Origin of the sequence: Priestia megaterium (assembly GCF_023824195.1) — a bacterium.
GTDB lineage: Bacteria > Bacillota > Bacilli > Bacillales > Bacillaceae_H > Priestia > Priestia megaterium_D.
The window spans coordinates 1-57,671 of record NZ_CP085449.1; the positions used below are offsets into that span (position 1 = coordinate 1).

57 protein-coding genes, 1 pseudogene and 1 riboswitch are annotated in these 57,671 nt (G+C 33.9%); of the genes and pseudogenes, 38 read left to right on the forward strand and 20 right to left on the reverse strand.

Annotated elements, in window-relative coordinates; translation table 11 throughout:
• From LIS78_RS30715 to LIS78_RS30740, 6 genes are all read left to right on the forward strand, one after another.
• Positions 1–759 carry a LytR/AlgR family response regulator transcription factor gene (locus tag LIS78_RS30715; RefSeq protein ID WP_252285795.1) on the forward strand — a complete coding sequence of 253 codons (759 nt, stop codon included), beginning with the start codon at positions 1–3 and terminating at the stop codon, positions 757–759.
• A gap of 2,825 nt (positions 760–3,584) precedes the next feature.
• Complete coding sequence (locus tag LIS78_RS30720; protein ID WP_252285796.1) at positions 3,585–4,871, forward strand: replication protein; 1,287 nt, start codon at positions 3,585–3,587, stop codon at positions 4,869–4,871.
• A gap of 107 nt (positions 4,872–4,978) precedes the next feature.
• Positions 4,979–5,746 (forward strand): ParB N-terminal domain-containing protein, encoded by a 768-nt coding sequence (locus LIS78_RS30725; RefSeq protein ID WP_252285797.1) that lies wholly within the window; start codon positions 4,979–4,981, stop codon positions 5,744–5,746.
• Positions 5,747–5,768: 22 nt separating this feature from the next.
• Entirely contained in the window at positions 5,769–6,638 is an 870-nt protein-coding gene (locus tag LIS78_RS30730) for a hypothetical protein (RefSeq protein WP_252285798.1), read from the forward strand.
• 772 nt (positions 6,639–7,410) lie between these two features.
• Positions 7,411–7,971 (forward strand): DUF3967 domain-containing protein, encoded by a 561-nt coding sequence (locus LIS78_RS30735; protein WP_252285799.1) that lies wholly within the window; start codon positions 7,411–7,413, stop codon positions 7,969–7,971.
• 322 nt (positions 7,972–8,293) lie between these two features.
• Positions 8,294–8,521 carry a helix-turn-helix domain-containing protein gene (locus tag LIS78_RS30740; RefSeq protein WP_165573079.1) on the forward strand — a complete coding sequence of 76 codons (228 nt, stop codon included), beginning with the start codon at positions 8,294–8,296 and terminating at the stop codon, positions 8,519–8,521.
• A gap of 253 nt (positions 8,522–8,774) precedes the next feature.
• On the opposite strand, the gene LIS78_RS30745 is transcribed toward LIS78_RS30740, so the two are convergent.
• Entirely contained in the window at positions 8,775–9,197 is a 423-nt protein-coding gene (locus LIS78_RS30745) for a helix-turn-helix domain-containing protein (protein WP_252285800.1), read from the reverse strand.
• A gap of 270 nt (positions 9,198–9,467) precedes the next feature.
• On the opposite strand from LIS78_RS30745, the gene LIS78_RS30750 reads away from it, so the two are divergent.
• The 3 genes from LIS78_RS30750 (at position 9,468) to LIS78_RS30760 (ending at position 11,354) form a co-directional block, all read left to right on the forward strand.
• Positions 9,468–10,034 (forward strand): RBBP9/YdeN family alpha/beta hydrolase, encoded by a 567-nt coding sequence (locus tag LIS78_RS30750; RefSeq protein ID WP_252285801.1) that lies wholly within the window; start codon positions 9,468–9,470, stop codon positions 10,032–10,034.
• A gap of 24 nt (positions 10,035–10,058) precedes the next feature.
• Positions 10,059–10,610 carry an NADPH-dependent FMN reductase gene (locus LIS78_RS30755; protein WP_252285802.1) on the forward strand — a complete coding sequence of 184 codons (552 nt, stop codon included), beginning with the start codon at positions 10,059–10,061 and terminating at the stop codon, positions 10,608–10,610.
• A gap of 252 nt (positions 10,611–10,862) precedes the next feature.
• Complete coding sequence (locus tag LIS78_RS30760; RefSeq protein ID WP_252285803.1) at positions 10,863–11,354, forward strand: DinB family protein; 492 nt, start codon at positions 10,863–10,865, stop codon at positions 11,352–11,354.
• Positions 11,355–11,395: 41 nt separating this feature from the next.
• Here LIS78_RS30760 and LIS78_RS30765 read toward each other — a convergent pair whose 3' ends face one another.
• Positions 11,396–12,022, reverse strand: a complete 627-nt coding sequence (locus tag LIS78_RS30765; RefSeq protein ID WP_252285804.1) for a nitroreductase family protein — start codon at positions 12,020–12,022, stop codon at positions 11,396–11,398.
• A 123-nt stretch (positions 12,023–12,145) separates the two neighbouring features.
• On the opposite strand from LIS78_RS30765, the gene LIS78_RS30770 reads away from it, so the two are divergent.
• Positions 12,146–12,496 (forward strand): winged helix-turn-helix transcriptional regulator, encoded by a 351-nt coding sequence (locus LIS78_RS30770; RefSeq protein ID WP_207372720.1) that lies wholly within the window; start codon positions 12,146–12,148, stop codon positions 12,494–12,496.
• A 378-nt stretch (positions 12,497–12,874) separates the two neighbouring features.
• Here the strand turns inward: LIS78_RS30770 and LIS78_RS30775 are convergent, their stop codons facing one another.
• Both LIS78_RS30775 and LIS78_RS30780 read right to left on the reverse strand, forming a co-directional pair.
• The gene (locus LIS78_RS30775) at positions 12,875–13,291 is read right to left on the reverse strand and encodes a VOC family protein (RefSeq protein ID WP_053488624.1); all 417 of its coding nucleotides are present in this window, start codon (positions 13,289–13,291) and stop codon (positions 12,875–12,877) included.
• A 238-nt stretch (positions 13,292–13,529) separates the two neighbouring features.
• Positions 13,530–13,913, reverse strand: coding sequence for a MerR family transcriptional regulator (locus LIS78_RS30780; protein WP_252285805.1), 384 nt, complete (start codon positions 13,911–13,913; stop codon positions 13,530–13,532).
• Positions 13,914–14,021: 108 nt separating this feature from the next.
• Between LIS78_RS30780 and LIS78_RS30785 the strand changes: the two genes are divergently transcribed.
• The gene (locus tag LIS78_RS30785; RefSeq protein WP_252285821.1) at positions 14,022–14,411 is read left to right on the forward strand and encodes a carboxymuconolactone decarboxylase family protein; all 390 of its coding nucleotides are present in this window, start codon (positions 14,022–14,024) and stop codon (positions 14,409–14,411) included.
• A 101-nt stretch (positions 14,412–14,512) separates the two neighbouring features.
• Here LIS78_RS30785 and LIS78_RS30790 read toward each other — a convergent pair whose 3' ends face one another.
• On the reverse strand, positions 14,513–16,342 hold the full coding sequence (locus LIS78_RS30790; RefSeq protein ID WP_252285806.1) for an APC family permease: 1,830 nt from the start codon (positions 16,340–16,342) through the stop codon (positions 14,513–14,515).
• Positions 16,343–16,483: 141 nt separating this feature from the next.
• Positions 16,484–16,629, reverse strand: a riboswitch (cyclic di-AMP (ydaO/yuaA leader).
• Positions 16,630–16,906: 277 nt separating this feature from the next.
• Positions 16,907–17,287, reverse strand: a complete 381-nt coding sequence (locus LIS78_RS30795) for a hypothetical protein (protein WP_252285807.1) — start codon at positions 17,285–17,287, stop codon at positions 16,907–16,909.
• 324 nt (positions 17,288–17,611) lie between these two features.
• Between LIS78_RS30795 and LIS78_RS31680 the strand changes: the two genes are divergently transcribed.
• Positions 17,612–17,992: a UPF0715 family protein gene (locus tag LIS78_RS31680; protein ID WP_350495087.1), complete on the forward strand. Its 381-nt coding sequence runs from the start codon at positions 17,612–17,614 to the stop codon at positions 17,990–17,992.
• A 518-nt stretch (positions 17,993–18,510) separates the two neighbouring features.
• On the opposite strand, the gene LIS78_RS31575 is transcribed toward LIS78_RS31680, so the two are convergent.
• The 4 genes from LIS78_RS31575 to LIS78_RS30815 form a co-directional block, all read right to left on the reverse strand.
• Entirely contained in the window at positions 18,511–18,699 is a 189-nt protein-coding gene (locus tag LIS78_RS31575) for an aspartyl-phosphate phosphatase Spo0E family protein (protein ID WP_286676987.1), read from the reverse strand.
• A 299-nt stretch (positions 18,700–18,998) separates the two neighbouring features.
• Positions 18,999–19,694, reverse strand: coding sequence for a hypothetical protein (locus tag LIS78_RS30805; RefSeq protein ID WP_252285808.1), 696 nt, complete (start codon positions 19,692–19,694; stop codon positions 18,999–19,001).
• Positions 19,691–20,824, reverse strand: coding sequence for an FtsK/SpoIIIE domain-containing protein (locus tag LIS78_RS30810; protein ID WP_252285809.1), 1,134 nt, complete (start codon positions 20,822–20,824; stop codon positions 19,691–19,693). The genes LIS78_RS30805 and LIS78_RS30810 overlap by 4 nt, the downstream gene beginning before the upstream one ends.
• Before the next feature lie 12 nt (positions 20,825–20,836).
• A complete protein-coding gene (locus LIS78_RS30815; protein WP_252285810.1) occupies positions 20,837–21,136 on the reverse strand; it encodes a hypothetical protein in 300 nt (99 codons plus the stop codon).
• Positions 21,137–21,656: 520 nt separating this feature from the next.
• Between LIS78_RS30815 and LIS78_RS30820 the strand changes: the two genes are divergently transcribed.
• From LIS78_RS30820 to LIS78_RS30840, 6 genes are all read left to right on the forward strand, one after another.
• On the forward strand, positions 21,657–21,830 hold the full coding sequence (locus tag LIS78_RS30820) for a hypothetical protein (RefSeq protein ID WP_209152223.1): 174 nt from the start codon (positions 21,657–21,659) through the stop codon (positions 21,828–21,830).
• 253 nt (positions 21,831–22,083) lie between these two features.
• The gene (locus LIS78_RS30825) at positions 22,084–22,305 is read left to right on the forward strand and encodes a hypothetical protein (RefSeq protein ID WP_252285811.1); all 222 of its coding nucleotides are present in this window, start codon (positions 22,084–22,086) and stop codon (positions 22,303–22,305) included.
• 146 nt (positions 22,306–22,451) lie between these two features.
• On the forward strand, positions 22,452–22,583 hold the full coding sequence (locus LIS78_RS31580) for a hypothetical protein (RefSeq protein WP_286676988.1): 132 nt from the start codon (positions 22,452–22,454) through the stop codon (positions 22,581–22,583).
• A complete protein-coding gene (locus tag LIS78_RS30830; RefSeq protein WP_286676989.1) occupies positions 22,579–22,854 on the forward strand; it encodes an endonuclease domain-containing protein in 276 nt (91 codons plus the stop codon). Before LIS78_RS31580 ends, LIS78_RS30830 begins: the two co-directional genes overlap by 5 nt.
• A 621-nt stretch (positions 22,855–23,475) precedes the next feature.
• A complete protein-coding gene (locus LIS78_RS30835) occupies positions 23,476–24,876 on the forward strand; it encodes an alkaline phosphatase family protein (protein ID WP_053488306.1) in 1,401 nt (466 codons plus the stop codon).
• A gap of 91 nt (positions 24,877–24,967) precedes the next feature.
• Complete coding sequence (locus LIS78_RS30840; protein ID WP_252285813.1) at positions 24,968–25,720, forward strand: hypothetical protein; 753 nt, start codon at positions 24,968–24,970, stop codon at positions 25,718–25,720.
• A 574-nt stretch (positions 25,721–26,294) separates the two neighbouring features.
• Here LIS78_RS30840 and LIS78_RS30845 read toward each other — a convergent pair.
• The 4 genes from LIS78_RS30845 to LIS78_RS30860 form a co-directional block, all read right to left on the reverse strand.
• On the reverse strand, positions 26,295–26,477 hold the full coding sequence (locus LIS78_RS30845) for a hypothetical protein (RefSeq protein ID WP_252285814.1): 183 nt from the start codon (positions 26,475–26,477) through the stop codon (positions 26,295–26,297).
• Positions 26,478–26,517: 40 nt separating this feature from the next.
• Positions 26,518–26,865: a hypothetical protein gene (locus LIS78_RS30850; protein ID WP_252285538.1), complete on the reverse strand. Its 348-nt coding sequence runs from the start codon at positions 26,863–26,865 to the stop codon at positions 26,518–26,520.
• A gap of 48 nt (positions 26,866–26,913) precedes the next feature.
• Positions 26,914–27,186: a hypothetical protein gene (locus LIS78_RS30855; RefSeq protein WP_252285539.1), complete on the reverse strand. Its 273-nt coding sequence runs from the start codon at positions 27,184–27,186 to the stop codon at positions 26,914–26,916.
• Between the two features lie 963 nt (positions 27,187–28,149).
• A complete protein-coding gene (locus LIS78_RS30860; protein ID WP_252285815.1) occupies positions 28,150–28,920 on the reverse strand; it encodes a TerC family protein in 771 nt (256 codons plus the stop codon).
• 343 nt (positions 28,921–29,263) lie between these two features.
• Between LIS78_RS30860 and LIS78_RS30865 the strand changes: the two genes are divergently transcribed.
• Both LIS78_RS30865 and LIS78_RS30870 read left to right on the forward strand, forming a co-directional pair.
• Positions 29,264–29,908 carry a phosphatase PAP2 family protein gene (locus LIS78_RS30865; protein WP_252285816.1) on the forward strand — a complete coding sequence of 215 codons (645 nt, stop codon included), beginning with the start codon at positions 29,264–29,266 and terminating at the stop codon, positions 29,906–29,908.
• Between the two features lie 180 nt (positions 29,909–30,088).
• Positions 30,089–30,730, forward strand: a complete 642-nt coding sequence (locus LIS78_RS30870; protein ID WP_252285817.1) for a hypothetical protein — start codon at positions 30,089–30,091, stop codon at positions 30,728–30,730.
• 596 nt (positions 30,731–31,326) lie between these two features.
• Here LIS78_RS30870 and LIS78_RS30875 read toward each other — a convergent pair.
• Entirely contained in the window at positions 31,327–32,517 is a 1,191-nt protein-coding gene (locus LIS78_RS30875; protein WP_252285818.1) for an FtsW/RodA/SpoVE family cell cycle protein, read from the reverse strand.
• A 42-nt stretch (positions 32,518–32,559) separates the two neighbouring features.
• Complete coding sequence (locus LIS78_RS30880) at positions 32,560–32,817, reverse strand: hypothetical protein (protein WP_252285819.1); 258 nt, start codon at positions 32,815–32,817, stop codon at positions 32,560–32,562.
• Between the two features lie 597 nt (positions 32,818–33,414).
• On the opposite strand from LIS78_RS30880, the gene corA reads away from it, so the two are divergent.
• Complete coding sequence (corA, locus tag LIS78_RS30885; protein ID WP_252285820.1) at positions 33,415–34,374, forward strand: magnesium/cobalt transporter CorA; 960 nt, start codon at positions 33,415–33,417, stop codon at positions 34,372–34,374.
• Positions 34,375–35,548: 1,174 nt separating this feature from the next.
• On the opposite strand, the gene LIS78_RS30890 is transcribed toward corA, so the two are convergent.
• Positions 35,549–36,055, reverse strand: a complete 507-nt coding sequence (locus LIS78_RS30890; RefSeq protein WP_053488611.1) for a DUF3189 family protein — start codon at positions 36,053–36,055, stop codon at positions 35,549–35,551.
• A gap of 4,107 nt (positions 36,056–40,162) precedes the next feature.
• On the opposite strand from LIS78_RS30890, the gene LIS78_RS30895 reads away from it, so the two are divergent.
• The 3 genes from LIS78_RS30895 (at position 40,163) to LIS78_RS30905 (ending at position 42,311) form a co-directional block, all read left to right on the forward strand.
• A complete protein-coding gene (locus tag LIS78_RS30895) occupies positions 40,163–40,792 on the forward strand; it encodes a DUF2238 domain-containing protein (protein ID WP_434092409.1) in 630 nt (209 codons plus the stop codon).
• Positions 40,793–40,991: 199 nt separating this feature from the next.
• Positions 40,992–41,543, forward strand: a complete 552-nt coding sequence (locus LIS78_RS30900; RefSeq protein ID WP_252285767.1) for a YhcN/YlaJ family sporulation lipoprotein — start codon at positions 40,992–40,994, stop codon at positions 41,541–41,543.
• 222 nt (positions 41,544–41,765) lie between these two features.
• Positions 41,766–42,311: an undecaprenyl-diphosphatase gene (locus LIS78_RS30905; RefSeq protein ID WP_252285768.1), complete on the forward strand. Its 546-nt coding sequence runs from the start codon at positions 41,766–41,768 to the stop codon at positions 42,309–42,311.
• Positions 42,312–42,543: 232 nt separating this feature from the next.
• On the opposite strand, the gene LIS78_RS30910 is transcribed toward LIS78_RS30905, so the two are convergent.
• Complete coding sequence (locus tag LIS78_RS30910; RefSeq protein ID WP_252285769.1) at positions 42,544–43,344, reverse strand: alpha/beta fold hydrolase; 801 nt, start codon at positions 43,342–43,344, stop codon at positions 42,544–42,546.
• Between the two features lie 476 nt (positions 43,345–43,820).
• On the opposite strand from LIS78_RS30910, the gene LIS78_RS30915 reads away from it, so the two are divergent.
• The 8 genes and pseudogenes from LIS78_RS30915 (at position 43,821) to LIS78_RS30950 (ending at position 51,286) form a co-directional block, all read left to right on the forward strand.
• Positions 43,821–44,384, forward strand: a complete 564-nt coding sequence (locus LIS78_RS30915; RefSeq protein ID WP_252285770.1) for a YitT family protein — start codon at positions 43,821–43,823, stop codon at positions 44,382–44,384.
• A 284-nt stretch (positions 44,385–44,668) separates the two neighbouring features.
• Positions 44,669–44,962 (forward strand): hypothetical protein, encoded by a 294-nt coding sequence (locus tag LIS78_RS30920; protein WP_252285771.1) that lies wholly within the window; start codon positions 44,669–44,671, stop codon positions 44,960–44,962.
• A gap of 849 nt (positions 44,963–45,811) precedes the next feature.
• A complete protein-coding gene (locus tag LIS78_RS30925; RefSeq protein WP_252285772.1) occupies positions 45,812–46,624 on the forward strand; it encodes a reverse transcriptase N-terminal domain-containing protein in 813 nt (270 codons plus the stop codon).
• Between the two features lie 52 nt (positions 46,625–46,676).
• Positions 46,677–47,455: pseudogene (locus tag LIS78_RS30930) on the forward strand (group II intron maturase-specific domain-containing protein).
• Between the two features lie 205 nt (positions 47,456–47,660).
• A complete protein-coding gene (locus tag LIS78_RS30935) occupies positions 47,661–48,002 on the forward strand; it encodes a PadR family transcriptional regulator (protein WP_061860216.1) in 342 nt (113 codons plus the stop codon).
• Complete coding sequence (locus LIS78_RS30940) at positions 47,999–48,736, forward strand: permease prefix domain 1-containing protein (RefSeq protein WP_252285773.1); 738 nt, start codon at positions 47,999–48,001, stop codon at positions 48,734–48,736. Before LIS78_RS30935 ends, LIS78_RS30940 begins: the two co-directional genes overlap by 4 nt.
• Positions 48,737–49,677: 941 nt before the next feature.
• Positions 49,678–50,280: a methyltransferase domain-containing protein gene (locus tag LIS78_RS30945; RefSeq protein ID WP_209152235.1), complete on the forward strand. Its 603-nt coding sequence runs from the start codon at positions 49,678–49,680 to the stop codon at positions 50,278–50,280.
• 646 nt (positions 50,281–50,926) lie between these two features.
• On the forward strand, positions 50,927–51,286 hold the full coding sequence (locus LIS78_RS30950; protein WP_053488375.1) for a winged helix-turn-helix transcriptional regulator: 360 nt from the start codon (positions 50,927–50,929) through the stop codon (positions 51,284–51,286).
• Positions 51,287–51,358: 72 nt separating this feature from the next.
• Here the strand turns inward: LIS78_RS30950 and LIS78_RS30955 are convergent, their stop codons facing one another.
• Positions 51,359–51,886: an NAD(P)H-dependent oxidoreductase gene (locus LIS78_RS30955; protein WP_209152236.1), complete on the reverse strand. Its 528-nt coding sequence runs from the start codon at positions 51,884–51,886 to the stop codon at positions 51,359–51,361.
• Between the two features lie 785 nt (positions 51,887–52,671).
• On the opposite strand from LIS78_RS30955, the gene LIS78_RS30960 reads away from it, so the two are divergent.
• Both LIS78_RS30960 and LIS78_RS30965 read left to right on the forward strand, forming a co-directional pair.
• Positions 52,672–53,121, forward strand: coding sequence for an EVE domain-containing protein (locus LIS78_RS30960; protein WP_252285774.1), 450 nt, complete (start codon positions 52,672–52,674; stop codon positions 53,119–53,121).
• Positions 53,099–53,536, forward strand: coding sequence for a MarR family winged helix-turn-helix transcriptional regulator (locus LIS78_RS30965; protein WP_252285775.1), 438 nt, complete (start codon positions 53,099–53,101; stop codon positions 53,534–53,536). The genes LIS78_RS30960 and LIS78_RS30965 overlap by 23 nt, the downstream gene beginning before the upstream one ends.
• A gap of 276 nt (positions 53,537–53,812) precedes the next feature.
• On the opposite strand, the gene LIS78_RS30970 is transcribed toward LIS78_RS30965, so the two are convergent.
• Positions 53,813–54,214: a hypothetical protein gene (locus LIS78_RS30970; protein ID WP_053487887.1), complete on the reverse strand. Its 402-nt coding sequence runs from the start codon at positions 54,212–54,214 to the stop codon at positions 53,813–53,815.
• A 318-nt stretch (positions 54,215–54,532) separates the two neighbouring features.
• On the opposite strand from LIS78_RS30970, the gene LIS78_RS30975 reads away from it, so the two are divergent.
• From LIS78_RS30975 to LIS78_RS30990, 4 genes are all read left to right on the forward strand, one after another.
• Positions 54,533–55,087 carry a hypothetical protein gene (locus LIS78_RS30975; RefSeq protein ID WP_053487886.1) on the forward strand — a complete coding sequence of 185 codons (555 nt, stop codon included), beginning with the start codon at positions 54,533–54,535 and terminating at the stop codon, positions 55,085–55,087.
• Positions 55,088–55,400: 313 nt separating this feature from the next.
• A complete protein-coding gene (locus LIS78_RS30980; protein ID WP_013060031.1) occupies positions 55,401–55,739 on the forward strand; it encodes a PadR family transcriptional regulator in 339 nt (112 codons plus the stop codon).
• Positions 55,736–56,578, forward strand: a complete 843-nt coding sequence (locus tag LIS78_RS30985; RefSeq protein WP_252285776.1) for a permease prefix domain 1-containing protein — start codon at positions 55,736–55,738, stop codon at positions 56,576–56,578. The genes LIS78_RS30980 and LIS78_RS30985 overlap by 4 nt, the downstream gene beginning before the upstream one ends.
• A gap of 106 nt (positions 56,579–56,684) precedes the next feature.
• Positions 56,685–57,083, forward strand: coding sequence for a hypothetical protein (locus LIS78_RS30990; protein WP_252285777.1), 399 nt, complete (start codon positions 56,685–56,687; stop codon positions 57,081–57,083).
• Positions 57,084–57,671: the final 588 nt, after the last annotated feature.

Consider the following 57,671-nt stretch of genomic DNA (forward strand, 5'->3'; position numbering starts at 1 on the left):
ATGTATCGGGCTATGGTAGCTGAAGATGATAAAGATTTACGTTTAAGTATTTGTGAATTCATAGAAAGTAACGGTTATAGGGTTATTGCTCAGATAGGGGACGGCAAAGAGGCTTTCCGCCAAATACAGAGAAATAAACCAGAAGTATTATTTATAGATATAGACCTTCCTAATATGAGTGGAATTGAAGTGGCCAAAAAAGCACATGCTCAATTTCCCCACTTGGCTATTGTGTTCATTACTGGTTACCGTGAATACGCTTATGAGGCGTTTGAAATTGATGCGGTAGACTATTTAATTAAACCATTTAATTACGAGAGATTTTATGATTGCTTTCGAAAAATTGATCTTTATCTCAATAAAGAAAAAGAAAGGATGCAATTTTTGGCTATTCAGAATAGAAAAAGTTTAGAGTTAGTTAATTATGAAAATATTATGTACATTGCTTCAGAAAATAAATGTACATCAGTTTATGTATTTGAAGAAAAAAAGGTGAGAGTAATTAGAACTTCAGAAACGTTAAAAGAAATGGAAGCACGGTTAGATCATGATATTTTTGTGCGCACACATCGAAGCTACATTGTCAATATTAAATACATAAAGCGAATTGATCCTTCTGGTCAATCATATATAATTTACTTAAATCACACGTCCTCTTTTATTTATTTAAGTAAAACATACCTTCCAAGTTTATATACATACCTTTGCATTAAAAATAAAAACAATAAAATTGGTTCTCGTGCAAAAGCCACTTTTTAGCAACATACTTATGATCAATTGGGTCTGCTGGGAGGGTTGTACTACAAGGGTCTATCAATAGAAGCATAGGGAACCGGTTTCCTTAAAGTTCCTAGCTTTGTAAGCTTTAAAGGATCTTCAAAAGAAGATCCTTTAAACTTAACCTATCAAGGGTTTTCATACAAAAATTATATCCATTTAAAAAACGCCCTAACAATCCTAAATTCCCCCCTAAAGAGTAAATCACATTCTTAATTACTATCCGTTTTCCCCCAAGGGTTCCTGGCAATCGTGCCCCTAAAGGTGTTTTGAGTTTTCTAGAAGGAATCGATCGTAACAAAAACCATTTACTACTATTAACGGCTAAAATACAGACCCGATTATTATATTCAAGCTCCCGTGACATTTTGGGAGTGAAAATTTAAAAATAAAAAACCTTTTGGCTCATCTTCGCTGAGTATTAGTGACCCAATTGGAGTAACATATGGAGTTCCATCTGAAGTTACAGTGGCAAATGAGAATTGAAATGGCTGGTAAGCAATGTCTTTCCAAGTGTTTCAGTGATTAAATGGGTTGCATCATTTGAACGATAAAAGTCCCATGTGGCGATAGTAAAACATCCTTGACGTATTTTCGTTCTTTCACCCGATCTCCCCTCTACTCCACAATATGAAAGAAGGGGGCCTTTTCAGTTCCTTTCCCCCTTTCGAACGAACCTTTTAAAAAGTTCCTGACGAGAGATCTTTTTTCTTTTGTCATTTCATCAATCTTTTTCATTGCAGTTGTACTTATCTTTCGTATTATTATATCTATTACATTTGTTCCTTTCCTGTAAATTGTGGTTACCTAATACAAAAGAGAGAAGAGCATAAGGGGTTTTTGCTATCACAGGGCGTGATAGGCTAGGCAAAGCCTAGCAAAATCGTGATATCACCGAAACCTTCAAAGTGGCGACTCTCTGGCGACTCAAAAACGGTGTCTGGCGACTTTCTGGCGACACATTGGCGAGTCTGTGGCGACACCTTTTTTTTCACTTCATGGTTAAATCTTGTTACTTTTCATTCGATTTTTGGAGCTTTTCTTGTAAACTTTTTTTTCATCCTCATAGAGCTGAATGCTTTCATCACTCGATTGAATCACGTCTTTTTTCATCGCAATTTGTGATTCCGCATCAGATTTTCCATAGTTTTCCATTCCCTTTTTGACAAAGGCTTTTTCTAACTCATGTGAACGTGAAAAGATAAATGTTAATGGCCTGTGAACCTTCATGTTTTTAGAACAGTCATTGTTTATAGAATAAAAATCCATTCATAAATGATAAAAGAGCACGCATAAATCACTTATATTGTAAGTAAAAACAAATGGCTATTTTAATCATGAACATGCGAAAAAAATAAAAAAAACCGCCTGCTTCTGTCTTATTTTTTCAAAAAAACACTTCAAAATGAACTGGCCCTTGAGGGGACATTTATCAACTATGAAGGGTCGGTGAAGGGGTTTCTAGCACAAATGTTGTGATCACTGAAGGTGCGGTGAAGGGACTGTCCTGCAATTTGAGGGTGCGTTGAGGGGGTTCTTGCAAACATTTCCTTGTACCCAAGATTTTGTTAGGCTCTGCCTAACTCCACGCAGCCTGTGGGGACAAAAACCCCTTATGCTCTTCTCTCTATTTTTAAAAGGGCACCACTATTTTGGGAATTTCAAATAAAATATGGAACTTAAAATAAGAAATGTTGATTCTACTACTGTTAAAAAAATTGATGAGAAAGCAAAGAAACCTGATCAATCATGACAGCAATTTTCAAAGAATCAGGTTCACACATTAGCTATTTTTAATCAACAATTCGACCGAGAAGGGCCTCTTAAAAATTTAATTAAAGTCAAAAGTAAGACGATGGAACGTTGTGTAATTTCTATGGAAAACTTAAATGATATGTTAAAAGAATTGATGAGGAAGTATGGGGATGATGAATAGAAAGGCCGGATGATTTCACTCGATATAGTCACATATTAATACATTCAAGATTACATGCTTAAAAACAAAATTAGATATCCTGGCGACGCTATATCTGACATTTGTAATAGATTCAAATATAAACAAAAAAAGAATGGAACTGCACTAATTTTCTCATAAGTACGCTCACCACTTGGGGCTCCTAAATTTCCAATAGGACCATTTCCCCCTTACATATTAATAAAAAAAGTAGCTTCTACATTTATAAGAAGAAGCTGCCTATATCATACTTTTGGAATTTTGCATAGTGTCATTTTTTATAGTCCCTTTTTAGAAAAAGGACTATAAAAAATGGCACTACCCAGAATGATTATTTACTATTACCATTGAAGTTGTATTAATTCATTAAATTTCCAAAGATAATAAAAACTAAATATCATAACATACTTTAGAATACTTGAGGAGATGAAATTTTTTTCCCCTCCCCTACTCTAAAAAACTCATATATGATAAAGGTGATTCCTGCAGTAATATAGAATCACTCATAGCTAAATATACTTGTTTTGATATATTTTGCTAATTTTTATTGAATTATGAGACTACTTAACGCTATAATAAAACTAACAAAAACGTGCGGATAGAAAAAAGACTCCAACTGTTTAAGTAGTGTACTCGCACTCTTAAACCGTTCCTCCTAGTTACAGTAGGAAAAACACTTGTCGAAGTCTCTTGTTAATGGTTTTAGTTTTTCTATAAAATAAAACTTATGGCTTTATTTTATACGAAATTGACATCTATTTCAAGGGCTTAGTTCATCAAAATCACGGCATTGTTTTCCTTTCATAAGGGAGACAGTGTCTTTTTTGTGTTCCCAAAAGGAGAAGATGAACAAATGACAAAGCTCTTTACCTGCTATTTACAAGATGTAAATACCTTCAATGGACGATTCACATGGTTATGGAAAGAAAAACCGACCCTTCGTAAAAAGAAAGAAGCGTTTTTAGAAACCCTTCGTACTTACTTTAAACAACAACAAGTAGCTCTACATAAAGTATTCCCTAAAAAACGTATGGAAATGTTAGATTACGTGATTTATAACCTTGTTGCTACAGGCATTCAAGCCATTCACTCAAAAACACTCATGAAAAAATTTGAGGTATCCCAAAGTACCGTTTCTCGCTTTGTAAAATCATTAAAGGAAACACCGTTTATGATCGTGGCACGTTATATCAAAGAAGATACAACAGGTGCTCATCCTGATAGCTATGTATTTATCCTTAAAAGCCATACGAATTTTGATCAAATTTGTGAGGAAATCTTTTTTGACCATGACACAACAGGTGTTCAAACGCTTCAACAAGAAGAAATGACAACTCCTGTGACAACTCCTGTGACAAGTCCAGAAAGTGCTGAAAACGTTGATACACCAAGCTTTGAGGGCGAAAAAACATCGTCCCCCTTTATTAACCTTGATTTACCTAAAAATCATTTAAATAATCATTTAATATCTGCTTCACAGTCATTTGCTTATATCAAAGGTGTGCCTAAAAAAGTAAATAATGTGTACGCAAGTAAATATGGTCATCAACTAAAAGATTTTTATGCGCGTATTCAAAATGCTGCAAAAGCTGTAAAACGAGATACAGAGATTGAGATTGTCAAAGAGCAAGTTCATGAAGTCGCTTATACAGCCATTGTAGGCTTAGATAAATATGTTCATGAGGCCAATCATAAGGGTACTACCCTATCACTGGATGAAATGTGCCGTCTTGTTTATCAAATTGCTTACAATCAATTTACCAATCTACTAAAAGGAAATACAGAAGATCAACCATCTGAGTCAGACATACATACTGAAGCTGAAACAGCAGCTTTATTTACGCCTAAACATATCATCCGTAAGGAATTGGTTCCTGCTTGGTTAAAAGCTGAACAGAAGCAAAAAGAGTCCACACAAGAAACTGCTATTTCTCTGGATCAACAGCTTGAAATGATTCAATTAAAGCAAGATTTAGGGCAAGAACTAACGCCGGAAGAAGAAAGCTTACTTCAAGAGCACAGTACGACATACAGTTCGTTAGAAATGGCGCAGCTGAAACAAGATCTTGGACAAGCCTTAACACCAGAGGAACAAGCTTTATTGCACCAACAGGACCAGTTAAAAGGCTCAGTTTCTTAATCAAAAAGTGAAGAAACCCCTTAGAAGCTGATGTTTAATTAGGGTATTATTATTTAGAAATATGTTCTAAATAATTAATATATAAATCTATGTAGGAGGAGATCACGATGCCACATAAAATGACACTAACAGGATCTGCGACAGGTCCATTACGAGAATACGATCGCTACGTTGCCTTTGATATGCGTGAAAAAGGCTCTCCATCTGCGCCTAAAGGTCTGAAGAAGAGTACGTTTATTTCGTATACCGTGTTTGTTGCGAAGAAAGCCTTTAATAAAACAGGACTGACAAAAAAGAGTATTATGCATGAAAAAATCTTAATTCAAGGGGAACCAACGTTAGATATTCCCATTGACGAGTGCCCTGGGGAAATTGGTATTATCTGCTTCCAGATTACCGTTCTCCCGAATAAAAATGATAAAGAAGCCAATGATTCAAAAGATAAAAAAGAAGCGAAACAAGAGGTTTCTAAGGCACAACAAGAGGTTGCAGCTACCAAGCAGGAAGAAAAACAAGATCCTGTTTCTCAGACTGTAGAAAAAGAAGCTAAAACTATACAGCCAGAAGTGAAAGAAACGCCTGTTCAAGAGCAAAAGGCTGCATCACAACAGAAACAGCTACCTACTCAGCCAAAAGGGACACAGGATATCGTGAATTTTGATGAAATTATCGTTCCTGAAGCCTTCTTAAAGACACGTCCAAACCCTGTGAAAACAGAAGAAGTCATTGAATTTGTGAAGCGTACAGGACACCTTGACAAGCCGTTAACGATTGAGAAAGAATCGAAGGTATTAAAAGATGGCTATCGTCGTTATATTGTGGCCAAAACCATGAAAATGGACAAAGTTCCGGTTGTCTATGAATATCAAAAATAACGTAATATCTAAGGAGGCAGCTATGAATACCAACTATATGTCAGAGTTTGGACTGCAAACATGGGCTTATCATCTAACCTTATGTTGCCCCTATGATTTAGGTCATTTATCGCCAGATGATCGAAGATATAATATTTACGTGGCTACTCTTATCCCAAAATTAAGTATAGATGAAGATTCTGTCCAATTCTTTGAAAATTATATACGTTTTGATGTCATTGTTGGAACAGGCGAACATACTTCAAGGGAGACGCTTGACGTTTCCGTCTTTCCAAGTGTTATCCCAGGATTTGATCACAGGGAATTTGAATTTGAATATGAGCAGCCACGTAAAGCAATGGTATTTACAGGGTGGGAAAAGGGTGTTATCGAGTTAAGTCTTTTTCAAGTCTATCGTGAGCATTCAAAGTATTACCTAGATACAGAGATCGTTTATATTGGGCAGGCATTTGGAGAAAATGGAGAACGTCTTCCTGCTGAAGAGTTAATGTCTGATCCTACGTTACAGAAGTTAGAAGCAGATCTTTTACGTGAATATCCAGAAAAAGATCTAGCCCTTCTATTATTAGAGTTCAAATCACAATTATTAGAGGAAATAGATAGTGAGGACGAAGATCTAACTCAACTACAAGAGATCACAAAGAATCCTCCTCTAGAATTAAATAATCAAATCTTAGACGCAACAGAAGCAGCTCTAATCAATTATTTCAAACCTGAGTACAATAAGAAACTCAACAATGATTCTCCTAGTGTAGAAGCTCACGGGTTACATTATCGTTCCGTCACTGTACAGGTTCATCCCGATATTATGGGATTAAAGCTATTCTCAAAGGAAAAGACATACCTATCAAATGAGCGCATTGTCTTTTCTAATTTACATTCAAAGAACTAAAAAATTTGATTTAAAGGTGTAAATAAAAAAGCAATATCTTATAAACGTACCATAGTTTTTAAATATCTCTGTATGTACTCTATGCAGAGATTTTTTATATGCAAATTGCTTATGAGTACTTAATTACATTTAAGTTCAACTTTAGTTTAACTAAAAACAGGTATAGTAATCTTGGTTTCACTAAAACTCTCGAAATTTAAATTGAGTTTAACTAGAGTTAAACTCATATAACGCTATGCGTATGACGGCGTTATATAAAACGAACCTTTTTATATGAAGGTTTTTTAGGTCGTATGACCCTTCATAAAACGCTATGTAGCGAATAGCGTTATTTAAAACTTTATTAACTCCCTGAAAATATAAGTGAATGAAGGATTACATGTAACGCATAACGCATAGCGTATGGTGGCGTTCTTGATAAAAAAACCTTTTGTTAAAGGTTTTTTTATTTAATTGTAGAAGTTTATATAACGCATTATACTGGCAGGCGTTATATAAAAATAGTTGTAACTCTAGTTAATATACTTTTCTCATAAAAAGAGACATAGTGGAAACTAAAGAGTGTTATAAAAATATTCAGTAAGAACTCAAAGGGTAGAAAAGTTACAAAAAAATGCATTAAAAATAAAGATAATCTTCTTTGCAGAACCTATCTCTTTAGGCGTAACGCTATCCGCATAACGCCGTTTTAATTAATTTTCGTTGATATATTAAGGTTATTTCATTTAATATTAGAAAAGTAAAACGAGGTATAACGGGGGGCGTTTTTGTTATGGAAGAGAGAGTGTATTGGACGGGCGAGGCAGCAGATATGGTAGGGATTGGAACATCTACTATTCGTAAATATGCACTTGCATTAGAAGCAAAAGGATACAATATTCAGCGTAATGATAAACAGCAAAGAGCTTTTACGAAAAAGGATGTTGCAGCTTTAAAAAGGATAGTGGAGCTAACTCAAGCAGGCGTTATGACGTTAGATAGCGCCGTGAATACAGTTATTACTGAATTTACAGAAGTAGATCCAAGTGAGGAACAAAAGAACGAGGATAATGCTGGTGAAAAGATCTATTCTGCTAATGATGTAGCTGCTATTTTAGAACATGTAAAAAAGCAAGATGAGCGACTAGATAGGATAGAACGTTTTAACCGTGAATTAATTACGCGTCTGGATGAGCAAACAAAGTACATAACGGAAAGTATTAACAAAAGAGATGACCAGATAACAAGTGCTATTAGAGAGCTTCAGGATACAAAAAGGCTTATAGCAACTAGCGCAGAAGAAAAAGCAGAACATCCCAAAGGGTTTCTTTCCAAACTTTTTGGGAAGAAATGAAACAAAAAAGACCTCCATAGATAAGAGGTCTTTTTTTATTGGGAAAATTATCTTTTTATATAATATTAAAACTATAGCATATTCGTAACAAAGACCGCCCATTATGTATTAGTGTATAAGGCGGTCTTAACTGTATTCATGCTATATGTTTATGACAAAAATATCGACAATATTCTATAAGCTTATAGGTATTAAGATGATTTTTTCCTATTTCTTTTTAAATCATATGATAGGTAGCTTGTACAATATGAATAAATTTGAATAAATTTGATTATATAATCCCAAATTTGGCCATTTTACTAATATAGAGGAGGCGTAGAAAATGTTATGGTGGAAAAACCCTAAGAGGTCCAAATTTGGAAAGTGGCTTGATTCAGAAGGAATTCAGCAAACAGATTTTGCTACAAAGAGTAAAGTTTCTAGAAATACAGTTTGGAAGCTTTGTAACGATAAAAATTACATACCTAGTGCATACATTTTAAAAAAGGTTATGAACGCTGTGAGGAAAGTAGACAATAATAAACATCCAAAAGATTTTTTTGACATATAAAAAGGCACAATAATTGTGCCTTTACTTATTATCATCTGCATTTAAACGTAATGACCCTCTATACTAACTAATAGAAGGTCATTGATCCGTGCCTGCCTGTCACTAGTCAACCCTCGGAAGGTGACATCTCTATTCTTATCCAAAATAAACATAATCTAAACTGGCTATATAAACATATATCTTCATTTCTAGTTAACATAAAACTTTTTATCGGTAGAAAAAAAGCCTTTACACTGAGGCTAAAGGCTTTTTCTTACTTTTCTTGTTTAAAATCCTTTTTTATAGTCCACAACATTTTTTTAAAATCCTCATAAAGAAACATCATTAAGAAACCTAATATTGTAATACCTGCTGAAAAGGTACCTAAATCTAAAAATAATCCTACAAATACAAGAATGATACCAACTAAAAAACCAGGATCAGATAAATCATCGATGTTATTCTTTTTTTCATCTATTACTATTTTTTTTTGAAAAGAACGGTCACCTTTAATTAATTCATCTAACGTTATATTGTATAAATCACTCAACTTAATAAGGTTTTCAATATCAGGATATCCCTTATTATTCTCCCACTTATATACAGCCTGCCTAGATACGTTCATCTCTTGAGCTAATTCTTCTCTAGACATATTTTTTTGTTCTCTTAACTTTTGTAACTGTTCTCCCAATTCCATATACGCTCACTCCTTGTATACCACTTTATAACATTTATGGTAAAAATACCACAAACGCTTGGTAACACCGTGTAAACCATTGGTTAACAGAGAATAAATTATAGAAATAGCTTCCGAAATCGTACAATATACACATCAACTTTACATAATTACCATTATCGGCACTGAAAAAGATCCTTTTAACTACTCATTCAGGTGTTTCTTCTACCATATAGACCTGGATTAGTAATATACTGTTTTTACATCTATAAAAAGAAAAGGGGAGTAACAATGGGAAAACAAGTATATATTATCCATGGATACGGAGCCTCACCATCTAATCATTGGTTTCCTTGGCTAAAAGAAAAATTACTAGCAGATGCTCATCAAGTTTCAGTTCTTCACATGCCAAATTCGTCTGACCCCAAGAAGGAAGAATGGTTGAAAACATTGGCTAATAAAATAAAGAATTTAGATAACAACACTTATTTTGTAGCACATAGCTTGGGATCTATTATACTATTAAACTATCTAGAACAGTTAGATCCGTTACCAGGCTTTGGAGGCTTTATTCTTGTTTCTGGCTTTTCTGAGCGATTAACATCTTTACCTTCACTAGATCCCTTTACAGTTAAAAAAGTGGATTATCAAAAAATAATTTCTGCAACTAATTCACGTGCTGTTATTGCTGCAAAAGACGACTATATTGTTCCTTTTCAATTAAGCCAAAATTTATCCAAACAATTGGATGCATCTTTTTATCCTGTTGAAAAGGGTGGTCATTTTCTAGAAGATGATGGTTTCATTACTTTCCAATTGGTTTATGATATTTTAAATAATATGATGAAAACCGTATAAATAACGAGGAAGCAGGATGATAGCATGGATAAAAACAGAATAAAGATACTCGCCATTTCAGGCAGTTTGCGTAAAAATTCTTCTAACACAAATGTTTTGTATGCTGTTTCTAATCTAAGACCTGAAAATACTGATTTTCAATTTTATGAAGGATTGGAACACCTTCCTCATTTCAATCCTGAAATAGATACTGATAGTCCTCCTGATCCTGTTAAGGACTTACGTAACCAACTGAAATTAGCTGATGGTGTAATAATATGTACACCAGAATATGCTAGGGGAGTCCCAGGGTCCCTAAAAAATGCTCTTGACTGGATTGTATCTTCGGGAGAATTTGTGAATAAACCAGTAGCAGTTATTAGTGCTTCTTCACATAGATCAGGTGGAGATAAAGCTCACGAGTCTATTTTACTTACATTAGAGATGATTGAAGCGAAAATCCCAAAAGAAAGCACTTTACAAATTGGTGCTGTAGGAACCAAAATCAATAATAAAATCGAAATCTTAGATTCTACAACGAGTGAACAGTTAAAATCGGTATTGAATTCTCTCATTTCATCTATCAAGTTTAACTAGCTAGAGTATTCCTCATTGTGTCTATAAATATGAGAAGCCTTTGTCTATATCCACAAAGGCTTTTTCGCCATTATAAAGTGGTTTGGTGAGCCTAAGGTTAATCTTGAAAGGAGACATTAATAATATTCTAATCACTTAATTCACTCTAAAAGAGTGGCTTTTTTAGAAGGATTTTACCTTTTTAAGTCCAAATAAGATAGTAATAGTGACTAATAAAACGATTGAAGGATGCAGAAATGGAGGGAATAGAAAATGGATGTAAAGACACTTTTGTTACAACAATGGGCAAGCTGCTTAGATAAAGAAGACTGGTTTCCACCACTTGAAAAAGTGCTAAAGGATATTACTTTTGAACAGGCTACTTGGAAACCAGTTGATGGGGGAATGAATTCCATTTGGGAATTAGTTTGTCATTTACTTTTCTATGAAAAGAGACTTCTCATGCGATTTCTTGGTGAAACAGCGAATGAACCACAGGCAGAAGATAATGAATCTACATTTCGATTACCAACTGAGACGTTTCAAAATTGGAAGGAAACAAAGCAAGAATACTTTTATGTTCATCGTGAACTTGAAAAAATACTAGCAAAATCAGAACATGAAGATCTGTATAGACAGATCCCTGGAGAAAGATCATTAGTGCTTGAACTGAAAAGTTTAGCATTGCACGATGCATATCATATTGGGCAAATTGTATTCCTAAGTAAAATGCAAGGAGCTTGGGCAGGGAAACGCAGCTTTTAAAAAACCTTCATTAGCTTTACAGTTATTCCATTATAGCAACATTAAATTATTTTGTTTCTATACATTACCTTATTCACATTATGCCTTACGGTATTATGACCGGCTTTAGTACCTTTACCAATAGCTATAAGCATAACATCTAAATACCTTTCAGGAATATTTAAGATTGCTTTTAATTTCTTAGAGTCATAGCCTGACATAGTAATTGTTTCAAAACCTGCTTCATTTGCTAATAAAATTAATGACATTGACGCGAGACTTACATCTCTAGTTAATTCTAGCTTTAGATCTTCATTTGATTTATTTTCATAATATTTTATTGCAGCATTTGCAAGATAATCTCTTAGCGATTCATCAAAAAAACCTGCCTGAAAGCCTTCTTCATGTATCTTAATAATATTATCTTTGTCAAATGCTTGATAATCACCCAACATAACAATTAAAGTTGAAGCTTCTACCACTTGTTGTTGATTAAAAGCTATAGGTAGCAATAAATTTTTCAAGTCCGAATCATCAATAATTAAGTATCGAGTTGCTTGAATATTATTTCCATTGGGTGACTTACTCGCACTTTCAATTAATGAGGTTATAATTTCTGAACTTATTTTATAACTTGAATCATAATTTCTAACTGAACGTCTTTTTTCCAAAATCTTTTTTACACTCATTATATCAACTCCGAAATTTTTATTTATTGCTCCTTTAATTATAATAAGCAATAATAAATAAGAAAATAACGCACAAAAATGTGGTATAGCCACTTTTAAGTGCCTATTGGGGAGGGACAGAACATGGTTAAGCATAATACGGGAATCAACATTTTTATGAATGTTGCAGGTGGAAAATGGAAATGTTTAATCCTCTTTTTCTTGAGTCAAAAATCAGTAAGGACAAAAGAGTTTTACGAGTTAATACCTGGAATTACACAAAAAGTCTTAACAGATCAACTGAAACAGTTAGAAAAAGACGGTCTTGTCCGACGAGAAATATTTAAAGAAGTACCTCCAAAAGTAGAATACAGCCTAACTGATTTAGGAAAATCATTTGTACCAGTATTAAATACAATGTGTGAATGGGGTAACACTTATGCAACTATAAAAGATATAGATAGAGATCAACAAATTTGTTGTAGTCATAAATAAAGGCAAACTTCAGCTAATAACCCCACCTCATAATTCGGAAGCAATACATTTCGACAACTTATCTAGAAAGTAATCAACATGTATGCCATATACAAACTTAGTTAACATAAGGCAGATTACCGGCACTGAAAAAGGACCTTCGTTTAAAAGGTCCTTTTAGCTGCTTATTCAATTAAAGTGCCCTATTCTCGGATAGTCCATTACTAATATTACCCCGTGAAGTCCTTTTTGCCTTTTCACTTTTCTAATGCTTTTTGTCTTCAGAATAGTAGTTGTATACCGAACAGTTGGGGTAAGTAAAACATAAATCGAGACAGCCACTGCACAAATATTGCTACTTTCCAAGCCTCGGTGAACTGTGAATGCCGACTGCTAGGGTCACGCTTTTCTGGTCGAACCCAGAACCTCCAAATAGTGCTGATTGTACATAATGCCTAGGATGTTTCCAAAGGGATCGACCACGGACGCAGTGATGAACCCCTCGCCGCGCTCCGTGGGTGCCTCGTACTCTTTCGCTCCCATAGACAGTAACTTCTTGAAAGTTGCTGTTACATCATCGACATGCCAGTACACTACAGCACCGGCCGGTCCGGTCGCTGAACTATTGGGCATATAGCTGCTATCGATCAGGCCCAGTTCGTGCTGGTAATCGCCGAGACGAAACTCGGCATATCCTGGACGTTCGAAGTATGGTTCGATACCCAATAGTTCGGCATACCACTTCTTTGCTGCTGCTAGATCATCCGTCCAAAAACTAATTGTGGTGAGCCCTCGTAATGTCTGTGAGTCGTTCATAATCGACTTCCTCCTTAATGTTGAGTAGTATGTCTTGATACTCAACTAAATAGCATCTTCTGATTGACTTCGATTTACTTACGATTAATTCCTTCCCTTATTCAAGAAAATGGCTCGATTGCCTAATAAGATCTTCAATAAACAGGCGAATACTCTATGCAAAACTAGTTACCATAATGTGCCTTCTAGGAAGAAAAGACCCTGAAGTATCCTTCAAGGTCTTTTTTATAAAGATGTATTAAGAATGTTGTTTCTGCGTTATCTCTAATTTTTTATAATACTCTATCTTTTCCTCAATTTTATGTGAGTTCAACTTTAATTCCTCTATCTTCCCTAAGACATCTTTATAATGTTCCTCTAACAATTCTCTTCTTGAAACTATAGTAGAATCTCCTCTCTGTCGTAAATCAGAAAACTGCTTCATTTTAAGCATTGGCATACCTGTAACACGTAATCGAATTAAAAAATGAATCCACGCTATATCAAAGTCCGTATATTGTCGATACCCAGTTTGATCTCTTTGCACATTTTTTATTAATCCGATTTTTTCATAGTAACGCAAAGTATGTGTAGAAAGCCCTGTCATTTTTGCTACTTCTTGAATACTGAATAATTTTTCCATATTGATGATTATAACACGAGAGATAAAGGGCTTGCCTTAGAGCGCGCTCTAAAGAGTAATATCTAATTTATAAATAAAATAACTCAATCAAAAGGAGAGATTCAATTGATGAATGAACGTTACGAAGATGGATGGAAAAAGTTAATGGAGGTAGATGGTGAAGGTGGAAAACGAGTAATTGAATCATTAAAAGACATTGCTCCTGATCTTGGAAAATACGTCATTGAATTTGCTTTTGGAGATATTTATACAAGAGAAGGGCTTAACCTGCAACAAAAGCAACTTGTAACCATAAGCTCACTCACAACACAAGGAGGATGTGAACCACAATTAAATGTTCATATCAATGCGGCTCTGAATGTGGGACTCACTCCAAACGAAATAGTAGAAGCAATTACTCACTGTATTCCGTATACTGGTTTTCCTAGGGTTCTAAATGCAATTTTCGTTGCCAAACAAGTTTTTGAAGAAAGAGATTTAACAATAAGTGTGAAATAGAATTATATGTACAAGATATACATTTGTAGTTAACATAATCAACATTATCAGAAGCAAAAAATCCCTTCAAATAAGCAAAATTGAAGGGATTAAATTTATTTTTATTTCTTAAATTTATAAGGTAATGTAGTTACAATTACATTCTTACGGTAAAGAAGATGAGCTTTTAATAATAAGCTTGATTGATTGTGCAACATATTGTGCCAGCTTTTCCTTGTAATAAACTGAGGGATTAATACCGTTACACTCATATTACTTTCCGTAGCTTTCTCTTCGGCCGTGTCAATAAAGCGCAAAAGAGGTCTTACTAAACTTCTATATTGTGAATAGAAAGTAACTAAGCGTATATCTGGTTGCCATTGGTTCCATTTCTCTTCCATTCTCTTTTCACTTTCCCGATCAAATGCCACATGAACAGCAATGACTGTGTCTCCAATTACTTTTGCATAATTAATTGAGTTCTCTACGGCTTTTGTCAGCCCTGCTACTGGTATAATGACGACATTGCCTTCTAACTTTAAGACTTTCTTGTCACCCGGCTTTATGCGAAGCTGCTCTCCTACAGCGTCATAATGCCTTTTTATACGATGGAACAAGTAGACAATTAGAGGTAAGAAAATGAGAATGGACCATACTTGTGAGAACTTTGTCGTAAAGAAAATAAGTAATACGGTTAATGTAATAATAGCTCCAATTAAATTAATCGTTAACTTAACTTGCCATCCCTTTGGTTTTTCTCTTAACCATTTGGCAATCATTCCACTCTGTGAAAGCGTAAAAGGAATAAACACCCCAACTGCATATAAAGGAATAAGTTGCTCTGTTTGCCCTTTAAATGCAACGATAAGCACAATGGATGCAATACCAAGTGTTAAAATCCCATTTGAATATCCTAATCGATCTCCACGCATGGTAAACATTCGTGGAATGTATTTATCGGTTGCAAGGTTTACAGCTAATAATGGAAAAGCTGAGAAGCCTGTATTGGCTGCAAGAACTAAAATTAATGCTGTTGTCCCTTGAACAAAGAAATAGAGACCGTTTCTTCCAAACACTTGAGAAGCAATTTGAGAGACGACTGTCTCTTCACTTTTAGGTGCGATACCATACCAGTATCCCAAAAACATAATTCCTGAAAACAATACAGCAAGAATAATTCCCATGGCAGTAAGCGTTCTAACTGCATTTTTGGCAGCAGGTTCTTTAAAGTTAGTCACTGCATTTGAAATAGCTTCCACACCTGTAAGTGCTGAACATCCAGATGAGAAAGCTCTTAATAGAAGGAATAAGCTAATGCCTGGAACTACGGTTCCAATGGATGCATGTAAATCAGCAGGTGCCTGTCCTGTTACTACTTTCCACATTCCTACTCCTATTAAAAGAAGTAATGCAACTACGAATAAATAAACTGGATAAGCAAGAACAGAAGCAGATTCTGTTACACCTCTTAAGTTTAAAATCGTAATAAAAATAACTAACAAACAAGAAATGATCACATTATAACTGTGTAGTGCAGGAAAAGCTGATGTCAAGGCATCGGTTCCAGCTGATACACTTACAGCTACTGTTAGAATATAATCTACCAATAGTGAACCGCCCGCGATTAGGCCTGGATTCTCTCCTAAATTGTTTTTCGAAACAATATAGGCTCCACCGCCGTGAGGATATGCATAGATAATTTGACGGTAAGAAAGAATTAATGCCGTTAAGAGAATAAGTACCCCAATCGCAATGGGAATCGAATACCAATAGGCAACCATACCAATGGTAGCTAAAACAATTAAAATTTGTTCCGGGCCGTATGCTACCGATGAAAGAGCGTCAGACGAGAGAATAGCAAGTGCTTTTATCTTATTTAATTTTTGCTCCCCTAACTCTTTTGTTTTAAGTGGCCTTCCTATTAATACTCTTTTTAAAACTGAATACTTCACAACATTTCCTCCTGGAATAGCTAACAATTTAAAGAAAATAAACTTACTTAACTTTAACTTAATCATTCCCTGTATCGAAAAAAAAACACAACAAAGAACACTAAGGTTCTGCTTAGTGTTCTTTTCAAGACAAATCAAAGCAAACCTCCTCTACAAACGCTTATGAGGTTAGCTGTCGGATTCGGGCCTTTAGAGTAGCCCTACCTTCTTTTAGAAGGATTCACCCCAAGTGACAATGCACAACAAAATGGGTCCCCCACTCCTTACAGATTAAGCGATACAAGGTAATATGAAATTAAAATTTAAAGTTTACTTCAAACAATATACTCTTGTAAAACTCGTTTGTAAAGAGAGAATATACAAAAAAACATTTGAAATCAGTAAGAATTCTTAGTTTTTTATTTGGTGACTATCAGGTCCTCGAAATCCAGTTAAGTCGGGTAAGCGAGGGGCATCGCTGCCCCTAATCCCCTAAGAACTGTACGTGAGCCATACTATATAAAAGCAACATCTTGTAGCACCATAATTACGATTATTGGATTTGTCACTATTTCGAATTACAGATTATTTCATATAGATTACTACAAGTATCCATAAAGCCAAAGCACCAAGGATAGCAAGTGCTATACGCGTAGATAGTATCCGTACTTCAAAGTCGGTTTTCTTGGATGGTTCAGGATATGCAATTACGTAAATTCCCTTTAGTAGTGAGAGCCATCCAATAAGTGTAATGAATCCCTGCCAGTTGAGTGCCCATACATTATGCAAGATAACAGTTCCTAACCCTAAGAAAATAGATAGCAAGCCGTATATAATCCCAAATCCTCTGTCTTCAACCACTAATTTTTTCAGCTCACGTAGTACCGATGGACGTATGAAAAGTATTCCCGATACGATAACCGTCGTCCATCCCCAAAATAGTCCTAAAAAGGTACTTGCTTGCATTATTATCTCACTCCTTTCACTTATATTTATATTTCAGGTACGCCCCCTTTAGAATTGTTCTGAAGGGGACATGTCCTTTTGATATTAATGTTGTATGTATATCTTATTCAGGTTTAGTTACCATAATGTACTTTATCAGTATCCAATCTTCATAGAGTTGATTTTAAAGTACTTATCCATAAAAAAGGAGAACATTTAATTTGGTGTTCTTCTTTTTTTATAAAATTAATTTACTTTAAAAACATTGATGCGACTATAAAGCCTATAATGGTTAAAAGGATAAGTATTCCATTAGCCTTATACTTTATTAATACGGAGGATATTATGATTCAAAGATATGTATTGTCTATATTGCTATCTTCAATTTGTCTATCTTTATTGTATTTAATTATTGAATACGGAGTTAAAGATCTTATTTCACCTACATTGCCATTCAGTATGATTATAAGTACAGTAGTGTACTTCATTTTATATACAGTTTTTGGGCTGCCTACATCTCTACTTATAATTAAAAAGTTACCGAGATTTAGTATAATAAGTTTACTGGGCTATTTATTAATATTTTCTATCGTTTACTATATTTTTTATACTTTAACTTATAATCCTGTTCCATTTATAAAAAACTTTGAGGTTTACATTTATATAGTTAGTACATCAATTGTTTATTGGTTTTGGTGCAATATTATGGTGTCAAAACCTAGCTAATAAAAGGTTTTGAAGTCAGTTAATAATTGTATACGCTATACAAAATTAGTTTACATAATACCTCTTCAAGGAACCAAGAAAGCAAAAGAACCCTTACAGGAAAAGGGTTCTCTTGTGGGTGCCTCTAATCGGATATGTAGCCTTTTATACATTTTTGATATGACGGTGATCTCTCCAGGTGTGTGTGAAGAAAAGGCGTATAAAAAGACTACCTTTTATACATATGCCGATTCATCCAAAAATATCCATTAAGGAAAAATGTGCTATTGTTTACTCGCGGTTATATTTTGGTACTTTATAATTAGCATTCCTACTAAAAAGCTATCTCGCTTATTGCTGAGGTAGCTTTTTACATGTGAGTAAAGGTATAAAAATATCTTTACTTTATTATCCAAATTATTTATAATTTACAAGTCGATTAGTAAGTTAATCACCACTTACTAAAAAGCGATCGCTTTCTCATGCTAGGCCAATGCGGAGAGAAAGCGATTGTTTTTTATTTATAAAGAAACAAATACTTACTTTGTTAAGCTTACCTTATGTAATTCATTCAATAATTGATCAATGGACTGACTGACTTGAAGTGTACTTTCACTGGTTATACCTTCTTCTCGTGCCACTTGAATCATATTCTCCTTGGCCTTTTCTATCTCTATAAGTAAAGTTTGTTTTAGAACACCCTTATCTTCCTGCAATATCTCTCCCACCCGTTTACTAAAAGTGTCAATTCGTCAACCTATTTAACAATAAATGTATTATCCTTCTATTTCAACACCTAATATAAAACAAAGGTGGGGTATGGTTAATAATGCGTACTTAAAGGGTCAAAATCCAGGAAAAAGGGTTTGAATAGTCATTTTCTTTTTGTAATCTCCATAAAAATATAGAAAATTTTACATAAATTTGGTATTATTTAATTACTGTAACATTCACATTTCAACGAGTGTGACATCCAAGAAGCTGCTTCATTCCCTGCATTGAGGCAGCTTCTTTATGTTGGTCGTCATTACGTGAGATTGATTTTAATCCCACCTAAAGAAGCTGATGTTCTTGGCTTTGCCTCTCTTTGCTGCTTACCTGAGCCTTTGTATTTCTCCATTAACTCATGAATGCTTGCTACCTGTATAATACGAACATGGTCGGAAGACACCGCATAACGAACAGGTGTAATCAAAATAACGGAAGGGAAGATAGGTGACCGTTCTTCTGGCTGCCAGTGCAACGCTTTCCACTCATCCGAAAAAAAGAATTCCTCATATAAATGAATCTTCCCCTGCATTCTCTGCTCAGAATACTGATTTCGTTGAATTTCAATCCAAAACGGAGATCCTTTAAAGATACAAAAGAGATCGGGTTCAATGCCTCCCTTTCGTCCAGTAGGCTTATCTTCCACAATGACACTCTTAGGCATACTATACGAACACAGCTGCTTATAGACATCCAAGATAGAAAGGAAATGTAATATTTTTTGAGAGTTCTTTTTAATCTTCGCATTCACGGGCAAATAGACCGCCGGAGAATACTGCTGGGTGCGTTCAATGAGCCCTAACCGATATAAACGTACCATGACACTATTACACGCATTAATAGGGGATTTCAGCTGTTTAAAGAACAGTTCCACTAATGAGTCTCGATCTACAGCCCGAAACTGATGGATAAACCCAATGATGTCTTTATCACGCTGAGATAGCCGAAAGCTCATCGCTGTTCCTCCTTCTCTAATAGTCCAAAGATAGACTGTGGTACGACCTCCAGTTGAGGTTCAGGATCTTTTACCCGAGTTTTATAAGGAGAAAGTATGTCCTTGCAAGCTCCTTCATCTAAGAAGAAGGCTTGAAACTCTTTCACGTCATCAATTTTAATTTTCATACGTCCCCTAGCTGCAGCATCGATTTCTTCTGCCCCAAGTACTCCTGCCACCTTTGCATTTGTGGCATCTGCTTGTCGTCCAGAGATTCTTACTCGTAAGTTCGCTTTTAACGCAGAATTTAATAAATCAGCATCCGGACGCTGCATCGCAATAATGGTGTGAACACCTAGCGCACGACCTTGGCTGGCAAACTGTTGAATCATCTCTACAAGGTCTGTTTCTCGCTTAATAATGCTCATCTCATCTACAACCACGACAATCCGAGGCAGCTTAAACGGAAGCCTACTGATATGGGTCACACCATGTTCTAACATTAAATCACCTCGGCGATACATTTCAGCTCGAAGTAAGGCAAAAGGTTTTCGCATGTCTTTGGCTTCAAAACAAAGCGCATCCACGTGTTCAATCCCGTGAAATAACCCTAAATCAGCTCGTTTAAGATCCACTAGCACTAAACGCAAGTCTTCCGGAGAGGCATATTTCATCCATGTGGTCAGAATCACGCGCATTAAACTGCTTTTTCCTGCGCCAATTTCACCAGAGATAAGTAGGGTTTCTAAATCAGCAAAATCCCATGAAACAGGGTTCCCATAGATATCTTGACCAATGCATACGGGAAGTTCCATTTTCTCAATATGGGGATGAATGGCTTCATATTTGTATTCAAGCATCTTAGGTAGGTTTTTATGATGAACCGTGATGCTAAAATTCTTCAGGCTGCCGTTTATTTCGATGTTGCTGCCTAATACTTGTCGTAAGGCCCATCTTTTTTTCGTTAAAAGCTCAGGATCGATCCCATTTAGTAAAGAAAAGGCGTACCGAGTGTACATATGATGGTTATCGATTTGATGAATTTTCGGAAAGAGATAGGAGGTACGGTCTCCACGTTTAACCACCCGGTAAATCTCTGCCGTACGAAACGCTTTAATCAATTGGCCACGCAGTTTTAGTTTTTCAAACATCAACATTCCTCCTCAAAACATAAAGGTCGCAAAGAAGTAAAGTAAGGCGCTAAAGAAGGTAACAGGCAAGATAAAGCGCATCACCTTTGCGAACTGATCAACAAGATCAATTACACCCCATCGCTCTAATATCTGTTCAATGATGGCAATTCCTAAGACAATGCCTCCTATGGTCAAAATAGTGGGGTCAAGCATGGCTAATGGGCTAAAAGGGACAAAGGAATACGCCTTGAAGGGACGAGGTCTCGTGAGAGATGGTTTGTGTGGTAGAGGAAAGATATTTCGAAAGGTAAATCCTTTTGTTTTTCTCATGTTGGTACCTTCTTTCATTCTTTTAATTTTTTTGCCTTTCATGTATGCATTATTTTAGCTCGACGCATCCGGTCGCCCCCTTCGCCTCTTCGGCTCAGCTCCCTTACAGGTTCCATGAAGGGCTTCACTAGGCGTATACAGCTTGTATTAACGCGGTAGCGATAATGAACTAGATACTGATTAGGTAACGAAGTTGTAATTCTTTAGATACTATGTAGTTACTGCAGTAAGCTTGCCTGTCCAATCGAAAAATAAAAAAGAACCCTTACTGCAGTAGGTAAGGGGGAGGTAGTTATGTAACATGTGCTGGGCTTTTATATGTTGGGGATTAGCCTAGTCGCTTATATTTTTCATGAAATGGACGAGAGATTGAAAGATGTTCCAACATCTAAAGAAGAAGGAAAGGAAAGGAATAGAATTCAATTTAAAATCACTAAGGTAAATAAGAAATAAATAATTACATATTTCTATTTGTTTTCAGCTAATACTAATAAAAGATCTAAATAGTGAGGTGATTGCTATGAATAAATATGAAGAGCTATATAAATATTTATTTCACGCTGCTCTTGCGAATGAATATGATATGTTATATAAATATTTATCTTATGCCACTTTGTGGTTTGTTCTAATAGTGATTGTGTTATTGCTATCAATGTTTGCCTTTTTGGTTTATCGTTCTTCAAAAAAGAAATAGCAAAAACTATAGAACAGAACTTAAGTTTTTTTTACTTTGTCTGTTCTTCTATGATGGGAACAAAAATTTCAGCTTGGATTTGTTCATTTTTATTTTGATATTGCTTATTGGAGCAACATCGTTCAAGTTCTGCATAACCTGAATGTCCATAACCCAAATAAGAAAGCCACGCTTCTAAAATAACTTTCTATGTACAGTCAATCGCTTCTAAAATGGTTGATAGGGAAAAGAAATGATTGGGAGGTGTATTAGCATGGAAATAAATAATTCAAATGAACAAATTGAACAATCTGCTGTAGCTGAACCTAGAGTATTAACCTCATTTGTAGCATATTGTACTTCTTGTGCACCACATTGGAGGTCTAGATGTTATGCAACTAAAACAGAAGCTCAATCATTAGCAGATGCACATAATTATGCAAACCATGGCGGACGTATTGGAGCATCAGTAACTCAACACGCCGGGAATTGCTAAATCCAACAATTAAGATCATTTATAAGGGTTGACCCCTTTTTTAGTAAATAGAACTAACTGGTCATTCATTTTAGCACTATTTTTTACTTCTGTACCTTTCCTCATACTTCTTATATTTCAACTCGAATATATAGGAGGTGACTGTTATGCCAGATCAAGCTCACGAAAAAGAGAAAATACCAACGAAGAATGGTAATTCTCGAATTGCTGAAAGAAGTCATGGAATATACAAAACGACACGTAATGAATTAGGTAATAGAACCATTCTAAACAATTGAAAGACGTTTATATAATGCGTTGGTACTAAATGGCTATTGTGTCCAAACACAAGTAAAATGTGGCCCTTATCGAATTGACCTTGTAATAGGTAAGCTTGCGATTGAATGCGATGGGAAAGCGTCTCATTCTTTTCCATCGCAAAAGGCTCATGATCGAAAGAAAGATGCTTATTTGAGGAAACAAGGATATAAAGTAGTGCGGATCAGTGGCAACAGTATTGTAAATCGTATGCCTCAAGTTTTAAAAAGAGTGAAAACAAGATTGAATTAAAAAAAGAGAAGGGTAGAAACCTTCTCTTTTTACTATATAGTCCTCTATACTTAGATACTCTTCTTCATGCCACATTTGACTTCCTGTAATCCTATATATTGCTCTGGCATACTCTTAAAAGCCCGCCATTTTTTCATTTTATCAAGTCTTTCTTTTAAAAAAGTTCTTATTTTAAATGGTTTTAATCGATGTAGACATGTCTACATCGATAATCGTTTTTTAAATTCGAGATTGATATTACTTCTCCTTGGCTTAAGAATGGTATATAAGTTATAGATTTTCATAAACTTTTCCTAGATCTTTTTTAATCTGATCTTCCAAATTTTGATTTTCTACTTCTAGTATAAAAGATTAATAGATTAGGAATCACAAAAATTATGTGAATATGAAATTTATACGCGTAACAATTGGTTTTTAAATCAAAGCAAATTAATAATGTTTACAACAACTTAACATGAAAAATAATCCTTGTTTGTTAATTTTTAGTGCTTTTTCTCATTTATAAAAAGAATTCTCTCTGTTTTTAACACTTAATTTACAATTTATCAAAAATCTATTAATAAACCTTCTCTATAATTCTCATTAGGACATAAAACACGACAACAATTGGAGGTAACAACATTGTTTAAAAAGAAGTTAACGAAAAAGTTATTACCGGTAGCCGTTCTTTCAACAGTTGCTTTTAGTGGTTTAATTGGTGGTTTCTCACATGTAAGTGCAGAGGAATCTACTAATAAAAAAAGAACTAATAATGCGGAAATTAAAAATGTTATTGTTTTAATCGGTGATGGCATGGGGGTTTCTTATACTTCTGCTCATCGTTACCTAAAAGACGATCCATCAACAAAAGTTGTTGAGCCAACAACTTTTGATCAATACCTTGTTGGCCAACAAACAACTTATCCAGAAGATCCTGAGCAAAATGTAACGGACTCTGCTTCTGCAGCAACTGCTATGTCTGCAGGTATTAAAACATATAACAGTGCGATTGCCGTTGACAATGACGGATCAGAAGCAAAAACGGTTCTTGAAGCTGCTAGAGAAGAAGGAAAGGCAACAGGTCTTGTTGCGACTTCGGAAATTACACACGCAACACCTGCTTCTTTCGGATCACATGATCACAGCCGTAAAAACATGAACTCAATTGCCGATGACTATTTTGACGAAATGGTAAATGGTCAACATAAAATCGATGTTCTTCTTGGTGGAGGTAAAAGCAACTTTGATCGAAAAGATCGTAATTTAACAGAAGAATTCAAAAAAGCTGGATATAGCTATGTGGAAAACCGTGAAGATATGTTAAACGATAAAAACAGTAAAGTGCTTGGTTTATTTGCTGATGGTGGACTTCCAAAGAAAATTGACCGCACAGAAGAAGTTCCTTCATTAAAGGACATGACAAACACTGCTCTTTCAAAATTAAACAAAGATAAAGACGGGTTCTTCCTAATGGTAGAAGGAAGCCAGATTGACTGGGCAGGGCATGACAACGATATCGTTGGAGCTATGAGTGAAATGGATGACTTTGAACAAGCATATAAAGCAGCAATTGAGTTTGCAAAAAAAGACAAACATACCTTAGTAGTAGCAACAGCTGACCACTCAACTGGTGGATACTCAATTGGTTCAGACGGTATTTATAACTGGTTCAGTGAACCAATCAAAGCTGCAAAGCGCACGCCTGATTTCATGGCTGAAGAGATTGCTAAAGGAGCAGGCGTTGAAGAAACATTAAAGAAATATATTGATCAAAATACCCTAGCCTTAACAGAACAAGAAATTCAATCTGTTAAAGAAGCAGCTAAAACAAAGAAAGTTCTTGATATCGATAATGCCATTGAGAATATTTTCAACAAACGTTCTCACACAGGTTGGACAACAGGTGGACATACAGGTGAAGATGTTCCTGTCTATGCATTCGGACCATCAAGTGAAAAATTTGCTGGATCAAATGATAACACCGATATTGCAAAAAATATTTTTGATGTCTTAGATTATAATATTAAAATTCAAGATAAGTAAGAAATAATTGGATAAGATAAAGTGTATCCCGTTGCTTAAGTACAAGCAACGGGAACTTTTTTAGAATATAGAATCATACGGGGGAATCATCATGAAACACACTCTTTCTATATTATTTTTAATCATGCTGCTTGTTGGTTGTTCATCCAATGCCAGTCCTGAAAACAATGAAAAAAATGCAGCGAACGAAAACCAAACAGAAAATAATACAGACGAAAAAAATGATGAAACGAAACAGGAAAAGGATCAGGAACAAACTGAGAGAAAAAGTGACGAGTATCAGCCTAATTCTCAAGTAACAGATGACCATTCATTGCAAAAAGTCGGTCAGACATATGCAGATGAAAAAGGTGAGGCTACATTAAAAGCAATTAAACCTTTGAATAAAACTTATAAACTTGGTGAAATTGAATTAACAATAAAAGAAATGAAACTGATTCACTTACGACCTGATTACAGTATGATTGATTATTTTCACGTCTTAACACATGACGAAGAGTTTGATTTTGTTAAAGTTTTCGTTGAGATCAAAAACAAGTCTTCAGAGAAAGTGAATTTTGCACCAATTGCCTTACTGAAAACGAATACAGGTGAAACATTTGATTGGCAAAAAGATATTTACCTTGAAGAGTTAAATGGTGAAATTGAAGGTAATGGCACGAAATTTGGAAATATTGGTTTTATTGTAAATGCAACAGGCGGTCATGCGCACAAAGATGGGCACAATGAGTCGGACCAAAAGGAAGCAAAGGATATTAAGTGGGTTGAAATAACCACAAGTGATGTATTTGATAAAAACGAGAAAAAAATCAGCGAAGCACAAAAAATTAAAATTGAGTTTTAATAAAAGCTACCAATTAATATACCCATCTTTAAAGATGGGCCTTTTTGTTTATAAAGTTGCACTTCTATAGCTTATAAATATAATAATGACATGAAAACACCCCTCCTAAAAGTTCTGTTTAGAAGAGGCTGGGACAAAAAACTATCTCAAAATTAAAAGCAGTTCCTAACGCTGTAAAGGAATCGATTTTTTATGCCTAATTTAGCTTAACGTTGTAAATCCGCATCTTCCTGACTGACGCTACCCCAACTACATAATAAAGAAAATTGTTCGTAAAGGTATGTGTAAATAACAGAACGTCCGAAAAGTGTTTTTTAATTTTTGCGGATATATATATAAGTTGGAATTAGTAGTTTCCTATATGTCCGTAAACGTATACTTTATTGAACACTCCTTGAGCACCAATGCACACATTTTGTGTTAGTTTTTGCTGAGAGAAAGAGTAACTTTAGGGTTGCTCTTTTTTACGTTGAATGGTATAATTTCCAAAATATAAAGATTCTACATGGTTTTAGTTTTGTAAGATAAAACTTATCGGAGAACCGCCTTACTTTTGTAGGGCGGTTTTTTCGTGCTATTTTTTTGGATGGTATCCAAGGTTTGCATTTACTTTTCCAGTTAGTCCATCGTTTTCAGCAGGAATTTTGTTTCCGACAGATTGGGGTACATCTACTGGTTGGATACTTCCACCGTTTGTATCATAACTATTGCTATGATTGTTATTATCATGCATTTGATTAAAACCGTGTTCTGGCATAAAAACACCTCCTAGCTGTATTACTTGATTGCGCTTTTTATTATTCTGATAGTTCTGATTTATATATGCGACCACAAGCTATCTTTGCTACAGCAATGCCACCGTCAGCCATTATTCCTTCAATTCCAGCACCATCAAAAATACTACTATCGTTAGCACATTCAACAGAAACTACAGCAACACAATTAGAATAGTTTTTATTTTCTCTTTCACTTTCACTATAATTTTTAGCTCTCTGATTTGCAATAGCGTTAACCTGTTCGCGTGCCTGCTTTCTAGGGTTAAATCCTCCAATAAGACCATCCTCAAACATCCCAGCAAAAGGGAGCATAAAAATCACTTCTTCCATTTCATTATTCACAAGGTCCAGAAGTATAAATTCGTCCACACGCTAGCCTTGCTGCAGGAAAACCGCCTAAGGCACCTAGCCCTGCTCCTACAGGCCCCCAAGAGCAGCACCAGCTACCGCACATCCAGCAGCTACCGCAACTACACAATCACAGTAATTTTTATTTTCTCTTTCACTATTACTGTATTCTTTAGCTTTCTCATCAGCATTATCTGTTACTGATTTAAAATCACCTGGATTTAAGTCTACTCCAAAATATTCTCCTGTAGAAACTTCTCCGGTTAAAACCTTGCTTGGATCAAGAGACCTAGCTGCTCTACGAACTGATCGAGGAGGTCTAAGTCTATCTCTTAATGACATTTAATTGACCTCCTAAACGTATTATTTGATTTGTGTTGAAGAAAATAAGAGGTAGTATGAGGAAATTACTAATACAACTACTCACGAAAAGACTTTTAATTTTGCGTATGAGTTCGCTAGCAACACGATTTTAGGCAAAAAAAGAGCAACCGTGATTATTTCGGCTGCTTTTAGTAGAGCTCATACATATTTGATGTATGAAATAAGCTATTTTCATCATATTTTTCGCATATAGGCAATTTTTTATAGGGGTTAACATATGTATAAAAGACAGCTTTTTTATACATTCTTTCTTTATCTATTCCTCTGAGAAAGCCTTTCATATCAAGGGTGTATAAAAAGCTGCATAATTCGTAATAGGAATCTTTTTGAAACCCTTACTCCCATGAGGGTTCTTTTTGGTTTGTATTCCGGAAAGTCACATTATGGTAACCAACTTTTTATGCCGTATACAGTTAAAAAGAGAAAAAACCCCTGTGCCTATTCAGGAGTTTTTTAAAGGTCATGCTAGGTGAGATGATGCTCTCCATCATCTTGAGTAGTTTGCTTAACATAGTCAATAACTATACATAATAAAAAAGAAAGTCTACTGAGGATCTCAGTAGACTTTCTTTTAGTTCATTTATAAAACCCCGAAGTTAATTTTACTTCTTGTTATAAGAATATGTACGTTTCTTCTCTTTATAACTTGTACCAACATATAAAACCAGTTGAAAGAGTGGTTCTTTCACTGGCTTTATACGAGGTGTATTTATTTAATGCATTATAGCATCATAGATAGTTTGCGCAAATGCATTTTGTATTATAAATACTAGTTCTTAACTACTGATGATTTTCATCTCGTATAGCACCAGGAAAGGCTAATCTTCTTTTGTGACTAAACTTTCAAAAGTAGACAGAAAACACCCTAACTCTTTAAAACATAGTCAGGGTGTTTTCGTTTTGATCATACTGATTATATTTTTAAGCTGAAGGCTTTTCTAAAGACTTATTGCTCGGTGCAAACCAACCAAGTAGAGCAATACCAACTAATACTCCATAGAAGATTAATGTCCAAATAGTACTATGGGGAAAATGAGGGTCTAAGACACCTATATCCTTATGAGCAAGTGTAATAACAGCAAGTTTGACACCCACCCAAGCAACAATGGCATATGCTGTAGTTTCTAAGGCAGGACGCTTTTCGAGGAGTTTTACAAACCAGGTCGCTGCAAACTTAATCAAGATAAGACCTGCAATCCCCCCCAAAACTACAACTGCAAATTGTCCGCCATCCATACCACCAATTTCGCCAAACTGTGAATCTGGAAGACCAAGGGCTATAGCTACCGCAGCTAAAATGGAATCAACTGCAAAAGCCAAATCAGCTAACGCAATTTTTCCTACTGTCGGCCAGAATCCTTTTCCAGCAGATTCCTTTTCAGCATTATGAATATTCTCGTTGTGTTTCCCAAACCGTGCCTTAAGGACATGCTTCAAACCTAAATACAGAAGATAAGCTGCTCCTACCGCCTGAATCCACCAGACATTGGCGATAAATGAAATAGCGAAGAGAGCACCGAATCGAAAAATAAATGCCATAAGAATTCCATAATTAATTGCTTTTTTCTTCTGATTATCTGGTAGATGTTTAGCTATGACTGCTAGTACAAGAGCATTGTCAGCCGATAATAAACCTTCTAAACCAATTAGAATTAACAACGCCCAAGCGTATTCGATCCATATGGACTCCATCTATCTTCCTCCTTTCCAAAGTATAATTCATTATGTTAAAGAATTTGCTTACATTAGAATGACCATCTATATGAACGGTAATCCTAGAGAATGGGACTTTCATTATTTTAACACTAATTCTATATATAATATTTATTAAAATTTAAATGTTCAGAAGTTACTTGTGTAACTTTGCTAATAATTCTTTTGAATATTGTAAACACCTTTTAACACCTCTATAATTACCTCATTTTTAGTGAAACAAAGCTGGGCTACTACAGTATGATTATGAGGGAGCTAAACTGTACATATGTGAAATGCATGTAAATAATAATATCACTTATATAGAACTGGGGATTTTAATATGATTATTTTAGTAAAGCTAAAATTATATATTATTGGACTATTACTGCTAATTAGCTTTATATGTACTGGTATCTTAGTTAAAATAGAAAAGTTTAGTGGATTTGACAAATGGTTATCATCTATTATTCATCATAAACGCTCCTCTTTCTTAACACCTATAATGAAATTTTTTGATTTTATTGGATCAACTTACTTTGTTATTGTAATCTGCCTTGCAATTTTATTTTACCTTTATTTTGTAACTAAACGTCGTTTGGCTTCTGTTCTATTTGTTGTTGCCATGATAGGAGAAAGACTGCTTAGCGAGGGTCTAAAGTATTTATTTAGCCGTTCACGACCAGATGGATTTCATTTAGTAGAGGTAGATAAACATAGCTTTCCTAGTCAACATGCTATGAATTCCTTTGTTCTTTACGGTATACTTCTATTTCTGTTATGGACACATTTAAAGAGCAATAAAATAAAGGTTCTACTTTCCTTACTAGCAAGCATTCTTATCTTAGTAATGGGATTCAGTCGTATTTATCTAGGTGTACACCATCCAAGCGATATTTTAGGCGGATACCTTATTAGTGCGCTTTGGCTCATAATTATAATGATATATACAGGTCATTATAAAGAAGAAAAGAAAATGCCTAACTGATTAATGTCAATTTGGTGACATAAATGTCTCATACAAAGATGGTAGTTAACACAAGATTAATTATGATCATTATTGTGACTATGGTATAAAACTCCTCCGGTTTTAGAATAGTAATTTCGTTTGATTTTTTAAAGAATAGGCAATATAAATAAAAACAAAGAAAAAGGAGAAATAAGCTATATGAATAAAAAAATGGTAGTGCTTTGTATTTCATTAGCAGGTGCTTTAGCTACAGGATCTCTTGTAGGATGCTCTAATCAAAATGATTCATCTCAAAATACATCACAAAGTAAAAATAGCTCTTCTGAAAATAAATCAAATTTACAACAGTACTCTAAAGATCCGGATAGTAAACAGCAAGGTGAAGATTTTGATTTAATAGGGACGCTAGACAAAGAAACGAATGATGAGTTGACACTTGTTATCGATGATAAAAAAGTAAAGATACCTAAGAGTAAGTCGTTTAAAAAAGAAAAAGATACACCTAAGGATATTGGTGGAAAACAAGTAAATGTAGAGATTGATGCTAAAAATCAAAATGCAGAAAGCTTAGAGTTAACTCCTCAGGCAAAAGCAGATTCAAATGGTATATACGAAAAAGATGCGGATGGAGACTACAGTATAATTGGAAAGTTAATCAATGAAACAGATAATGACGTAACAATAGAAGTGTCTAGTGGAAAAAAAACTTATAAAAAATCTAAAGACTTTGAGCAAGATAACGACAATATATCGGGAGATAGTAAAAATAAAGTCGTGCGATTAGAAGTAAAAAAGAATGATGAAGTTGAAAGTCTTGAGGTAGATCCAGAGGATCAATAAATGGAATAGAGAATTTAAGTAGCTTATTTGTTTTACTTATAATGTATGTTTTTTTCTTTTAAAAAAGGGTAAGAACTAAATAAGATCATGTTAATTCTTAAAGTTAACACTTTTCCCCTTTTCCAAACTATTTCGTTGGATATAGGCGCCATAATAGGCGTCTTTTTTTTGCACAAAAAAGGCAATCCACTACGTTTTCATGAATATAGATAGGAAAATAGTGAAGAAAGGGAAGGTGTGAATGATAAGAAAGTTAAAGTTATCTATTCCTATTTTAATTTTAATGATACTATGGACAATTATTCTGTGGATAGAAAAACAAGTTATTGTGGCCTGTTTTCTATGGATTGTTTATAGCACCTTGCAGTTTTTTCGAAGGAAATAAGAAATAATTTTTATCCTTTAAATAAAGATTTTTAAGAAAGTATATGAATCGTACATAGAGGATTTCTAATAGACCTTTGAATTTCTTTAGCAAAACTACAAACTTAACCTCCTTACATAAACCAAAGACACTGGGTCTTAACCAGTGTCTTTGGTTTATAATTTTATTTTATCCTCAATAATTTTTATAGAAAGGTCATTCAAGTAAGTCATTAAACGCTTTTCAATTCCTTTGGATCTTTTACTTTATTTTTATATTTCTTTTCATATTTATTAAACATGGATATATTCGCTAGTACTCCTACAGCAAACAGAAGCAATGTAAGAGAAGAACCACCATAACTTACAAAAGGTAATGTTACACCTGTGATAGGAAGAAGTCCCGTTACTGCTCCAAGGTTAACAAATGCTTGAATGCCAATCATGACCGAAATACCGATAGCTAGTAGTGCCCCAAAAGGATCGTTGCATCTTCTTGCTATTTTTAAGCCTTGCAAAATAACAAAAAATAGTAACCCTAATACAAGCAGAACTCCCCAAAAACCTAACTCCTCAGCAATAATTGCCATAATAAAATCTGTATGGGATTCAGGAAGATAACCTGCCTTTTGAACACTTTGTCCTAATCCCATCCCTGAGAGTCCGCCACTCCCTATAGCCAAGTAGGAATTAACCAGTTGGTATCCATTTCCTTGTTGGTTTTCAAAAGGATGTAGATAACCTGTAAAACGAGCTAAACGAACAGGTGAAAATACGGTGTCGATATGTCCCGTTATTAATAGAACGACTAACATAATAAGGATGCCTACTACTCCTAGTAAGGCAATCTTTAGCATTGATTTTCCAGAGATACCTGAACATAAGACAATAGCTGCAACTGTGCCTAAAATAAGTAAAATCCCACCGTAATCGGGTTGTAAAGCAATTAAGAAACAAATAAACAACACAATAAGGATAGGCGGAATAATAGAGCGCTTTAAATCATTGATATACTCTTGTTTATTCGCAAAAACAGCCGATAAATATACAATGATTGTTAGTTTCGTAAATTCTAGTGGTTGTATTCTAACCGGTCCCAGTATAAGCCAACTTTGTGCATTTCCTGCCGTATGTCCAAAAATAAGGACCAAGGTAAGAAGCGATATCACTGTTACTAATAAGATTTTTAATATTTTTTTCTCTCGATAAATTTTATAAGGAATAAAGGCAGCAATACAGAAGAAGAAAAAGCCTGCTATCAGAGCAAGTTTTTGCTTTTGATAAAAATAATCCCCTTCAACACCGTAACGACTAACAGCCGTTACCATACTAGCACTGTAAACCATGACTAAGCCGATGAGACTTAGAATAATTAAGGCTACAATAAATTTGTAATCATAACATTTTACTATTCTCTTAAACATAAAAATTCCTCGTTCCTTGCAGGTATAAGATTCTTATTTTCATTAGAAAAAAAAGATTCTTAGTAAATTATATAGAGTAAAAAGAACACTCAATAGTATAATAACAGTTCCCTGTGTTTTGTTCTTTCGGACGATATAATCATTTACACCATGTAAGAGAAAAGATACTGAAACCATAAGAACAGCTATATTGTACCAGTAATCGCTATCAAATAGCCAAGCTATACTCATACAAATAAGCAATACAATCAACGTTGCATTTCGAATTCGATTGTCAGTAAAAATTTTTGCGTATTTCATAAAGATCTCCTACTACCATTTCTTTTCTTATATATAGTTACGTTTTATTATTTACTTTCTCTCCCAACTTATTGGTTTATATTCTTCTTGGACTATACCTTTTTTAAGACCAATAATCCTCTTTCTTCCAAAAATTCAGGACATATAGAACGTTTTAGTATATAATAAGTTGTTTTTTACGTTTTAATTATAGACATCAGGATAAAAAAAACAATAAGAAATCAATTCTTTCTTTTTTATCCTATGTGCTATTAGCCAGCTAAATTAATTTTAGTACTTTTTGTACCTGATTAAAATACGCAGAGATACTTATTGAGAATTCTCACATCAAAGTGAGAAATAAGGAGAATTACTATGTCATTTATTACTATAGATCATTTCTTTCATTACTTAATACTGGATATCATCCTTAGTTTCCTCCTCCTTTGTTTTATTATCTTTATAGATAAATATTTTAGAAAAAATAAAGATACAGATGAAGAAAAGAGAAGAAAATATCAGAAAGATTTTATTACCTTGTTAGCAGTGGGGTTAATCGTTTATTTTATGTAACATACTATAAATAGAGAATGATTAATCACATGGAGGAGCAGCATCATGATTCGAATAATCGCTATTACACAAGACTTACACGTCAAAGAAGATGTCCCCCTTGATTACTTATCTGACCCTTCAATTAAGTGGTTCTGGATAGATCTTGCCTCTCCATCTGAAGAGGAAGCAAAAGTGTTAGAGACGTTTTTCCACTTTCACCCTTTAGCTATCGAAGATTGTCTTCATCTATTACAACGTCCTAAACTTGATTATTATGAAGGTTACAGCTTTTTAGTGCTTCATTATTTAAATAGCAACACGTTAGATGTTGAAGAAGTAGACTTATTTATTGGGGAAAATTATCTAGTGACCTTTCACTTTAAACCGGTACTCAGTATTGAAACAGTACGACAACGCCTTTTACAGCACCCTAGTGGATTTAATAAAGGAGTGTCCTATATTGCTTATGCGGTTCTAGACCAATTAGTAGATGATTACTTCCCAATTGTGTATGAAATTGAGGATAAATTAAATGCAATTGAAAGCAGAGATGCCAAAAAATCAATTGCTTTATTAATGAATGATGTTTTTGATATCCGAAGTGATTTATTAAAGCTTAGAAAAACCATTCTTCCTATGCGTGATCTGTTATATCGAATTATTAATTCCGAACGTTTAAATATACCTGCGGAGCAGAAAGCCTATTTCAATGACATCTATGATCACTTAATAAAATTAACAAGCATGGTGGAAGCCAATCGAGATATGACATCAGATATGAGAGATAATTACCTTTCACTTAACGCCAATCGGATGAACTCTATAATGATGACATTAACAATTATCTCCTCTATTTTCATCCCCCTTACCTTTGTCGTAGGGTTATATGGGATGAACTTTGATCATATGCCTGAACTTCACTGGCACTACGGATATTATATTGTTTTAGGAATTATGGCTTTAATGACAATCGGTATGATTCTTTGGTTTAAACGAAAAGGCTGGTTTAATGTCAATAAGTAGGAAGGGCTGGAAGGAAGCCTTCCTACTTATTTTTTAAAATAAAAAGCTGCCATCTACGATTTGCCACTACTTTTTCATTATGCTAGTATGTACTCAATGGTTATCAATTTGCTTACTTTATGCATGGAGTTATAAAGTGAAAATTGAAACAAAAAACACATCTCTTAGAGATGTGTTTTTTGTCTTTATTATATGTGTATCTTCTCGCAAATCCCTACGTCTGTTTAAAGATAATGATTACACAAATATATATTTAAAAAAGTATGTCTTACAATGAACAAATAGAAAACTACCTCGGGTCATCAGGGGAGGTAGGTTATAAGGGAAAATTAATATGGAATTTATTTCATATTAATTCATATCGAATTTTTGCTATAAATACTATCTTTTCCATTACAAGCATATGTATAAAAGACAGCTTTTTTATACATTCTTTCTTTATCTATTCCTCTGAGAAAGCCTTTCATATCAAGGATGTATAAAAAGCTGTATAAACGATAAAGAGGACCTCTTGAAGAATCCTTGCTTACTAAGGGTTCTCTTTTTATATGTGTATCGGAAAGAGTGATTATGTTAACTAAACATGTATGCCATATGCAGGCTAAAAACAGAAAAAACTACCTTAGAGTTAGGAGGAAGGTAGTTTTTTCTGCTACATTTATTCAACCAAAGGACTGATACCTCACGGCGTCTTGAGTATTTTGCTCAATTTGCTATTTATTATTCGTTTTATAATCTTAAATAAAAAAAGAAACAGATCTAAAAAGACTGTTTCTTGTAAAATTCCAATCCATCATAATACTTTACCCCTTTGATCGAAAATGAAACATAAAATATGATTATTTTTCATAAAACTTATTTTGCTTCTGATAAAGTACATTATGGTAACTAAAAATATATAGAGTACACAGTTTCTAAAGTTAGAAAGTTTTTTTATAAAATAAGCGCACTATATTATTGTGGTAATAAATTTCCCATAATAAAACACAAAAGGTACCTAGAAATAGGCCACTGTATTTTGATCTATATAAAGACAAGATTACTTCTCCCATTGATATAGAGGCTTAAATAATAAAACACAAAGATGTACCATATTTATTTTTAATTAGTGTGACGGGTCTTATAAGAAGTAAAAGCTCTCTAATTTAAAAGAAATTCGAGAGCCTTTCAATGATTACTTAAATCGTTTATTTTCTAATACAATTACTTTTGAATTCGTTGACTTTCCTATTTGTTTCGTGTGTTCAACCAATTCCAGAATATTATGACAACATTGTTTGGCACCAACAACTAATAACGGTACACCGATGAAGTCAATTTTTAGCTCTCTGGACAAGAATCCTCCCATTGTCATAGCAAATGGAACAGTAGGTGATGTATTTGAAAAAACTATTTTTTCATGAATTTGATATTTTTCTTGTAATAATAGACTTAAATTTTTTAAAGCTGGAACAACAAGTTTGGAGGACTTTCGACCAATTGTATAAACGGAATTCCCCTCTGTATCGACCCCATGAAAAATAATTTTCCCCATATCAGAATGATTTAATTTATTGAAATAGTCAATATTTAATATTTCATCTTTAGTCAGTGTTCGACTAGTAGGTAATTTTTTTAAATGGTAAGCTGCTGCCATAGAAGTGGTATGTGTTCCACCATAATCATTATAGATAAAAATCATGGTATCATCCTTTAGTTTTTGATTTATATCCATTATTACCGTTTATACAATTGCTAATTCAGGGATATATTAAGAGTGTTAAATTTCTTAGTTAAACTTAATAGTATATAAATAAAAACTCTATTAGTAATACTGTTTACAACATTCTTAGCTTTGTTACCTTCTTTTATTGAAGTTACAAGTTCAAATATTATGACAAGAGTAAGTATAGACAAAACTATCTGTAGAGGTAAGTTAAATGCATATACAGATATTACAATTAGAGCATATATAATACCTAAAATTATATTTTTTTATTATTAGTTTTTTCTTGATTACTCATTTGAAAAGCTCCTTAATCGATTGAAAATATTTAGACAATCTGTTCTTTTTAAGTGAAGGTTTTTGTAACTAGAAGCATAATAAAGAAGATAATAGCGAATGAAAAACCTTGTACAACATAATTTGTATTTTTGTTATCTGCTTTTCTTCGTGTAAATAATTTTGTTAATATAAAAGAAAAGTAACATAGCCTACAATAATCTACTGCTGTAGACTGTTATTGTTTTTAATAAGAAACTTCTTTATCAGATACTCCTTATCTCAAGATAATGCATTTTGTAGTAAACTGATATAGTATAAAGCTAATCTTCCTAGCCAGTAGCATTGGTGTTTTTATCATACTGATCTCATTATATAGGCAATACAGTCCCCCCTATTCCTTTCATTTGTTAAAAGCTGCATCTTAGTTTTTCGAGGGTTATTAAATGGGGATATACTATTATTAAGATGCTAAGATGAATCATTAGTTTTGAGAATCACAGAGGATGGAAGTATGAAACAAAGAATATGTATTAAACAATATTCAAAGAGCGATCAGCCATTTTTGCTTTTTACTATGACGATGCTCACGTCAGCCCCTATTAGACGTGATCATAATATGAAACGTTAAACAGTGAGTTTTACCAATCTCCACAACGGAAGTGTGCAAGTTACATGATATGCTGTTACAGGATTTGAATTTTACGGACTTGCTGCATGAATCGGCTGTTTATCTACAATCTTCTTTCGTCCCTTACCCTTGGTAAAAGTCTCATATTACCTGCTCTACCGTTCACGGATTATTATAGATCATAGCTGGAGATGTTCTAACTGTACACATTGTCATTCCTTACTAGTTTTTCGGTTCAACAAGGGTTTCCATGATGTTGACAACTTTGAATTTACACGTGGTACACAGTATGATTATGGTATGTACAACATGAATAGAGAACTATATGGGTAGAGCCTTAGTTTCGGATGCTCTTTTCTTTACATACGTAGAAAGTACTTCGAGTAAGTGCGCTAGCGCAGACACCATGTCCTAGTCAAGCACCTCTGCTTCCATCTATAAATCTTGGCTCATAGTAATCCGGACGCTAGCTAGTGCTGCAGATAACGATTATATTAACTGATTACAACCATGAAGTTTAAGTCTTATTGTGACTATGTATTCTTTTAAAAGCATTCCTTGTCTGTTCCCCTACGTTCGAGGCCTTCATTCATCTACCGCTCGAATGCAATCCGGATAGTAAACATTTTGGATAAAGCACCTTAAAAGTAAGATTCACGAAGAAAACCAGTTGTAAATTGATGGCATTAAGTTCGAAACAATTCATCAGATATCTAAATTTTTACAATTTCGTGAAGGAGTGACTCTCATTACAGCATGAATCAGGTACCCTATCAGTTTGGATAAGAAGCAATTGATAAGCCATAATAGGACATGAATTAATTAGAGGAAGGTGGAATGCCATTTTAGATACTTATTCCTGTTCTCATTGCCTACCTTTAGTAAGGAAAAAGAGATATAACGACGGTGGATGTGGAGAATATAATAAGTCGTTTTCATTGATATATTTTTATAGGATAGTTTCCTAAATATAAATGTTTTCCTGATACCCGTTATCAGTTAGAACGGAAAACATACAGTTATCATTATAATGAAGAAGCAGCTGAATAAGCCATGATAGAAGTATTTTCATTCTATCCGTCCGTTATTTTAAAGATAGTTGAATGTATAATGGAATATGAAATGTTATATTACTAAATCTTTACTTATCTATTCAAGATGATAAGTAAAATCCCTTATTAAGCAGCCTTGTATACTCTCTTAGATATAAACTAGTATGGTACTTTTCAGGATCAACTGCATAGTTACTAGATGCAGCTTTATCTTTTATTAATACATTTCCATTACTTAATACTACATTTCTACTGCATGTGCTTCTGTTTTATAAAGAGTTTTATCAGTTGATATAATCGCTGATAGAACCATAATGGCGATAGCGTAAAGCCGTATTTCATAAGATCTCACTAGTCCTAAATTGAGCCTTTTACCAATAATATTCACTATGAACGGTAATGAAACACCAATAAGGTATTAATACGGCTTTATTCTCAATTGAGAAATTGAGGATAATCATTGATGATACTTTATTATGATAGTCAAGATGCTTGCGTGATCCCGATCGGGTATGGAATAATGCACGACCATAAGAGATAAGAAATGATAGAACACCATTTCAAACGAGCAAACTGCACTCATTGCAATGACAATCTACTTTGGTAAAAAACTGTTTAACACATGATCTAATCCTACTTATTATTAGTAGTACTCGATGTTAATATCAATGAGGCGAGCACGGTGATCTGATAAAAGAGTTTAAATAATATACAGATTGAGGAATAGATGATCCTTTCATTAAACATAACACCAATTAAATATAAATCAGTTCTGATCGATGGTGCAATACTTTGTAAAGAAAAAACAAGAGTAAGGAAGGTAGAGAATAGTAGTATGTACTCAATAACTTAGAAGATAAAGTGGAAAATCCAATAATAAGAGAAAATAATTTCATGATCTACAATATAGTACCTAGCGTCGGTGACTCGAATCCTTGATATAAAGAGACCTATTTAACATAAGTACTGATTCAAACTGTATGATAATATCCAGAATATTTGCTGACTCACAGGTCAATTTGCTCATGATAGCTAAAACCAATATATTGATAATAGACTTAGCTGGAAAAGTGGAACTAGTAAACAATTAGAGTGGAGAATTTTAAATTCATAGAAAAGTACCTCCAGATTATACTAATATTATAGTTTATCAAAGTAGCTTTCAATATTAATGTTAAGTGGAATTTGTTTAATTCCAGCATTTTTTAACGTACATAAGTATTTTAGCAAACATTATTTATATAGGATCTCATTTGCTTTCTTTATTTATTTCTCCGTAATACATAAAAGATGGACATAATTCAATGATCGTTATTACTCCGATGATTTATATGATATTTTTCTGGCCTTATGAAACTTATTAAATACGGCTTTGTTAGCATGACTACTACTGAGTTTAAATCAACAGATGATAGTTTGATGACTTTTCGAAAAAGACAATTATGATGTATTAATTTTTTATAAGGAATTAATTGGTGCAAAAGAATGAATGATTTGCTAGTGTGAAAAAGGTGAGAAAGAGAATCCTCAATAGATGCGCAAAATACGTTACAGTAAATTTTAATGTAAGGATGATATTGCATGATGATTAGATCGTGATCAGGGAAATAACATTGGACAAAAAGTTTCCATTGCCGTCATAGTTGCTTCTATCCGGGATCGATGATGAAACTGCTTGTCTTATAGTATGATCAGCACAGTGGCGTGGTGGATATCATACTTCAAAATATGATAATCTCTCGCTGGTATGGGATAGTCAAATAAGAAATATAAATGAAGAGCCAAAGCTCTCAATCGACAACAAATGGTCAATAACTAATTCAGCTTCTTATACCATTTAAGTGTGGATAAATTTCATATCAGAACTTAATATAATATAAAATGGATTTTCCAATCTCCATAAAAGGATATAAGAAAGTAGAAATCCTTATTGAATTGTTGCAACCATGGTAAAATTAATATCAGCAACTACTAAAAGATGATGCAATATTGTCAAGATGAGATGGTGTGAAATATTCATTATTGGAGGCGGTGTAGCTACATCTCTAAGGAAAATAGCTCTAAGTACTCTGTATATAGAATTATTTTTTTCAAATACTGTAAGTAAAAACTCTCTCTGTAGGAGTGAAAAAATTGAGAAGAGACAAAAACAAAACACTTCATCTATTTTTACTATTGGTTGTTACTGCAGTTTTTATCTGGTCAGTTATCAAGCCTGCCGGGTACTTGATATGGATATTGGAGGTTAGCCCTGCCGTTATCGGACTAATGATTGTCCTTGCAACATACAATAAATTTCGCCTCACTAATCTCTCTTATATTATTATTACAATTCTAGCCATTATGATGTTTGTTGGCGGTCATTATACATATTCAAAAGTACCCCTTTTTAATTGGGCAAAAGATATCTTTCATTTTAATCGAAATCACTACGATCGTTTTGGACATTTTCTAAAAGGCTTGTTTGTAATTGTAATAAGAGAAATATTATTACGGAAAACACCAATAACCAAAGGTTATTGGTTATTGGTCATTGCTACAAGTATTTCACTTGCGATCGCTTCCTTGTACGAAATCATCGAATGGTTATCCTCTAAAATAACAAGGGAAGGAAAAATAACTAAAAGCTTTTTAGGTATGCAAGGCGACATTTGGGATGCACAATGGGATATGTCGCTTACCTTAGTTGGTACAATTCTTGCTTTACTTATCCTTTCAAAGCTACATAACCGTCTCTTGAAAAAATTTAAATGAAAAACAGAAAAAACCACTAATCAGTGGTTTTTTCTGTTACGTATCAAACTTTCAAGAGTGAAACTTTACTATCATGAGTAGTTTGCTCAATATACAAAAGTTTATTCCTACTTGGATTTTCAAGGTATTTCCTGTAATTATTTTAAAAAACAATGTAAATCTTAATACATATATGACTATTAGAAGGAGTGAAAAAGGAATGAAGACAAAAAAATATGTATTGGGACTCTTATCAACTATTTTATCAGTAGGGTTTCTTTTTGGTTGTAATGATAAAAAGGATGAAGCTGAGCCTGATCCAACTGAAGAACCGTCTGAACAAAAAGCACAAAATACTCGTGACAACAATGATCTGCGAGACGTGGGATTTCAACCCGACGGTGATCAGAATAATAATGTAGATAATAATAACCAGACACGATTAGAGGTAGCTGATAAGGCTGCGGATCGTATTGTTAAATTAAATGAAGTAGACACGGCAAATGTGATTGTTACAAACCGAAATGCATACGTGGCTGTTGTTTTAAAGAATGGAGCAAACGGAGAGGTAACCGACCGTTTAAAAAAGAAGATTTCAGATCAAGTAAAAGCTACAGATAAAGATATTCGAAATGTGTATGTGTCATCCGATCCTGATTTTGTGAATCGTATGGAAGGGTACGGAAATCGAATTAATGAAGGTTCGACAAGAAATGGCCTATTTGAAGATTTTACTGAAACCGTTAAAAGAGTATTCCCTAACAATCGTTAAATAAAAATGATGAGATATAACAAAGCAATTTTTTGTGTTTTAAAAAGAGAGGCCTCCTTATAGATTAAGGAGGTTTCATCTATGCTTCTCTCTCCATTATACGAAATGACTTAATAGTTATTTTTGGTTCCTTTCTTACAATCATAAGAGCATTAATCATGTAAGGGGTTCTTCGTTAGGAAAGAAGAGTCTGTCTATCTAAAATTGAAGGAGAAAATCGGGATGGATTATAAAATATTCAGGAGAATTAATCAACTGGCTGGTCGCTATTCTATATTAGATATGCTGATGATATTGATTTCAAATAAGATACGTTATCTATTCGTTTTTGTATTAATGTTGATGTGGTTTCGAGGCTATTCACAAAGAAAAGTGACCGTATATGCCGTCATCTCTTCGACTTTTACGTTGTTGATTAACATGTTAATTCAATGTTTTTATTTTAAGCCTCGTCCATTTATGAAGCGTCGTGTCGGCATCCTTATTCCTTCAAAGATGAACTCCGCATTTTTAAGTATACATACGTTGCTTACAACTGCGGTATCCACTTCTATTTTTCTACGTGAACGTCTTCTTGGGTCAGTTATGTGGATATTGTCCTTTTTAACAGGATTCTCAAGGATTTGGGTAGGGCATCATTATCCCTCTGATATTATCCGAAGCCTCTTTATTGGTAGCTTGACAAGTATTATCGTTGAGAAAGTCTTTGGTTCTCTAAAAGTAATGAACCGAAAATCAAAAAAGTATTATGCCCAAATACGTAAATGAAGCATTTTCATTAGCTAATAATGTCTCGATTCTGTACTTGCTTTAATAATTGGTTAAAGCAGTTGCTATAGCGAAGGCTTCTACTAATAACGATAAGATAAAGCACTTAAGGAAAAAAGTCCCTAATCTCCGCATTTTCAGTTATAAAATATGTATTTAGGCTAATGAGTTAAACAAACTTACCGATCTCCTGTAGTTTATCATCGAGTTTTATACATATGAGATTTTAAAATTATTCATTGCTTAAGTCTCTTTTTGTTTTATAACTGGATTTATTTAAGACAAATCCTGTAATTAGCTCATTAAATTGAACCCACTTTTTTGTAGGCAGTTGGTGACCCTGTTGTGGTAAAACAAAGAATTCAGCATGCTTACATTTATTTTTATACTCTTTCATATAGTGGGTAGTCCAATCCTTTTTCCCACCATATATAAACAACAAAGGCATAGTTAAATGATGAAGTTTGTCTAAACAGTTATAGTGTAATGAATGATTATAGTACTGATACCATGATTCGTGATCTGCTTTTTTCATATAACTAACTAGGCTCTTTCTTAGTGTCTTGTCCCGAGTATGACTTATAGAAAGGCTTTTTATTAATATGTTTAGGTGTTCTTTTACCATATACATTCCTATTTTATGTAATAGTTGTCCAGGTATATCTCTTACTATAGGGTAAGTTCCTGAGAAAACTAATAATTCGATTCTATCGGGATGATAAATAGCCAGCTCTTGAGCAATTAGACAGCCAGCAGAATAACCACATATGATAGCCTTGTCTAAATGCAGCGCATCCATAAAACGCAATACTTCGTTTGCATAGAAGGAAATTGATACAGTTTGTTCAGCTTTAGGACTTCGTCCATGACCACTTAAATCTGGAAAGATGACTCTCATATGCTTGGATAAATCGTATTGATAATGGAAGACTTTATTTCCCATGCCAGGTGGATGAATAAAGATGACTGGCATACCCTGTCCACGCTCTTCATAATACAAGTATTTATTAGTGTCTATTTCAATAAAAGGCATGATTATTTCTCACTCCAAAATCAATTAATAATTACTTTTTAGTTAAGGTTAATCTAGTTTATGAAAACCAAGATCTTTTTTCATCTTACATTTAACTCAATATAATTAACTATTTGTGCTGTATGGTTTAAAATCAAAGATCCTTTTTATTATTTATTATGAGGTTATTATAGTAAGACTATACAGACTAAAAAGGGGGAGATTTTAGAATTGTTAATAGGATTTCTGATAATGCTGATTATGTGAACTAAACATGTATACGATACACAGTTTAAAAAGCAGAAAAACTCCCATCGGTTGGAAGAAAGTTTTTCTGCTTTTTAAGAGTTTGCTATAGTATGATGATTTATCCATCTTGAGTAGTTTGCTTAAAAGATAAACTTTTATTCATTTACATAAAAAGAAAAAACATTCATGACAGGTAGCTAAAGCTTATACATATAGTAAGAGATAAATTAATTAAAAAGGTGATTAGTATGTTTCGAAAAATACCGGTTGTTCTTGTCGGAAGCTTATTATTAAGTATAGGAATTAATGGATTTTTAGTTCCTCATTATTTGTTGGATGGAGGGACAATTGGAATTGCTCTCATCCTTCACTATTATTTTGAATTTCCTACAGGTGTAACGATGATTATTTTGGGTTTTCCATTATGTTGGTTTGCTTGGGTTTATGAAAGAACTTATTTTTATAATAGTTTTTATGGGTTAGTTATTTCTTCTTTATTGATTGATTGGCTAGAGCCTATTAAAGACCAGTTTCAACTCTCTGTTTTTCCTAGTGTGATCTTTGGAGGAGTATGTATTGGAACGGGGATTGGTCTTATGCTTCGATACGAGACAAGCACTGGAGGAACAGATTTATTAGCACAACTTATATCAAAAGCTTTTTCCTTAAACATAGGGATGGTTATTTTAATTATAGATGGTTTTATCATAACAGCAGCTCTTCCTTTATTAGGACCTAAAACGTTTCTTTTTTCATGTTCGACAATTTTTATAGGTGGAATGACAACTTCGTTAATTACAAAAAAAGAATAATTGGGATTATAAAATCAGTATCTTCTATCCTCCGTTTTTTGCCCCTCCCTTTCTACACCCTTCAATCGCTTTATAAGTTCATGTTAACTATTTTGACTTATAAACCTAAAATCCTTTTAAAAATGGCCTTCTTTTAGAGTAATCTAAAATACATAAACCTTTTCGTAAAAATTAAGGGATGCTGTTATGACATTTGTTTGATTATAAATTGAATACCATATCTCTTTCTAAATCATACTATATAAGTACATTTGTATTTATACCAAAATCAGGAGGTTCTGTTAATGAGCAATGGTAATACACCGGCAATTGGATTCATTTACAACGGTGAATTTTACGAAATACTTATAAATAAGAAGTCCACAACATTTAAGGAAAACATTAGCCCCCAGGAATCTAGATTACCTACGGAGTTAAACTTTCCTGGGGAAGACGAAAAAAAATTAGTTTTTGTTTCCTATAATTTCACCGGAAATGGTCAGACACCAACAATAATTGAGAAATCTAATCAATTACCAGAAAACGCTATAAAAATGCTATTAGAATACAGTATTGATTCATCTAGACCTTTCTTATAAAGGAAACTTAATGTGGAATCTTTTCTCAAAAAATATAGCATAATTCTCTATAAGGACTATTTTTATAGGGACTAACATATATATATAGTGCAGACTTTTTATGCATTCACCTTCCACTGGGGTATCGAGAAAACGTAGTCATATCAAGGATGTATAAAAAGCTGCATACTCCGGAAAAAGAACCCTCGGCGGAACCGTTCTGCGACAAGGGTTCTTTTTTGGTGTGTCTTCCGGAAAGAGTGTTTATGGTGCGACAAGAAGTCGCTTTCTTACAGTGTAGCTAACGCTACTCATCTAGACGCGGAGATGATCTCCATCCAAAACGGCATTCTTGGTAACGAGTCTGTCGGTTGCATGAGGAAATGCGGAAACAGAGGACAAATGCATGGTCCAGAATACTGCTAGGAGAAGATAGGTATGGTAAACGAAAGTGAAGGTTTGTAAGCTTCGTTACTCTTAGCCCAAGATAATGCATAGATTGGCTTGGGTCTTGGTAAGAGGAAAAGTAGAATCATAAGGCTACTCTGATGCGTCCCGCATCTTACCCGGAGTAAAGAACCTACCTCCCCCTATCGCATCTGTAGAATGTGGAACTTGGTAAGCCCTATGTCATCTGCATAAGCAGTAGGATGACTGCAAAGTCAAACGATGTGGCAGAGGGTATGGGATATGAGAAAAAGCGAAAGCCGTTACCCTGAAAAGGGACAGGAAAGCAGAAACGTTGTATAACTGGACGGATACTGTCGTCTTTATAGACAATGACAGGCTCGAAAGAGCGCCTACTTCTCATGGGTCTTCAACACGAAAATAAATTTGTGGCTATCTTTTAACGACAAGGAGCGTGCTGTTATGAATACCTCTCCACGAGCGTCGGCGCACGTCTCGCATAAAGGTTGGTACTCTATTGATTGGAATACTGTACAAAAATATGTAACGAAGTTACGACAAAGAATTTATCGTGCCGAACAACAGAATCAACAAAGGAAAGTAAGGAAGCTTCAACGCTTACTCCTTCGGAGTAAAGCAAATCTACTACTTTCTATTCGCAGAGTGACACAACAAAATAACGGTAAGCGAACACCTGGAGTAGACGGCTACACGGCCTCAAATCCAAACGAACGTATCAAACTTTATCAACAATTAGTTAAATGTAATGTCTTTCAGCATCGCCCAAAGCCAGCGAAGCGAATGTTTATTCCTAAGAAAAATGGAAAACTAAGACCTCTCGGTATTCCGACAATGCGAGATCGAGTGTACCAAAATGTCGTGAAGAATGCACTCGAACCGCAATGGGAAGGCAGATTCGAGTCTACCGCCTATGGTTTTCGTCCTAAACGAAGCACACACGATGCTATAAGTAATCTCTTTAACAAGCTTAACACCAACAGTAAGAAAAAGTGGGTTTTTGAGGGGGATTTCTTAGGATGTTTTGACCACCTCAAACATGATTGGATAGTAGAACAAATATCTACGTTTCCAGGAACCCCTCTTATCAAAAGGTGGCTCAAGATGGGATACATAGAGCAGGATATGCTCCGTCCAACAAAGGAAGGAACTCCGCAAGGAGGCATTGTGTCCCTCCTAGCCAATATCGCCTTATGCGGTATGGAAAAGAGATTGGTATTATCTATAAAAGACATACAAACCAAACGGAGGATATAAAATCGACCCCAAGTGTAAGATAGGACGTGTTCTCTACGCAGATGACTTCGTCATCGTAACAGAAACGAAGGAACAAGCTGAAAGTATGTATCAAAACCTAATTCCTTATTTACAAAAACGAGGAATTACACTCAGCACGGATAAAACTAGGGTTACACATATCGAGAATGGGTTCGATTTTCTTGGCTTCTCGCTGCGTCAATACAACACAGGACAAGGAAAGAAGTTATTGATCAAACCTAGCAAAGACAGTATCAAAAAAGCTAAAAACAAGATAAAAGATACGTTCACAGTAATGAGAGGACGACCAGTAAAAGAAATTATACGTGTCTTAAACCCTATTATTAGAGGTTACGGACAGTATTGGAAACATGTCGTTTCCAAAAGACGTTTAGTTATATGGACTATTATGTTTTCTCTAAATTAATCAAACATCTTAAACAATTACATCCAAAAAAATCGTGGAAATGGATTACCAGGCGTTATTTTAAGAAGCCCAACCACGGTGGAAATGATAAATGGACTCTCACCTGTCCACCTACTAATATTCAATTGTTGAAGATGGCCTGGATTAAAATAGAACGACATGTGATGGTAGCCTATAAAAACAGTCCAGATGATCCGAACCTAAAAGGATATTGGGAAAAGCGAGACCGTAAGGTCTTCAATAGCGAAAATACGCTAGATAGGATAAAACTCGCAAGGAAACAAGGTTACCGTTGCACATTATGTAAACACACTCTACAAAATGGCGAAAAAGTTACTGTACAACACTTAGAAGTTTCTACAGGCAAAGTTGCTAAATTAGTACATGTACCGTGTATTAAATAAAGAAGTTGTTTGGATAAAAAGAAGGCTTGAGCCGTATGACGGGAAATCTGTCACGTACGGTTCTTAGGGGGGCGGGCGCTCGTGAGAGTGCCCGCCTACCCGACTAAACTAGAAGTGAATATTGTATTCATATACCTTTCTAAAAAAATAATACCTTGCATTATTAGGTATTATAAATTATATTTTAAATAGAGAGGTGTAAAATATGGAAATTAATAAGGAAGTACTTAAAGGACATATTGATACCTTAATCCTTTCCCTTCTAGATCTTAGGGATATGTATGGGTATGAATTAGCAAAATTGGTTCGAGAGAAAAGTGATAACCAATTTGAATTAAAAGAAGGAACACTTTATCTATCTCTAAAGCGTTTAGAAAAGAATAAATGGATCCAATCCTACTGGGGGAATGAGCAAGGACCAGGAGGCAGAAGAAAGTATTATAAACTCACATCCTTAGGTGAACAAGGTTTTGAAGAAAAGCGTTTGGAATGGCAATTTGTAAAGAAGATGATGGATTCATTTTTAGAAAGGAATGAAAGAGAATGAAGAAAATCAATCAATTTGTAGATTCGATTTACTCCGATGTTAGTAGCAAAGAAGCTGAAGAAATGAAAGAAGAAATGCGGACACATTTAATTGAGACAGTGGAAGATTTAAAGTTAGAAGGTAAATCCGAAAAGGAAGCCATAGAAATTGCATTGAATAGATTCGGTGACGAAAAATTGATTACCAAGGGACTATTTAGTTTGTTTAAGGAACAAAGTACGATTGTCAAAAAGCTATTTCGCTGTTCTGTTGTTCTTCTTGTTGTAGGGTTTATCTTTTTAGCAGCACTTGTTACAAGAGATCAAATGATTTCTTCAAAGAACGATAAAGCACTTTCGACAATCCAAAACATTATTGATAATTTAGGAAATAGGTCTTTGTCTCAAACTGAGCAAGAAAGGATTGTTAATACGACTGTAAAAGGATTAAAAATTGAAGATTTTGCTTTATATAAAAAGCCAGAGGGAAGTCCTAAGAGATTCAAAGAGACTCAGTTTCCTGAAGTATATAGTAAAATGAATCAGGTGATTGAGTATGGGGATGAAAGAGAATGGGATGCTGGAATTGAAAATCAAAATTGGTATGCAGAGTTTAGTTATAAGCAAATTCCCTTCTATGAGCCATTCTATGCTATTCCGTACAGTCTATTTATAGTGGCATTTGTTTTAGGAATTGTAGCATTGTTTATAAAGCAACGTTCAACGAGAAATAAACTACATATATTACTTCAATAAAAAAGAAGGTGCATTATGCATCTTCTTTTTTGTGCCGAGAATCGTGATTATGGTGCGACAAGAAGTCGCTTTTATATAGTGTGGTTTACGCCACTGGTTTAGACGCAAAAACTATCCCCGTCCAAAACTGCGGGCCTGGTAACGGGCTCGTGGGTTGCATGCGGAAATGCGGAAACAGAGAGTCAGTGCACGACTCGGAACACTGCTAGGGGAAGATGAGTATGGTGAACATTAGTGAAGGTTTGTAAGCTTCGTCAGGATTAGCTCAGGATAGTGCACAGATTTGCTTGGGTATTGGCAAGAGGAAAAGCAGATTCATAATGCTGCTGTGAGGCGTCCCGTATCTTGCCCGGAGTAAAGAACCCACCTAACCTCGTCGTATCTATAAGATGCGGAACTTGGTAAGCCCTTTGTCATCTGTGTAAACAGTAGGATGACTGTAAAGTCAAACGATGTGATAGAGGGTAAAGGATACGAGAGAAAGCGAATGCCGTTACCTCGAAAGAGAACAGGAAAGCAGGAAACTGTATAACTGGACGGATACTATCGTCCTTACGGACAAACCCATGATAGGCCCGAAAGGGAGCCTACTTCTCGTTGGTCTCTCGTAGGAACATAAGGTTGTGGCTATCTTCTGACGAAAGAAACGTACTGTTATGTATACCTCCACTTGGAGCGTCGGCGTACGTTTTAACTTACCGTTATGGTATGTGATGAAGATACGACAGCAAATGGACCTGCAATGGGAGGCTTGAGCCGATGTGTCTTGAAAGGGACTCGCACGGTTCTTAGGGGAGGCGGGGGCAGTGATGCCCCTAACTTACCCGACTTAACTAATTTTGTATATGATATACACCTCCATTACTTATAAAATGAGCAATTCTAATTAATAAGAGATGATATAATTTAAGGTATAAAAGTAAGTATTTGGAGGATATTTAATGGAACCATTTTGGGAAAAATCTTATCTAAACGATGAGGTTGAAACATTCGGCAAGCCAAGTATTGAAGTAGTTGATGTTAGTAAAAGGTTAAAAGAAAACTCGAAAGTTCTAGATCTAGGCTGTGGAGATGGACGGCATGCTATCTTTCTAGCGAATTTAGGACACGAAGTTGATGCAGTAGATATATCAGAGGCAGGTATAGCTAAAATCAATAGGGCTAAGGGAAAGTTGAACCTAACTAACTTAACTGCATCTGTAGAGAATGTAGTTAACTATAAATTTATTGATACATACGATTTAGTTATTTCACATGGGCTATTTCATTTTATGGAACGTAACCACTGGTCTAATGTAATTGAACGTATGAAATTAGGAACACGAAAGAATGGATACAACATTATTGCGGTTTTTACTAATGAAGTTGAAATACCAGAGGATTTAAAGAGTTATGTTAAAGGAATTTTTAATGAAGGTGAATTAAAAGAAATTTATTCTGATTGGTCCGTAGAAATGTATCAATCTTATCAGTTTGAAGATGAACATGAAAATAATATTAGACACTGTCATGCAGTTAATAAGGTTGTTGCGAGAAAATTATAATAAGCAGCACATTGTTTAGTTACAATACTAAAGCCATAGAGATTTATAATCTTCTATGGCCTTTTTTACTGCCGATAACGTGTTTTATGTTAACTAAAAATCTATACGATATACATTTTAAAATCAGAAAAAGCCACTAAACAGGGATTAGTAGCTTTTTCTGTTGTATAGTTAGTTGCACGAGTCGATGTTTGGCGACATCTTGAGTAATTTGCTCAATTTATTGATAACTTATGTACTAAAAAGAAAAGCTTACCTGATTTGTCAGAGGTAGGCTTTTCTTTTTGCTAAATATTAAGGGTGTAATTGCTTGTTACTTACATATCATTTAATATTTTTGTAGATATTTATTATAACCCATCAAATCATTTTGAGAAAGTAAAAATCGAAAGCGATTACTTAACGTTTGAATTAAAAGGCGTTTTTTCTATTTCATACCGATAAATGGCATTATGTTAACTGTTTTTAAAATTTCTTTCTTAGTTAGATTAGATTCTTTGCATGAGAATGAAATAATATATGACATTAAAAACATTAAAGAAAATAAAAACGCGTTACTTTACATTCTTGTGATAAGATTGCATAGTAATTTACTATAAAGTATTCATATTGATAGGATATTCTTATCAGAAGGAGAGTGGGGATTGTGAGAGAAACCTGTGTTCCGACTGGCGTAGAACTAAAAAACACTGGTTTTGGATATACGTTATCCTTAATAGGTGGTAAATATAAAATGATTATTTTGTATTGGTTGTCTGAAAATAAGGTTATGAGGTTCAATGAGCTGAAGCGACGTATTGGGACTATTTCCTTTAAAACACTAAGTGTTATGTTAAAAGAGCTTGAGGAAGATGGTCTTATTATCCGCAAAGAATTTCCCCAAATACCTCCAAAAGTTGAATATTCATTATCTGAACGTGGTTGTTCACTTATTCCATTGTTAGATATGATGTGCGAGTGGGGAGAGAAAAATAATTTTCAAGCTCTAGAAGATGTAACAAAATAGGCATAGTGTAAAATGGAAGTACCTTCTTGTTTAGGAGGTACTTCTTATTTTAACTTTTATAAAAGTTACCCATTACATATTATCAATGAAATTTAAATAATCTTGAGTGCTTTTTTCTATTTCACTTACAGATGGCTCAAATTCTGCTCCATAAAACGCAAAGAACGAACGATAATCTGCTTTGCAATAGATGGCTGTCGTCTCAAACGGACGCAACACTTGTTCAAGTGTATAATGGTATCTTCCAGTTTCACTATAATCCACATTTTTGATCCCGGCAGATACCCCTAAAGCAATTTTACGATTCTTTAATTTATCTCCTTTTGAACCATAAGCCCATCCATAAAGGAAAACATCATCCAGCCACTTTTTTAAGAGAGGAGGACAGTTGAACCAATATACAGGAAATTGGAAAACAAGGTTTCCGTGAGTTTCAACCAATTTTTGTTCTTTTTCCACATCTATGTTCTCATCAGGATAAACCTTATACAATTCGTGCACAGTATATTTTTCTGGATATTTTTTTAATTCTTCTACCCATCGCTTATTAACAACAGATGTTTCTAAGCTTGGGTGTGTTATGATAACAAGAGTTTTCAATGTTTCTTCCTCCTTAGGCTGATTTCATTTTTATTGTAAAGTCCAAACTAAAAATATGTAAGTACGCACTTTTATTACAGGTACTTACATAAAGGTAAGTACCTTCAAGTTTAAATCCATTATCCTAAAGTTTATTATGCTTTACTTTAACTTTTAAAGGTGATAATTATCATCCGTGGAGCAGTAACTCAAGAATTTATGAAATTAATTTAGTCGAGTAATGATGTTCTTTATAATACCGATAACTCTGATTATGGTAACTAGATTTTTATGCAGGATAAATATTTTGTTAAATATTTACAAAAATAGTAAGTGCACGTATCATTAATAATACGTGCACTTACTATTTTAGGAGGTCTTATTATGTGGAACTACGAACATACTGTTTTTACTACTTCTACCCCTATATCTATTTGGAATTTGTATCAAGATATATCTAAATGGTCAAAGTAGGATGAAGAAATTATAGAAGCTCATTTAGAGGGACCCTTTACAACGGGGAGTATTGGAACTCTAACAGTTCTCAATCAAAAACCTAGTACCTTTACTCTTAAAGAAGTGAAAGAAAATCGAAGCTTTACAAATGTTATGGTAATAGACGAACTAAATATACAAATTGCTTTTTACCATTACATAAACAATACTGATTCCCAAACAAAGATTACTCATGGCGTTAGCATTTCAGGCCTTCATGCTAAGGAAATAGGAGATCAGATAGGCCCCTTGTTAACGAAAAATATTCCCTGTTCTATGGATAGACTTGTGAAATTGGCAGGTGAAAAAGAATGACTAAAATACGATATTGGATAGGTGTAGTATCTGAGGATCATGTAAGAATAGGAGAGGAAAATGGCTTTGCTCAACTATGTCATGGTAAAGCATATCCTTTAAAACGAATGAAAGCAGGAGATTGGCTCGTTTATTATTCACCAAAGACATCTTATAAAAATGGCTTACCTTTACAGTCTTTTACTGCTATTGGTAAGGTTAAATCGGGTGAGGTTTATCTTTACGAAATGAATCCAAACTTTATACCGAATAGAATAGATGTAGAATTTAAAGAATGCCAATATGCTAGTTATTTACAAATTAAGCCTTTATTAAATTTTGCCCGTATGACTCGAAATGTAGGTTTACTCTTTAGAAGGGGGCATTTCGAGATAGAACGGGAAGACTTTTTAATAATTGCTAAAGCTATGGGGGTAAAACTGCATGAAATGGGTTTCCAAATTTAATAATCCAGAAGATAGCTCAGGATTTCTATTATGGCAAGTAACACATGCATGGCAAAGACTTATAACAAAAGAACTGAGTAAGATAAATGTTACTCATTCACAATTTGTGTTACTAGCAGCATGTGATTTTCTACAGACTAAAGGAGAAAACGTGACTCAAAAAAAGCTTGCTGACTTTACAAAGTTAAATATTATGATGATTTCTGATGTAGTACGTACTATTGAAACAAAAGGGCTTTTAGAGCGAAGTAAGAACCCCTTAGATAAGCGAGAAATTTTATTATCTATAACTGCAGAAGGAAAAAATAAGGTTAAACAAGGGATTCCAATTGTAGAAAAAGTAGATGAACAGTTTTTTAATAATATTAAGGATAATCAGGAAAACTTTAATGAGATGTTACATTCTTTATTATAACTAAGTTGGCTTCTAGAATAGCTCATACTATTTCCTATAACACGTTTTATGTTAACTGGAAAGGAATAGTTAAACATATACTTTAACACCGGTGTATATAGGGGTGTTAAGTATAGGCGTACCTTTTTATAAGGGCCAAATATATGTTGAAGGTTATAAAAAGTGGCAGCTTAGTATGAGAAGTTGCCACTTTTTATTTTACATGATCAGTAACCTTATTTGTGATACAAGAATCTAAAAAAGAATCCTTAATTTCTGCTTTCATATTCCATGATTTTAATACTTCTGTTTCAAATCTTTGTATATCTTTAAAGCTTGTTCATATGTATCGTTGTTCGAAGCAATTTGATAATTTTTTGTACTATCATCTGTATGAAAAATTCCCTTATCATCTATCATTAAAGTTCCCGAAATTTTATCATGATAGACAAATATTATTGATATTGCCTTATCATAATTCAGTTGTTGGTTGGTTTGTCCTATGTATTGAAGTTGATTATAAGAATTAACAAGTGATTGAACGCTTTCTTGCTCAACTTTATTATATCCCTCATATAAACTTTGCCCTAAACCGATATCAACGTAATCTGCTTTGATTCCCTTTACAGAGTTATTACTGCATCCATTTATAATAAGGACTATTATTACAATGCTAAGAATAAATAATGATCTTTTCACAATTTTAATCCCTTCAAATTATTAATGTTATTACTTTTTAAGCTTTAATAAACACGTCACTATCTTTTTTACTTAGACCTATATATTTAAAATACCTCCTAGAATTTTTTTGTATTATTAATGGTAACATTTATTTTTTAATTTAAATTACTAAAGTGTAAAACTAATTCAAACTTCCCAGAGCGCACATTATGGTAAATAAGAATGTATATATTATTCGCTTAAAAACAAAGATTTCATTTTAATTTTTTCTATTTTATGAAATAATTGTATGGTTCGTTTGAAATATGACAATCAGATTTATAAGGAGAAGAAAAAATGAAATCAGTAAAAAATATTGTATTTTTTGTGCTGTTGTTATTTATTATTTCAGCTTGTTCTAATTCAAAAGATATAAAGCTTTCAAAAGCAGACGCTATAATAACTAATAACAAAGACCTTGTAGGAGAAACTGTTAGAACCATAGGAGAAGGTAAGAGTCAAACAACTGTGGACACGGCGTTATACTATACGTTTGTAGTAAAGAACAATTCTAATAAATCTATATCTAATGAAGACTTGAACCAGATAAAACTAAAAATAAAACCTAATCAAGAATTACTATCAGTTGTAGAAGATACAGTAGGATCTAACATTTATAATGTTAACAAGAGCAAAATAGGATGGGGCCAAGGAATAGAGGAGATTCCAGCTCATGGTACTGGAAAGTTTACTATTTATTATAACTTAAGTACAGATAAACAGGGGAATAAACTACCTTCTATACCTACTAAAGAGGAGTTAAAAAGAATAAAGGAAAATGCTTTAAAATCTACACTTATTGTCTCAGAAAATGGAGAAGAGATTGCTCACTTCAATTTAAATAAAAATTAGTATGTAATTTAGAGATACATAGAGTAATTAAAGAGAAGACCATTTAAATGGTCTTCTCTTTAATTACTACAGATAAGCTTTATTATCCTAATCAAGGATGCATAGAGTATATTACTTGAACCTAACTAACTTTAGATTTTTCATTCATAGATTCCATCCTCTAGAAAAGATTAAAAATGTTATTGTTTTATTAGAGCAGATATACTTATTACAACTTTGTTTATTTCCGACAATCTTAATTATGGTAATTATAAAAAATAATACCTTGTATTAAAAGGTATTATTTTTTATAATCAACTAAGAGGTGGAAGATTTGGAAATTAGTAGAGAGATCTTAAAGGGTCATATTGATACGTTGATTTTGTCGTTACTTTATCAAAGGGATATGTACGGTTATGAATTGGCTAAGATTGTTCGAGAAAAAAGTGATGAACAATTTGAACTGAAAGAAGGAACTCTTTATTTGTCTTTAAAGAGATTAGAAAAGAATAATTGGATTTCTTCTTACTGGGGTAGTGAGCAAGGTCCTGGCGGAAGAAGAAAGTATTATAAGCTTACCTCCTTAGGTAAGCAAGGTTTTGAAGATAAGCGTTTAGAATGGCAATTTATAAAGAAAATGATGGATTCATTTTTATGGGGAGGAACTAAGTGAAGAGAATAGAAGCATTTGTGGATTCTATGTATCTAAATGTAGACGGAGATAAACAAGAAATCGACGAATTAAAAGCAGAAATGAAAAATCATTTGTTTGAATCAGTTCAGGAGTTAAAAGAAGCAGGAAAAACAGAACAACAAGCTATTACAATTGCGATTCAACGGTTTGGTGAAGAAAAAGAAATGCGCGCTGTTATTGGACAATTGTTTGAGATACAAAAAATATTTGCAAAGCGTGTGCTTTACATAGCAATAGTTTGTTTAATATTAACAATATCAATGGGTAGTTTTCTTTGGGAAATTGACGATTCAACTGCTCAAGGATTATCTGAAACAAGTACATTAATATCTAAGGAATTAGAAAATAAAGACGTTATGACCTTCAGTATGAAAAGGAAAATTGAAACTTTAGTAGAGGATACGAATTATATATCTGAAGTCACTATCTATAATTCAAAAGATATAAGAAGTGTTAGCCAAAATTCTGGGGAATATCATTGGAAATCACAGAATCCAGATTTTCAATATCAAAGAACGATTTGGGCTCCAAAATGGCTAGGTGTGGATTCTTCCACGTCTGGAAATGGAAATGAACAATGGTTTGTACTAATAGAGAGTAGAAGTTTTGATCAATTACAGGTAATTGTAATATTTATGGGTGGAGCTATTTACTGGACACTGTTCACTATTTGGGCAATTATTAATGCTCACCATCAAAAACCGTTACGAATTAAATGGATTTTTATATTTGTAGGCCTTAATGTTTTAGGTTATTTACTTTATTATTTTACAGGAATACGGAGCGTTTCTTCTAAAGAGCATGAGGATTTATATTAAGATTCTGTAGCCTCTACCTCAAAGCTAATATATACACTTATAAACTAATATGGTAAAATTACTCATATTTTGTCGTTAGGAACTTAAATTTTGTTGGAGGTTACAAATGAGTTACGGCGTTTCAGTATTTTTTATATTAGTGCTTATGTGTATTATTGCAAGTCAGTCTTACTTACCAAAATGGTTAAAGTGGTTAGTTGGTGTCTACTATTCTTTAGGAATATTACTTTTTAGTTATCTTCAAACTCCTTTAGCCGATAAATGGTATGTACATACTCCTGTTCCAGACGAGTATTGGGATGCAAATTCAAGATTAACAGATCTATTTGCTGCTGTGTTCTTTATACCCGTCTGCATACTTTTTTTCATACTATATTATAACTGGTTCAAAAAACTAAAAAAGCCCCTACATCGTGTGTATTTGGGAATTAGTGTGGTTCCTGTTTTACTTATAGGTTTTGTATGTTTCTTTATGTTTGAATTCTTGTATGGGTATAGGCCTTAAAATCATATTACATTTTACAACTCCAGAACTAAGCATACAAAAAATAAACCTTTGCTAATATAAGCAAAGGTTTTTCAAATTTATTGGAATAGGGGGAGTACGTTATTAGTCTGGCCAGATTTGTAGATTCATATACATATACCTTTAAAAACAAATGTTGTCATTAACTATATTTATAGAAAATAACCTCGACTCCGTTTTATCATTCGTTAAGTAAATACTAAATTACTTCATTTATTATTAATGTTTTAACATTTACACTAAGTGACGACAAATATATTGTTTTTCTACAAGATAAGTAAATGATAAAACTATTTTTAATAAAATATGTTTGATTTTATTTAATGATATAGTGGAAAGTAAAACTAAACATAATCCATTTTATATAAACTGCATATTATATACAGCTTAAAAAAAGAAAAACCTACTGACCCAGTAGGTTTTTCTATATGCAATGAAGATGAAAGAATAGCACGTACTCAAGAGAATATACTCTGACCTTTATAAGGTAGCAAACTATTCCCTCAATAGATGTGGGAAAATTCACAACTTTAAAGCCTGAAGAGTGTTACGATGTATTTGACCTTT

Excerpts from the sequence above, each read along its gene's own strand:
- LIS78_RS30715 (WP_252285795.1), top strand. The coding sequence starts at position 1 with ATGTATCGGGCTATGGTAGCTGAAGATGATAAAGATTTACGTTTAAGT.
- LIS78_RS30720 (WP_252285796.1), top strand. The coding sequence starts at position 3,585 with ATGACAAAGCTCTTTACCTGCTATTTACAAGATGTAAATACCTTCAAT.
- LIS78_RS30725 (WP_252285797.1), top strand. The coding sequence starts at position 4,979 with ATGCCACATAAAATGACACTAACAGGATCTGCGACAGGTCCATTACGA.
- LIS78_RS30730 (WP_252285798.1), top strand. The coding sequence starts at position 5,769 with ATGAATACCAACTATATGTCAGAGTTTGGACTGCAAACATGGGCTTAT.
- LIS78_RS30735 (WP_252285799.1), top strand. The coding sequence starts at position 7,411 with ATGGAAGAGAGAGTGTATTGGACGGGCGAGGCAGCAGATATGGTAGGG.
- LIS78_RS30740 (WP_165573079.1), top strand. The coding sequence starts at position 8,294 with ATGTTATGGTGGAAAAACCCTAAGAGGTCCAAATTTGGAAAGTGGCTT.
- LIS78_RS30745 (WP_252285800.1), bottom strand. The coding sequence starts at position 9,197 with ATGGAATTGGGAGAACAGTTACAAAAGTTAAGAGAACAAAAAAATATG.
- LIS78_RS30750 (WP_252285801.1), top strand. The coding sequence starts at position 9,468 with ATGGGAAAACAAGTATATATTATCCATGGATACGGAGCCTCACCATCT.
- LIS78_RS30755 (WP_252285802.1), top strand. The coding sequence starts at position 10,059 with ATGGATAAAAACAGAATAAAGATACTCGCCATTTCAGGCAGTTTGCGT.
- LIS78_RS30760 (WP_252285803.1), top strand. The coding sequence starts at position 10,863 with ATGGATGTAAAGACACTTTTGTTACAACAATGGGCAAGCTGCTTAGAT.
- LIS78_RS30765 (WP_252285804.1), bottom strand. The coding sequence starts at position 12,022 with ATGAGTGTAAAAAAGATTTTGGAAAAAAGACGTTCAGTTAGAAATTAT.
- LIS78_RS30770 (WP_207372720.1), top strand. The coding sequence starts at position 12,146 with ATGGTTAAGCATAATACGGGAATCAACATTTTTATGAATGTTGCAGGT.
- LIS78_RS30775 (WP_053488624.1), bottom strand. The coding sequence starts at position 13,291 with ATGAACGACTCACAGACATTACGAGGGCTCACCACAATTAGTTTTTGG.
- LIS78_RS30780 (WP_252285805.1), bottom strand. The coding sequence starts at position 13,913 with ATGGAAAAATTATTCAGTATTCAAGAAGTAGCAAAAATGACAGGGCTT.
- LIS78_RS30785 (WP_252285821.1), top strand. The coding sequence starts at position 14,022 with ATGAATGAACGTTACGAAGATGGATGGAAAAAGTTAATGGAGGTAGAT.
- LIS78_RS30795 (WP_252285807.1), bottom strand. The coding sequence starts at position 17,287 with ATGCAAGCAAGTACCTTTTTAGGACTATTTTGGGGATGGACGACGGTT.
- LIS78_RS31680 (WP_350495087.1), top strand. The coding sequence starts at position 17,612 with ATGATTCAAAGATATGTATTGTCTATATTGCTATCTTCAATTTGTCTA.
- LIS78_RS30805 (WP_252285808.1), bottom strand. The coding sequence starts at position 19,694 with ATGAGCTTTCGGCTATCTCAGCGTGATAAAGACATCATTGGGTTTATC.
- LIS78_RS30810 (WP_252285809.1), bottom strand. The coding sequence starts at position 20,824 with ATGTTTGAAAAACTAAAACTGCGTGGCCAATTGATTAAAGCGTTTCGT.
- LIS78_RS30815 (WP_252285810.1), bottom strand. The coding sequence starts at position 21,136 with ATGAGAAAAACAAAAGGATTTACCTTTCGAAATATCTTTCCTCTACCA.
- LIS78_RS30820 (WP_209152223.1), top strand. The coding sequence starts at position 21,657 with ATGAATAAATATGAAGAGCTATATAAATATTTATTTCACGCTGCTCTT.
- LIS78_RS30825 (WP_252285811.1), top strand. The coding sequence starts at position 22,084 with ATGGAAATAAATAATTCAAATGAACAAATTGAACAATCTGCTGTAGCT.
- LIS78_RS31580 (WP_286676988.1), top strand. The coding sequence starts at position 22,452 with ATGCCAGATCAAGCTCACGAAAAAGAGAAAATACCAACGAAGAATGGT.
- LIS78_RS30840 (WP_252285813.1), top strand. The coding sequence starts at position 24,968 with ATGAAACACACTCTTTCTATATTATTTTTAATCATGCTGCTTGTTGGT.
- LIS78_RS30845 (WP_252285814.1), bottom strand. The coding sequence starts at position 26,477 with ATGCCAGAACACGGTTTTAATCAAATGCATGATAATAACAATCATAGC.
- LIS78_RS30855 (WP_252285539.1), bottom strand. The coding sequence starts at position 27,186 with ATGTCATTAAGAGATAGACTTAGACCTCCTCGATCAGTTCGTAGAGCA.
- LIS78_RS30860 (WP_252285815.1), bottom strand. The coding sequence starts at position 28,920 with ATGGAGTCCATATGGATCGAATACGCTTGGGCGTTGTTAATTCTAATT.
- LIS78_RS30865 (WP_252285816.1), top strand. The coding sequence starts at position 29,264 with ATGATTATTTTAGTAAAGCTAAAATTATATATTATTGGACTATTACTG.
- LIS78_RS30870 (WP_252285817.1), top strand. The coding sequence starts at position 30,089 with ATGAATAAAAAAATGGTAGTGCTTTGTATTTCATTAGCAGGTGCTTTA.
- LIS78_RS30875 (WP_252285818.1), bottom strand. The coding sequence starts at position 32,517 with ATGTTTAAGAGAATAGTAAAATGTTATGATTACAAATTTATTGTAGCC.
- LIS78_RS30880 (WP_252285819.1), bottom strand. The coding sequence starts at position 32,817 with ATGAAATACGCAAAAATTTTTACTGACAATCGAATTCGAAATGCAACG.
- corA (WP_252285820.1), top strand. The coding sequence starts at position 33,415 with ATGATTCGAATAATCGCTATTACACAAGACTTACACGTCAAAGAAGAT.
- LIS78_RS30890 (WP_053488611.1), bottom strand. The coding sequence starts at position 36,055 with ATGATTTTTATCTATAATGATTATGGTGGAACACATACCACTTCTATG.
- LIS78_RS30900 (WP_252285767.1), top strand. The coding sequence starts at position 40,992 with ATGAAGACAAAAAAATATGTATTGGGACTCTTATCAACTATTTTATCA.
- LIS78_RS30905 (WP_252285768.1), top strand. The coding sequence starts at position 41,766 with ATGGATTATAAAATATTCAGGAGAATTAATCAACTGGCTGGTCGCTAT.
- LIS78_RS30910 (WP_252285769.1), bottom strand. The coding sequence starts at position 43,344 with ATGCCTTTTATTGAAATAGACACTAATAAATACTTGTATTATGAAGAG.
- LIS78_RS30915 (WP_252285770.1), top strand. The coding sequence starts at position 43,821 with ATGTTTCGAAAAATACCGGTTGTTCTTGTCGGAAGCTTATTATTAAGT.
- LIS78_RS30920 (WP_252285771.1), top strand. The coding sequence starts at position 44,669 with ATGAGCAATGGTAATACACCGGCAATTGGATTCATTTACAACGGTGAA.
- LIS78_RS30925 (WP_252285772.1), top strand. The coding sequence starts at position 45,812 with ATGAATACCTCTCCACGAGCGTCGGCGCACGTCTCGCATAAAGGTTGG.
- LIS78_RS30935 (WP_061860216.1), top strand. The coding sequence starts at position 47,661 with ATGGAAATTAATAAGGAAGTACTTAAAGGACATATTGATACCTTAATC.
- LIS78_RS30940 (WP_252285773.1), top strand. The coding sequence starts at position 47,999 with ATGAAGAAAATCAATCAATTTGTAGATTCGATTTACTCCGATGTTAGT.
- LIS78_RS30945 (WP_209152235.1), top strand. The coding sequence starts at position 49,678 with ATGGAACCATTTTGGGAAAAATCTTATCTAAACGATGAGGTTGAAACA.
- LIS78_RS30960 (WP_252285774.1), top strand. The coding sequence starts at position 52,672 with ATGACTAAAATACGATATTGGATAGGTGTAGTATCTGAGGATCATGTA.
- LIS78_RS30965 (WP_252285775.1), top strand. The coding sequence starts at position 53,099 with ATGAAATGGGTTTCCAAATTTAATAATCCAGAAGATAGCTCAGGATTT.
- LIS78_RS30975 (WP_053487886.1), top strand. The coding sequence starts at position 54,533 with ATGAAATCAGTAAAAAATATTGTATTTTTTGTGCTGTTGTTATTTATT.
- LIS78_RS30990 (WP_252285777.1), top strand. The coding sequence starts at position 56,685 with ATGAGTTACGGCGTTTCAGTATTTTTTATATTAGTGCTTATGTGTATT.